This window comes from Haloferax gibbonsii ATCC 33959 (genome assembly GCF_000336775.1).
Classification (GTDB): Archaea; Halobacteriota; Halobacteria; order Halobacteriales; family Haloferacaceae; genus Haloferax; species Haloferax gibbonsii.
The window spans coordinates 55,670-109,580 of record NZ_AOLJ01000024.1; the positions used below are offsets into that span (position 1 = coordinate 55,670).

Annotated in this window: 62 protein-coding genes (2 of these 62 cut by a window edge); 33 read left to right on the forward strand and 29 right to left on the reverse strand. The window is 68.8% G+C overall.

Going from position 1 to position 53,911, the window contains the following annotated elements:
• The 6 genes from C454_RS15585 to C454_RS15605 form a co-directional block, all read left to right on the forward strand.
• A protein-coding gene (locus C454_RS15585) for a DUF6691 family protein (protein WP_004977162.1) crosses the window boundary here: on the forward strand, positions 1-209 show its final stretch. 256 nt of this gene lie to the left of the window's left edge; 209 of the gene's 465 nt are visible here — the last part of the coding sequence; its start codon lies beyond the left edge, outside the window; its stop codon occupies positions 207-209.
• A 491-nt stretch (positions 210-700) separates the two neighbouring features.
• A complete protein-coding gene (locus C454_RS20830; RefSeq protein WP_004043577.1) occupies positions 701-850 on the forward strand; it encodes a DUF7512 family protein in 150 nt (49 codons plus the stop codon).
• Positions 847-1,890 (forward strand): sulfite exporter TauE/SafE family protein, encoded by a 1,044-nt coding sequence (locus tag C454_RS15590; RefSeq protein WP_004977163.1) that lies wholly within the window; start codon positions 847-849, stop codon positions 1,888-1,890. Before C454_RS20830 ends, C454_RS15590 begins: the two co-directional genes overlap by 4 nt.
• 143 nt (positions 1,891-2,033) lie before the next feature.
• Positions 2,034-2,414: a helix-turn-helix domain-containing protein gene (locus tag C454_RS15595; RefSeq protein WP_004977164.1), complete on the forward strand. Its 381-nt coding sequence runs from the start codon at positions 2,034-2,036 to the stop codon at positions 2,412-2,414.
• Between the two features lie 109 nt (positions 2,415-2,523).
• Positions 2,524-2,730: a DUF7835 family putative zinc beta-ribbon protein gene (locus tag C454_RS15600; protein WP_004977165.1), complete on the forward strand. Its 207-nt coding sequence runs from the start codon at positions 2,524-2,526 to the stop codon at positions 2,728-2,730.
• 118 nt (positions 2,731-2,848) lie between these two features.
• Complete coding sequence (locus C454_RS15605; protein ID WP_004977166.1) at positions 2,849-3,241, forward strand: response regulator transcription factor; 393 nt, start codon at positions 2,849-2,851, stop codon at positions 3,239-3,241.
• Between the two features lie 30 nt (positions 3,242-3,271).
• On the opposite strand, the gene C454_RS15610 is transcribed toward C454_RS15605, so the two are convergent.
• Both C454_RS15610 and C454_RS15615 read right to left on the reverse strand, forming a co-directional pair.
• Positions 3,272-5,020 (reverse strand): bacterio-opsin activator domain-containing protein, encoded by a 1,749-nt coding sequence (locus C454_RS15610; protein ID WP_004977167.1) that lies wholly within the window; start codon positions 5,018-5,020, stop codon positions 3,272-3,274.
• Between the two features lie 156 nt (positions 5,021-5,176).
• Positions 5,177-7,192 carry a sensor histidine kinase gene (locus tag C454_RS15615; RefSeq protein WP_004977168.1) on the reverse strand — a complete coding sequence of 672 codons (2,016 nt, stop codon included), beginning with the start codon at positions 7,190-7,192 and terminating at the stop codon, positions 5,177-5,179.
• A 405-nt stretch (positions 7,193-7,597) separates the two neighbouring features.
• On the opposite strand from C454_RS15615, the gene C454_RS15620 reads away from it, so the two are divergent.
• Both C454_RS15620 and C454_RS15625 read left to right on the forward strand, forming a co-directional pair.
• Entirely contained in the window at positions 7,598-7,906 is a 309-nt protein-coding gene (locus C454_RS15620) for a UPF0058 family protein (protein ID WP_004977169.1), read from the forward strand.
• 84 nt (positions 7,907-7,990) lie between these two features.
• Entirely contained in the window at positions 7,991-9,733 is a 1,743-nt protein-coding gene (locus C454_RS15625; protein WP_004977170.1) for a DNA mismatch repair protein MutS, read from the forward strand.
• 75 nt (positions 9,734-9,808) lie between these two features.
• Here C454_RS15625 and C454_RS15630 read toward each other — a convergent pair whose 3' ends face one another.
• A complete protein-coding gene (locus C454_RS15630) occupies positions 9,809-10,030 on the reverse strand; it encodes a DUF7511 domain-containing protein (RefSeq protein ID WP_049905220.1) in 222 nt (73 codons plus the stop codon).
• 237 nt (positions 10,031-10,267) lie between these two features.
• Between C454_RS15630 and C454_RS15635 the strand changes: the two genes are divergently transcribed.
• On the forward strand, positions 10,268-10,456 hold the full coding sequence (locus tag C454_RS15635) for a DUF7576 family protein (RefSeq protein WP_049905241.1): 189 nt from the start codon (positions 10,268-10,270) through the stop codon (positions 10,454-10,456).
• 60 nt (positions 10,457-10,516) lie between these two features.
• On the opposite strand, the gene C454_RS15640 is transcribed toward C454_RS15635, so the two are convergent.
• The 3 genes from C454_RS15640 to C454_RS15650 form a co-directional block, all read right to left on the reverse strand.
• Positions 10,517-12,871 (reverse strand): ATP-dependent DNA helicase, encoded by a 2,355-nt coding sequence (locus C454_RS15640; RefSeq protein WP_004977172.1) that lies wholly within the window; start codon positions 12,869-12,871, stop codon positions 10,517-10,519.
• Positions 12,872-12,943: 72 nt separating this feature from the next.
• A complete protein-coding gene (locus tag C454_RS15645) occupies positions 12,944-13,330 on the reverse strand; it encodes an ArsR/SmtB family transcription factor (RefSeq protein ID WP_049905221.1) in 387 nt (128 codons plus the stop codon).
• 42 nt (positions 13,331-13,372) lie between these two features.
• A complete protein-coding gene (locus C454_RS15650) occupies positions 13,373-14,557 on the reverse strand; it encodes an MFS transporter (protein WP_004977174.1) in 1,185 nt (394 codons plus the stop codon).
• Between the two features lie 89 nt (positions 14,558-14,646).
• Here C454_RS15650 and C454_RS15655 point away from each other — a divergent pair, with 89 nt between their 5' ends.
• Positions 14,647-16,083 (forward strand): bifunctional ADP-dependent NAD(P)H-hydrate dehydratase/NAD(P)H-hydrate epimerase, encoded by a 1,437-nt coding sequence (locus C454_RS15655; RefSeq protein ID WP_004977175.1) that lies wholly within the window; start codon positions 14,647-14,649, stop codon positions 16,081-16,083.
• The gene (moaC, locus tag C454_RS15660) at positions 16,080-16,598 is read left to right on the forward strand and encodes a cyclic pyranopterin monophosphate synthase MoaC (protein WP_004977176.1); all 519 of its coding nucleotides are present in this window, start codon (positions 16,080-16,082) and stop codon (positions 16,596-16,598) included. The genes C454_RS15655 and moaC overlap by 4 nt, the downstream gene beginning before the upstream one ends.
• Before the next feature lie 61 nt (positions 16,599-16,659).
• Here moaC and hflX read toward each other — a convergent pair whose 3' ends face one another.
• On the reverse strand, positions 16,660-17,961 hold the full coding sequence (gene hflX / locus C454_RS15665) for a GTPase HflX (protein ID WP_004977177.1): 1,302 nt from the start codon (positions 17,959-17,961) through the stop codon (positions 16,660-16,662).
• A gap of 240 nt (positions 17,962-18,201) precedes the next feature.
• Between hflX and C454_RS15670 the strand changes: the two genes are divergently transcribed.
• Complete coding sequence (locus tag C454_RS15670) at positions 18,202-18,531, forward strand: FUN14 domain-containing protein (protein ID WP_004977178.1); 330 nt, start codon at positions 18,202-18,204, stop codon at positions 18,529-18,531.
• Between the two features lie 27 nt (positions 18,532-18,558).
• Here the strand turns inward: C454_RS15670 and C454_RS15675 are convergent, their stop codons facing one another.
• The gene (locus tag C454_RS15675; protein WP_004043594.1) at positions 18,559-19,275 is read right to left on the reverse strand and encodes a ribosome assembly factor SBDS; all 717 of its coding nucleotides are present in this window, start codon (positions 19,273-19,275) and stop codon (positions 18,559-18,561) included.
• Between the two features lie 125 nt (positions 19,276-19,400).
• Between C454_RS15675 and C454_RS15680 the strand changes: the two genes are divergently transcribed.
• Positions 19,401-19,715, forward strand: a complete 315-nt coding sequence (locus C454_RS15680) for a NifU family protein (protein ID WP_004977179.1) — start codon at positions 19,401-19,403, stop codon at positions 19,713-19,715.
• Positions 19,716-19,850: 135 nt separating this feature from the next.
• Here the strand turns inward: C454_RS15680 and trxA are convergent, their stop codons facing one another.
• Both trxA and C454_RS15690 read right to left on the reverse strand, forming a co-directional pair.
• On the reverse strand, positions 19,851-20,186 hold the full coding sequence (gene trxA / locus C454_RS15685; protein ID WP_004977180.1) for a thioredoxin: 336 nt from the start codon (positions 20,184-20,186) through the stop codon (positions 19,851-19,853).
• Positions 20,187-20,297: 111 nt separating this feature from the next.
• Positions 20,298-20,957: a 2,5-diamino-6-(ribosylamino)-4(3H)-pyrimidinone 5'-phosphate reductase gene (locus C454_RS15690; protein WP_004977183.1), complete on the reverse strand. Its 660-nt coding sequence runs from the start codon at positions 20,955-20,957 to the stop codon at positions 20,298-20,300.
• A 120-nt stretch (positions 20,958-21,077) separates the two neighbouring features.
• On the opposite strand from C454_RS15690, the gene C454_RS15695 reads away from it, so the two are divergent.
• Entirely contained in the window at positions 21,078-22,187 is a 1,110-nt protein-coding gene (locus C454_RS15695) for a glycosyltransferase family 4 protein (RefSeq protein WP_004977184.1), read from the forward strand.
• 15 nt (positions 22,188-22,202) lie between these two features.
• Here the strand turns inward: C454_RS15695 and C454_RS15700 are convergent, their stop codons facing one another.
• Positions 22,203-22,580 (reverse strand): DUF7510 family protein, encoded by a 378-nt coding sequence (locus tag C454_RS15700; RefSeq protein WP_004977185.1) that lies wholly within the window; start codon positions 22,578-22,580, stop codon positions 22,203-22,205.
• Between the two features lie 100 nt (positions 22,581-22,680).
• Between C454_RS15700 and C454_RS15705 the strand changes: the two genes are divergently transcribed.
• From C454_RS15705 to C454_RS15715, 3 genes are read left to right on the forward strand one after another with little or no spacing between them, the layout of a single operon-like run.
• Positions 22,681-23,964 (forward strand): Single-stranded DNA binding protein, encoded by a 1,284-nt coding sequence (locus C454_RS15705; protein WP_004977188.1) that lies wholly within the window; start codon positions 22,681-22,683, stop codon positions 23,962-23,964.
• Positions 23,961-25,877 (forward strand): hypothetical protein, encoded by a 1,917-nt coding sequence (locus C454_RS15710; protein WP_004977189.1) that lies wholly within the window; start codon positions 23,961-23,963, stop codon positions 25,875-25,877. The genes C454_RS15705 and C454_RS15710 overlap by 4 nt, the downstream gene beginning before the upstream one ends.
• 4 nt (positions 25,878-25,881) lie before the next feature.
• On the forward strand, positions 25,882-26,664 hold the full coding sequence (locus tag C454_RS15715; protein WP_004977190.1) for a metallophosphoesterase: 783 nt from the start codon (positions 25,882-25,884) through the stop codon (positions 26,662-26,664).
• A 52-nt stretch (positions 26,665-26,716) separates the two neighbouring features.
• Here the strand turns inward: C454_RS15715 and C454_RS15720 are convergent, their stop codons facing one another.
• Positions 26,717-26,995, reverse strand: coding sequence for a hypothetical protein (locus tag C454_RS15720; protein WP_004977194.1), 279 nt, complete (start codon positions 26,993-26,995; stop codon positions 26,717-26,719).
• The gene (locus C454_RS15725) at positions 26,992-27,270 is read right to left on the reverse strand and encodes a hypothetical protein (RefSeq protein WP_004977195.1); all 279 of its coding nucleotides are present in this window, start codon (positions 27,268-27,270) and stop codon (positions 26,992-26,994) included. The genes C454_RS15720 and C454_RS15725 overlap by 4 nt, the downstream gene beginning before the upstream one ends.
• A gap of 90 nt (positions 27,271-27,360) precedes the next feature.
• On the opposite strand from C454_RS15725, the gene C454_RS15730 reads away from it, so the two are divergent.
• Positions 27,361-30,201 (forward strand): DEAD/DEAH box helicase, encoded by a 2,841-nt coding sequence (locus C454_RS15730; protein WP_004977198.1) that lies wholly within the window; start codon positions 27,361-27,363, stop codon positions 30,199-30,201.
• Positions 30,202-30,225: 24 nt separating this feature from the next.
• On the opposite strand, the gene C454_RS15735 is transcribed toward C454_RS15730, so the two are convergent.
• Together C454_RS15735 and C454_RS15740 are read right to left on the reverse strand one after the other, a co-directional pair.
• On the reverse strand, positions 30,226-30,615 hold the full coding sequence (locus C454_RS15735; RefSeq protein ID WP_004977200.1) for a DUF7522 family protein: 390 nt from the start codon (positions 30,613-30,615) through the stop codon (positions 30,226-30,228).
• A gap of 92 nt (positions 30,616-30,707) precedes the next feature.
• Positions 30,708-31,109 (reverse strand): ArsR/SmtB family transcription factor, encoded by a 402-nt coding sequence (locus tag C454_RS15740; protein ID WP_004977202.1) that lies wholly within the window; start codon positions 31,107-31,109, stop codon positions 30,708-30,710.
• 98 nt (positions 31,110-31,207) lie between these two features.
• Between C454_RS15740 and C454_RS15745 the strand changes: the two genes are divergently transcribed.
• Together C454_RS15745 and C454_RS15750 are read left to right on the forward strand one after the other, a co-directional pair.
• Entirely contained in the window at positions 31,208-31,828 is a 621-nt protein-coding gene (locus C454_RS15745) for a DUF7509 family protein (protein WP_004977204.1), read from the forward strand.
• A gap of 78 nt (positions 31,829-31,906) precedes the next feature.
• Complete coding sequence (locus C454_RS15750; protein ID WP_004977206.1) at positions 31,907-32,647, forward strand: class I SAM-dependent methyltransferase; 741 nt, start codon at positions 31,907-31,909, stop codon at positions 32,645-32,647.
• A gap of 81 nt (positions 32,648-32,728) precedes the next feature.
• Here the strand turns inward: C454_RS15750 and C454_RS15755 are convergent, their stop codons facing one another.
• Positions 32,729-33,046 carry a hypothetical protein gene (locus tag C454_RS15755; protein ID WP_004977208.1) on the reverse strand — a complete coding sequence of 106 codons (318 nt, stop codon included), beginning with the start codon at positions 33,044-33,046 and terminating at the stop codon, positions 32,729-32,731.
• Positions 33,047-33,146: 100 nt separating this feature from the next.
• Positions 33,147-35,354: a CDC48 family AAA ATPase gene (locus C454_RS15760; RefSeq protein ID WP_004977211.1), complete on the reverse strand. Its 2,208-nt coding sequence runs from the start codon at positions 35,352-35,354 to the stop codon at positions 33,147-33,149.
• Positions 35,355-35,432: 78 nt separating this feature from the next.
• Between C454_RS15760 and C454_RS21135 the strand changes: the two genes are divergently transcribed.
• A complete protein-coding gene (locus tag C454_RS21135) occupies positions 35,433-35,567 on the forward strand; it encodes a DUF7128 family protein (RefSeq protein ID WP_004977212.1) in 135 nt (44 codons plus the stop codon).
• Between the two features lie 25 nt (positions 35,568-35,592).
• On the opposite strand, the gene C454_RS15770 is transcribed toward C454_RS21135, so the two are convergent.
• Together C454_RS15770 and C454_RS15775 are read right to left on the reverse strand one after the other, a co-directional pair.
• Positions 35,593-35,829 (reverse strand): DUF7508 domain-containing protein, encoded by a 237-nt coding sequence (locus tag C454_RS15770; RefSeq protein ID WP_004977213.1) that lies wholly within the window; start codon positions 35,827-35,829, stop codon positions 35,593-35,595.
• On the reverse strand, positions 35,829-36,257 hold the full coding sequence (locus C454_RS15775; RefSeq protein WP_004977214.1) for a DUF5796 family protein: 429 nt from the start codon (positions 36,255-36,257) through the stop codon (positions 35,829-35,831). The genes C454_RS15770 and C454_RS15775 overlap by 1 nt, the downstream gene beginning before the upstream one ends.
• A gap of 157 nt (positions 36,258-36,414) precedes the next feature.
• Between C454_RS15775 and C454_RS15780 the strand changes: the two genes are divergently transcribed.
• Together C454_RS15780 and C454_RS15785 are read left to right on the forward strand one after the other, a co-directional pair.
• Positions 36,415-37,362, forward strand: coding sequence for a shikimate kinase (locus tag C454_RS15780; RefSeq protein ID WP_004977215.1), 948 nt, complete (start codon positions 36,415-36,417; stop codon positions 37,360-37,362).
• Positions 37,359-37,667 (forward strand): chorismate mutase, encoded by a 309-nt coding sequence (locus C454_RS15785; protein WP_004977216.1) that lies wholly within the window; start codon positions 37,359-37,361, stop codon positions 37,665-37,667. The genes C454_RS15780 and C454_RS15785 overlap by 4 nt, the downstream gene beginning before the upstream one ends.
• Before the next feature lie 132 nt (positions 37,668-37,799).
• Here C454_RS15785 and C454_RS15790 read toward each other — a convergent pair whose 3' ends face one another.
• Together C454_RS15790 and C454_RS15795 are read right to left on the reverse strand one after the other, a co-directional pair.
• On the reverse strand, positions 37,800-38,801 hold the full coding sequence (locus tag C454_RS15790) for an arsenic resistance protein (protein ID WP_004977217.1): 1,002 nt from the start codon (positions 38,799-38,801) through the stop codon (positions 37,800-37,802).
• Positions 38,802-38,960: 159 nt separating this feature from the next.
• Positions 38,961-39,347, reverse strand: a complete 387-nt coding sequence (locus C454_RS15795) for a CopG family ribbon-helix-helix protein (protein WP_004977218.1) — start codon at positions 39,345-39,347, stop codon at positions 38,961-38,963.
• Positions 39,348-39,453: 106 nt separating this feature from the next.
• Here C454_RS15795 and C454_RS15800 point away from each other — a divergent pair, with 106 nt between their 5' ends.
• From C454_RS15800 to C454_RS15815, 4 genes are all read left to right on the forward strand, one after another.
• Positions 39,454-40,233 carry a hypothetical protein gene (locus tag C454_RS15800; protein WP_004977219.1) on the forward strand — a complete coding sequence of 260 codons (780 nt, stop codon included), beginning with the start codon at positions 39,454-39,456 and terminating at the stop codon, positions 40,231-40,233.
• 65 nt (positions 40,234-40,298) lie between these two features.
• Positions 40,299-40,766 (forward strand): GNAT family N-acetyltransferase, encoded by a 468-nt coding sequence (locus C454_RS15805; protein ID WP_004977221.1) that lies wholly within the window; start codon positions 40,299-40,301, stop codon positions 40,764-40,766.
• Between the two features lie 205 nt (positions 40,767-40,971).
• A complete protein-coding gene (locus C454_RS15810) occupies positions 40,972-41,538 on the forward strand; it encodes a LysE family translocator (protein ID WP_233510312.1) in 567 nt (188 codons plus the stop codon).
• A 112-nt stretch (positions 41,539-41,650) separates the two neighbouring features.
• Positions 41,651-42,076, forward strand: a complete 426-nt coding sequence (locus C454_RS15815) for an OsmC family protein (RefSeq protein WP_004977224.1) — start codon at positions 41,651-41,653, stop codon at positions 42,074-42,076.
• An 84-nt stretch (positions 42,077-42,160) separates the two neighbouring features.
• On the opposite strand, the gene C454_RS15820 is transcribed toward C454_RS15815, so the two are convergent.
• On the reverse strand, positions 42,161-42,967 hold the full coding sequence (locus C454_RS15820; protein WP_049905223.1) for an aminoglycoside N(3)-acetyltransferase: 807 nt from the start codon (positions 42,965-42,967) through the stop codon (positions 42,161-42,163).
• Between the two features lie 84 nt (positions 42,968-43,051).
• Here C454_RS15820 and C454_RS20930 point away from each other — a divergent pair, with 84 nt between their 5' ends.
• Positions 43,052-43,300 carry a hypothetical protein gene (locus C454_RS20930; protein WP_193363462.1) on the forward strand — a complete coding sequence of 83 codons (249 nt, stop codon included), beginning with the start codon at positions 43,052-43,054 and terminating at the stop codon, positions 43,298-43,300.
• A gap of 4 nt (positions 43,301-43,304) precedes the next feature.
• Here C454_RS20930 and C454_RS15830 read toward each other — a convergent pair whose 3' ends face one another.
• The 5 genes from C454_RS15830 to C454_RS15845 form a co-directional block, all read right to left on the reverse strand.
• Positions 43,305-43,529 (reverse strand): hypothetical protein, encoded by a 225-nt coding sequence (locus C454_RS15830; RefSeq protein WP_004977227.1) that lies wholly within the window; start codon positions 43,527-43,529, stop codon positions 43,305-43,307.
• Positions 43,530-43,669: 140 nt separating this feature from the next.
• Positions 43,670-43,798 (reverse strand): hypothetical protein, encoded by a 129-nt coding sequence (locus C454_RS21140; protein ID WP_275039253.1) that lies wholly within the window; start codon positions 43,796-43,798, stop codon positions 43,670-43,672.
• Between the two features lie 55 nt (positions 43,799-43,853).
• Complete coding sequence (gene surE, locus C454_RS15835; RefSeq protein ID WP_004977228.1) at positions 43,854-44,645, reverse strand: 5'/3'-nucleotidase SurE; 792 nt, start codon at positions 44,643-44,645, stop codon at positions 43,854-43,856.
• Positions 44,646-44,729: 84 nt separating this feature from the next.
• Positions 44,730-46,133 carry a small ribosomal subunit Rsm22 family protein gene (locus C454_RS15840; protein WP_004977229.1) on the reverse strand — a complete coding sequence of 468 codons (1,404 nt, stop codon included), beginning with the start codon at positions 46,131-46,133 and terminating at the stop codon, positions 44,730-44,732.
• Between the two features lie 88 nt (positions 46,134-46,221).
• The gene (locus C454_RS15845) at positions 46,222-47,034 is read right to left on the reverse strand and encodes a prephenate dehydrogenase/arogenate dehydrogenase family protein (protein WP_004977231.1); all 813 of its coding nucleotides are present in this window, start codon (positions 47,032-47,034) and stop codon (positions 46,222-46,224) included.
• 145 nt (positions 47,035-47,179) lie between these two features.
• Here C454_RS15845 and C454_RS15850 point away from each other — a divergent pair, with 145 nt between their 5' ends.
• Together C454_RS15850 and C454_RS15855 are read left to right on the forward strand one after the other, a co-directional pair.
• Complete coding sequence (locus C454_RS15850) at positions 47,180-48,025, forward strand: SDR family oxidoreductase (RefSeq protein WP_049905224.1); 846 nt, start codon at positions 47,180-47,182, stop codon at positions 48,023-48,025.
• A gap of 168 nt (positions 48,026-48,193) precedes the next feature.
• Complete coding sequence (locus C454_RS15855; RefSeq protein ID WP_004977233.1) at positions 48,194-48,715, forward strand: hypothetical protein; 522 nt, start codon at positions 48,194-48,196, stop codon at positions 48,713-48,715.
• A gap of 61 nt (positions 48,716-48,776) precedes the next feature.
• Here C454_RS15855 and C454_RS15860 read toward each other — a convergent pair whose 3' ends face one another.
• Positions 48,777-49,952 (reverse strand): M24 family metallopeptidase, encoded by a 1,176-nt coding sequence (locus C454_RS15860; RefSeq protein ID WP_004977234.1) that lies wholly within the window; start codon positions 49,950-49,952, stop codon positions 48,777-48,779.
• Between the two features lie 300 nt (positions 49,953-50,252).
• Here C454_RS15860 and aroA point away from each other — a divergent pair, with 300 nt between their 5' ends.
• A complete protein-coding gene (gene aroA / locus C454_RS15865) occupies positions 50,253-51,545 on the forward strand; it encodes a 3-phosphoshikimate 1-carboxyvinyltransferase (RefSeq protein WP_004977235.1) in 1,293 nt (430 codons plus the stop codon).
• Positions 51,546-51,608: 63 nt separating this feature from the next.
• Positions 51,609-52,850, forward strand: coding sequence for an alkaline phosphatase family protein (locus C454_RS15870; RefSeq protein ID WP_004977236.1), 1,242 nt, complete (start codon positions 51,609-51,611; stop codon positions 52,848-52,850).
• Here the strand turns inward: C454_RS15870 and C454_RS15875 are convergent.
• Entirely contained in the window at positions 52,839-53,357 is a 519-nt protein-coding gene (locus C454_RS15875) for a DUF6653 family protein (RefSeq protein ID WP_004977237.1), read from the reverse strand. The two genes, C454_RS15870 and C454_RS15875, sit on opposite strands and share 12 nt — an antisense overlap.
• 106 nt (positions 53,358-53,463) lie before the next feature.
• Between C454_RS15875 and aroC the strand changes: the two genes are divergently transcribed.
• On the forward strand, positions 53,464-53,911 hold the 5' end (the start) of the coding sequence (aroC, locus tag C454_RS15880; RefSeq protein ID WP_004977238.1) for a chorismate synthase. 710 nt of this gene lie beyond the right edge of the window; the window shows 448 of its 1,158 coding nt (coding positions 1-448); its start codon is at positions 53,464-53,466; the stop codon falls past the right edge of the window.

Below are 53,911 nucleotides of genomic sequence, written 5' to 3' on the forward strand. Positions count from 1 at the left end.
TCGACAAGAACGTCGTCGTCGGCGGGGTCGTCTTCGGAGCCGGCTGGGGTATCTCCGGCATCTGTCCCGGCGCCGCCTACGCCAGCCTCGGCGTCGGCAACTACCCCATCCTCATCGCCATCGGCGGGATGTTCGTCGGCGCGTACCTGCAGGGGCTCTGGCGGGCCCGCCGCGCCGAGAGCGCCGTAACCGGCACCTCCGCCGACTGAGCCGCCCACCGAATCAGATTTCGTTCTTTTTGCGCCCTCACCCGCAGAGCGACGGCGACGACGTTCTCGCCTCCCTGTCGGCGAACCGCCGCCGATGGGCCGCGGCTCGCGCGCGCTGTCGAGCAGTCGGTGGTCGTTTCCTCCGCGAGTCGACGTTCGACGCTCGCCGCCGATGTCCGAGAACGTCGTCGTGAGCGGCTCTCGACCGAGTCTATGCGATTGTAACCGGCCGGATACAGTATTGCACAAGAAGCAAACAACTATTTTGTCATAGATAGCGGACAAATATGTTCGTAACGTCTCGTGATACAAAATATAGCTCGATTTAGTGGTATTTCTATGTCCATTCTATAACTTACGAGTATGCAACAGCGATATGGTATTGTACAGTATTCCCAAAAGCGTTATATCCTCACTCCGGTTAGCCAGCGGTGTACAAGATAGTATGATGCGTGCAATACACTCCGGGCACCCCGAGGGGTGCTGGTAAGATGTTCGGAATCGAGACGTTGGGCGGGAACGCACAGGCCGCCGCGCTCGTCGGCGTCGTCCTCGTCGAGGCGATGGTGCTGTACGTCGGGTACGGCGCGCTGACCGCCGCACTCGGACCGACCGTTCGGAAGGCCATCGGTGGTGAGTGAGCGTGTTCGAACTACTCGGCATGTCTGCCGGGATGCTGGCCCTCTTCGTCGCGTTCGGGGTTCTCATCGGCGTCCTGTTCGGCTTCTTCGGCATGGGCGGGTCGTTCCTCGTGACGCCCGCGCTGCTCGTCATGGGCTACCCCTCGCGCGTGGCCGTCGGTTCCGGGCTCGCGTTCGTCTTCGGGACCTCCGTCATCGCGACGCTGAAGCACCGCGACCTCGGACAGGTCGACTACAAACTCGGCATCTCGATGATTATCGGGACCACGGTCGGCCTCGAAGTCGGGAAGGAAATCGTCCTCTACCTCGAAGAGCTCGGACTCGCCGGTAACATCATCAGCGTCACGTACGTGCTGCTTCTCGGCGGTATCGGGCTGTTCGTCACCTACGAGGCGCTGAAGGGCGGCAACGGCGGCGGCGTGAGCCACGACGTGGACGGCGACGCCGACATCGACGCCGACGACATCCCCGAACTGGCCAAGAAGATTCAGAGCTACTCGCTCCCGCCGATGATAACCCTCCGCGGCGGCGTCAAAGTCTCGCTGTGGATGATTCTCCTGGTCGCGTTCGCCACGGGGCTCCTCTCGGGCTTCCTCGGCGTCGGCGGCGGCTTCATCCGCATGCCCGCGCTGTTCTACCTCATCGGCGTTCCGGTGCCCATCGCGGTCGGCACCGACCTGTTCGAAATCATGTTCTCGGGCGGTATCGGCTCGTTCCTCTACGCGCAGTCCGGCGGCGTCGACCTCTCTATCGTCGCGCCGCTCCTCGCCGGGTCGGCGCTCGGCGCGCGCGTCGGCTCCGCCGCGACCTCCATCGTCGACGAGGACGAGATCAAGATTTACTTCGGCCTGATGCTGCTCCTCGGCGCGCTCGCCGTCGCCGTGCGGCAGGCCGGGAACTACCTCGGCATGGGCGTCCTCGACTACGTCAGCCTCGCGCTCATCCTCGGGTCGGCGCTCATGGTCTCCGGCGCGGTGCTCTACAGCGCCGTCAAGTCCATTCGCGCGCCTTCGGCCGCCGGAAGTTCGACCGCCGACTGAGGACGACGGCTCGCACGCGAACCGCACTCGCATCGAACCCGAATCCACGACACCGGGACGCCGTTTCTCCCCCGGTGTTGTGCAAACTATACAAACCCTTTTGAGGGCTGACCACGTAGCCCGAACCGACAATGGCTAGCTCGATGGTCGAATACCTGCAATCGGACATGGAGTGTGAGGGACTCCTCGAGTGTCTCCACGGACTGAAGCAACTCGACCGGCGGTGTTTCGAGGTGCTCGTCGAGACCGACGAACACCTGACCGTCGACGAGGTCGCCGAGGCGGTCGAGCGGGAACGTTCGACCGCGTACCGCTCCATCCAGCGCCTGCTGCAGGCGGGGCTCATCCAGAAGGAACAGGTGAACTACGAACACGGCGGCTACTACCACGTCTACCACCCGACCGACCCCAACGAGGTCGCAGACGACATGCAGCGCATGCTCAACGACTGGTACGCCCAGATGGGCACGCTCATCCAGGAGTTCCGCGACAAGTACGACGAGAAAATCGTCCCCGCGGAGTAGTTTTCTTCGACCGACGAGCGGCCGCCGCCTCTCGATTGGTCCACCTCCCAAATCGATTAGGTTCCGTATTCAACGCCTCTGAGTCCATAGCTACTGCCACGACCACTCTATGTCGAAGAGTAAAAGCAGTCCCCGAAACAACGAGTTCGTCGAAGAGTGCCAGTCGTGTGAGTCCCGGACGCCGCACGACGTCTCCATCGAAATCAAGACCGAGAGCCGGAAACGCGAGAACCGCGAGTTCTCCCGCGAGCCGTACCGTGTCACGCGCTGTACGCGCTGCGGGAACACGCGGTCCCAGCGAATGAACGACGCGTGAGCGATACCCCCGCCGACCGCCGGCCACCCTCGGCAGACCACTCCCGACCCCAACCCCGGCCCCGACCCCGACCCCGACCGACCGCCTCCGCGACACCGACGTAGCCACGGTCCGAGCCATGACACAGCAACCCACACCAGACGCGCCGACTGTCCTCCTCGTCGACGACGAGGCCGCCCTCGCCGATAGCCTCGCGCTGTGGCTCGAACGCCGCTACCGCGTCCGAGTCGCGTACTCCGGGCGCGAGGCCCTCCAGACGTTCGACGAGAGCGTCGACCTCGTCTTCCTCGACCACAACCTCCCCGGTCTCTCCGGCGAGTCCGTCCTCGAAGAACTCTCCCGACGGGTCGACCCGTCGTCGTTCGCGGTCGTCATGCTCAGCGCCGCGCCCGGCGACGAACTCGCCGACCTCCCCGTTGACGCCGTGCTCACGAAGCCGGTCACCAAACGCGACGTCTTCGACGCCGCCGACCGATTCGTCGGCGACGCGCCCGAAGCCAAACTCGACTAATCTCCTTCCAACGGTCCGCGGCCGCCCGCTTCAGTCGTCCGCCGACGCGGGATTCAGCTCGTCGAAATACGTCTCGATGAGCTTCCGCTCCGCCGTCCGGAGGTGTTCGTGGAGCGTCGGCGGCGAGATGCCGAGCGAGTCGGCGACCTCTTCTGCCGTGCTCCCGCGGGGCCACTCGAAGTAGCCGGAGACGAGCGACGTTTCGAGGACCGTCTTCTGCCGGTCTGTCAGTTTGGAGTCGAGCGTCCGCCGGAAGGAGTCGGCCGACTGGACGGACCGCTCCACCTCGCGCTTTGCGACGACCGAGACGCCGGCCGCGGCCGTCGTCACCGCCTCCACGAGCGCGCCGTGGTCGGCGTCGGCCGCGACGTGGAGCGCGAGGGTGCCGCTCCCCTCGGAGAGCGTCAACCGCTCCACGCTCGCGCCGTGGTCGATGGCGGTCGACAGCATCGCCTCGGCGTCGGTGCGGAGTTCGACGACGGACTCCTCGTCGCCGTCGGCGACGACGCGGGCCTGCGAGACGTCGGCGGCGTCGATAGCGGCCGCGACCGCGTCGCACCCCGACGCGCCGGCGACGCTGACGAAACAGGTGAGCTCGTCGCCGGCTCGGGTGACGCCGTCCAGCGAGAGTCGGCAGTCGAGCGTCGCCGAGAGCCCGGCGAGCACGCCGGCGCCGCCGTCGACCTGAAACTCCAGTTCGACGACGCTGTCGCCGTTGAGAAGCTGCTTGCTCTGCGTCGCGTTGATGCCGTTGCCGACGGTCGCGCCGAGGTCAGAAAACAGTCCTGCGGACTCCTCGTCGAAGCCGTCGGTCTCGTCGTAGACGACGAGCGCGCCGTACACCGTCTCGCGGTAGTCGATGGCGACACAGAGCGCCGACACCGCGTCGAGGTCGGCGGCGTCGTCGCCGAAGACCGCCGCGCGGTGCGCCTCGGAGACGTCCTCGAAGGCGAAGCCGTCTTCGACCGTTCCGTCGATATCGAACGCCTCGTCGACGAAGTCGAGGTCGACGCCCGAGGGGTCGAGTCCGTAGCCCGCCGCGGCGGTACACCGGAGCGTGCCGGCGGCGGTGCGTCTGAGAACAAACGCGGCCTCGTGGGCGCTCGCGACCGCGTCGCAGACGGTCCGTTCGATTTCGTCGCGGCTCCGCGCGTCGATTATCGCCCGGTCGATGTCGCGGAGGAGCTCGTTGGTCCGGTTCAGGCGGTCGAGCTGCGCCTCGCGGTTACGAATCGCCGCCTCGTGTTCGGCTCGGACCGCCTCCAGTCGACCGCGGAGGTCCGACAGCGCCTCGGGCTCGCGGAGCTCCTCCACGTCGCGGCTGTCGAGCGCCGCCTCCGTGGATTCGAGCGCGAAGTACTCGCGGACCTCCGACTCGAAGCCCGACCGCACGAGCAGCTCTTCGACCGTCTCTTTGACCTCCGACTCCGAGACGGGCTTGACGAGGTAGGCGTCGAACGGCATGTCGACGATGTCCGTGTCGGGCTCGACCGCGGTCATCATCGCCACGCGGCAGTCGAGGCCGCGCTCGCGAATCTCGTCGAGCACGTCGTCGCCCGTGACGTTCGGCATTCGGCGGTCGAGGAGGACGACGTCGACGGTGTCGTCGAGTCGGTGGAGGGCTTCTTCACCGCCGTAGGCGGTCTCGACGGCGAACCGCTCGCCGTCGAGCCAGTACCGGCAGGTGTCTGCGAGGTCCTCGTCGTCGTCGACCACGAGAACGACCTGCTCGGCGGCCCGCTGTTCGGGGCTCTCGCGCGCCGAGCGTTCGGTGACCATCGTATCGAACACACAGTAACGGCGAACAGTAATATATCTGCCCATCGCAGCAGGTGGAATTTAGGCGGTTCAGTGACCCGATTCGGTCGTCTCCGACGGACGGGGAACTCCCGCGACCGACTGCGAACCGACCCGCGAGACGGCCCCGGGCCGAACTCACGCTCGCGGGAGCGTGACGACGAACGTGGCTCCGCCGCGGTCGTTGTCCTCGATTGCGACCGTCCCGCCGTAGCTCTCAACGATTTCGCGGACCAGAAACAGCCCGAACCCGTTACCCGGATTCGACAGGTCCTCGATGCGCTGGTCGACGATGCGGTGTTTCTCCTCGTCCGAGACGCCCGGGCCGTTGTCGGAGACGCGGAGTTCGACCGCGTCGTCGCCGGCCCCAACCTCGACTTCGACCGCCGGGTTCGGCTTGTCGTTGTGCTGGACGGCGTTTTTCAGCAGGTGCTCGATGACCTCGTCCAGCAGGTCGTCGGCGACGACCGAGACGTCGGGGAGCCGTCCGACTTCGACGCTCGCGGCGTCGGTCTCGCTCCGCAGCGACTCCGCGCCGTGGTCGACCGCCTCGTCGATTCGACGCGGTCGGAACTCGTGGGACTCGCGCTCGACGATGACCTTCATGAACGTCCGCATCGTCCCGACGAGTTCGGTCATCTCGCGGACGCGCCCCTGTATCGTTTCGAGGTGGGTCAGCCCCGCGTCGTCCACGAAGTCCTCGACGATGTCCGCCCGCGCGCCGACCACGTTGAGCCCGTTGAGGAGGTTGTGGCGGATGATGCGGTTCACGAACTCCAGTCGCTCCTGTTCGCGCCGCAACTCCCGCTCTCGCTCCTTGCGAGCGGTGATGTCGTGGCCCTCGAGGACCAGAAGCGACACCTCGCCGTCGTCGTCGCGGACCGGGGTGACGGAGAAGTCGATGACGACCGGCCGGTCGGTGTTCTGTCGCTCGATTTCGACCTCGTAGCGGACGAACTCGCCGTCGGCCGCGCGGTCGAGCGCGGCCCGGAGGTCGGCGATTCGCTCGTCGTCGCCGCGCCACCACGGCGTCTCCCACGCCCGCCGTCCGACGATGTCGTCGCGGTCGCCGTCCACGAGGTCGAGCGCGGCGTCGTTCACCCGGAGGACCGTTCCGTCGGGCTCGACCAGCCCGATGTACTGGAACGTGCTGTTGAACACCGCGTCCAACTGTCGCTCGCGGCGCTTCCGGTCGGTCATGTCGCGGGTCACCTTGGCGAAGCCGATGACCTCACCGGTGTCGTCGGTCAGGGCGGTGATGGTGACAGACGCCCAAAAGCGAGTGCCGTCGGCACGGACGCGCCACCCCTCGTTTTCGGCTCGGCCCTCGGTCCGCGCTCGGTCGAGAAGGCGCTCTGGCAGGCCGTCTTCGGCGTCCTCGTCGGTGTAGAACGTCTCGATGTGTTCGCCGAGTATCTCCTCCGTATCGTAGCCCTTGATGGCCGCCGCGCCGCGGTTCCAGCTCTCGACGCGACCCGAGGCGTCGAGGCGGAACAGCGCGTACTCCTCGATGTCCTCGACGATGCGCGAAAACGCCTGCTCGCGGCGTTCGAGTTCGCGCTCGCGCTCCCGCCGGACGTGGGTGTCGATGCCGTGGGCGACGGCGTGGCCGAGATTCGAAATCGGCTCGGCGAGCTCCGCGGTGAACGCCCGCTCGTGTTCGGCGTACATCGTGAGAACGCCGTAGCGCGCGTCGTCGTAGACGAGCGGCACCGACGCCGCCGAGCGGTAGCCGCGTTCGAGCGCCGGTTCGCGGAACGGCCCGAACGCCGGTTCGTCGGCGATGCTGTGGGTCGCCTGCACCGCGTTCGACCGGACCGCGCGGCCGACCGGGCCGTTTCCCTCGGGGCGCTCCGCCGACACCGACACGTCTATCTCGTCGAGGTAGCCGTCCTCGACGCCGGCCCACTCGGTCGGCTCCACGTCGCCGGTCGCCTCGTCGACGACGCCGACCCACGCGAACCGGAGTTCGTCGGTCTGGACGAGTCGCTCGCAGACCTGCCGTTCGATGTCCGCGCGCCCGCCGGCGTCGACGATGGCCTCGTTCACGTCCGCGACGACCTCGTTGAACGTCGCGAGGATGTCGAGTCGCTGGCGCAGTTCGCGCTCCGTCGCAGACGGGTCGTCGACCGACTGCGGAGCCCCGTCGGTCATCCGTCTCGACCCCCCCTCGAACCGGCGTCCCGTCGTGCGTGCATACCCCGACTCTAACCCCCACTGACTTGTGCGTTTCTCGGTCGGCCCGAGCCGTCCCTAACCACGTAGGGCCGTGAATTAGTACCGACCGCGCCATTCGACTATATGGCCACAGTGACCTGCCCGGGTCACTCGTCGTGCCCGCACGACCCTACGGCGGAATCGACAACCTACCCCCTCTCTCCGCCCTGGGGACGTGTCCCTGCCCAAACCCCAACTCCCTTTCCGCGAAATCGCCCGACGAGCGACGGGTGTTTCGTTCGTGTCCCCGGCGCGTACATTCATTTCTAGCCGAGGCAGATACAAGACCAAAAGCACGCACCACCGCGCCATTTACGCCGGATGAGCACATACGTGCAACCCATGAAGAAAAACGAGCTCATTCACGTGCATTCGCTGCTCGTAGAAATCGCCACAGACTACCTCGACCGCGGGGTGCTCACGAGCGCCGACCTCGAACCGTACCACCGACTTGGAATCGGTCCGATGGCCCTCCGGGACTGCCGGGCCGACCACGAGCACGCCGTCCGGACGCTCACGACCGCGCTCGCGGTCGGTGCCGCCCGCGACCTCGACCGCGACGCGGAGTCGGTGCCCGGCCGACACCTGCTCCGTCCCGACGAGGCGACCGACACCGACCCCGACACCGACCAGCGCGTCACGTCACACTGATATTTTCTTCGCGGACTCCCCCTCGAACAGCGGCGGCACCGGCCGACGGATGGACCTAAGAGCGCCCGGCGAGACGCCTCCGGTATGCGACTCGAAGACTACTGGGGAGTCGGCCCGAAGACCTCGGACCGACTGGAATCGGCTCTCGGCAGGGAGGGGGCGGTCGCCGCTATCGAGTCGGCCGACGTGCGGGCGCTCGTCGACGCCGGCGTCACCCGCGGGCGGGCGGTTCGCATCCTCCGCCGCGCCGACGGACAGGCCGGCATCGACGCGCTGTCGACCCGCGACGCCCGCGACGTGTACGACGACCTCCTGTCGCTCGCGAGCGACCGCGCGCTGACCGAACACGCCGCCGACCGAATCCGCGTGCTGACGCCGCTCCCGACCGTCGGAGACCGGCGCGACCGCCTCGACCGCGTCCTCGCGGCTCGGGAGGCGTGGGCCGACCTCGACGACGACGCCCGCGACGCCGTCGAAGCGACGTTCCGCGAGTACGACGAGGCCGGCGAGACCGAGCGCGCCGCCGTTCGCGCCGCGCTCGAACTCCGGGAGGCCGGACTTCGCGGGGAGCCGTTCGACGCGCTGGAGGAGGCCGACCCGGATTCCCTCCGCGACGCCCTCGGCGCGCTGGGCTACGTCGACAAGGACGGCTCGGTCGCCGCGGGTGCCGACGACCGCCTCGACAGCCTGCGGAGCCGACTCGACACCGCGAACGAACTCCAATCCGGCTCGTTCGACGTGCTCGAAACCATCCAGTCGCGGGGCGTCCGCTCGCTCGACGACTTCCGCGCCGCGTTCGTCCAGTACGTCGCCCAGGAGACCGACCTCTCGCGCGGCGAGGTCGAGGCGGTCGCCGCCGAGGACGCCCGCGACGCGACCGACTTCGTGAGCGCGTCGCTCCGGGCGCTCGTCGAGGACCTCGAAGCCGACGTCACCGCGCGCGAGGAGACCGTCGCCGAGGAGCTACGCGACCGCATCTGGGCCGCCCGCGACGACGTGGACCTCGCGGTCGAGGCCGTCGACGAGGTCGCGCTGTCGCTGTCGCTCGCGCGGTTCGCCGACGAGTACGACCTGACGCGGCCGGACATCGCCGAGACGGGGCTGGCGGTCTGCGGGGCCCGAAACCTCTTCATCGACGACCCACAGCCCGTCTCCTACGCCGTCGGCGACCACGAACTCGCGTGCGCCGCCGGGCCGACGCCGCCGGTCGGCGACCGCGTGTCGGTCCTCACCGGGGCCAACAGCGGCGGGAAGACGACGCTCCTAGAGACGCTCTCGCAGGTCGCCATCCTCGCGTCGATGGGGCTTCCGGTCCCCGCCGAGTCGGCGGTCGTCGGCCGGTTCGACTCGGTCGTGTTCCACCGCCGGCACGCGAGCTTCAACGCGGGCGTGCTCGAATCGACGCTCAAGTCTATCGTGCCGCCGCTGTCGGGCGACGGGCGGACGCTGATGCTCGTCGACGAGTTCGAAGCCATCACCGAGCCGGGCCGCGCGGCCGACCTGCTCAACGGCCTCGTGAACCTCACCGTCGAGCGCGACGCGTTCGGCGTCTACGTCACGCACCTCGCGGACGAACTGAGCCCGCTCCCGCCCGAGGCGCGCATCGACGGCATCTTCGCCGAGGGCCTGACCGACGAGTTGGAACTGCGCGTGGACTACCAGCCGCGGTTCGGGACGGTCGGCAAGTCCACGCCGGAGTTCATCGTCTCGCGGCTGGTGGCGAACGCCCGCGACCGCGCCGAGCGCGCCGGCTTCGAGGCGCTGGCGGCGGCGGTGGGCGAAGAGGCGGTACAAAAGACGCTGTCCGACGCCGAGTTCGTCGGCTGAGCCGACGCGGCGGCGGGGAGAGCTATCGGCGGCGTGCGTTCTCGTCGGCTGCGCGGCGACCGCGGCGGCGACGACTCAGCACATCTCGTCGAGCGAGACGAACGCGTCGGCGTCGGCGGTCAACCACGCCTCCATTCGGTCGCAGCAGCTGTCGCGCCGGGGGTAAACGGTCACTTGGTCGGGGCTCCCTCGATAGGTGACGACGACGCTATGGAGGTAGCAATCCCCGGTGGTATCCGCGCCGGTGCGGTCAGCGGTCCCTGCAACCGAGTCCTGAGAGGCGGGCACTTCTGACATTCGCCGTCACCTATACACACGCGACGGTGATTACATAACCTTCACTAAGTGTGGTAGTGATTGACAATACCCGTTGGTTACAAAACGTTGCACCAAGTGGGAGTACGGAGTGATACATAGCTTCGGTTCCCCTCGCGCGGGTGTGGATTCCACAGTTCCGCGGGAGAATCCGCCCCGCCGGGCGACTTCTGCCGGCGGAGACGGGTTGAAGTGCCCGGGACCGCCATCTGGCTGTCGATGGTCGATCCCACGTCCGATTTGGAAGAGAACGTAGACCCCGAAGACGCCCCGACCTGCGCGACGTGCGGGGAGCCGGTTGCCAACAATCCGACGCACCGCGTCGTCACGTGGGTCGAAGACGACGCCGTGCAGGCGCGGCACTTCTGCGACGACGACTGCCGGGACGCGTGGGACGACGAACGCTGACGCTCTCCTGACGACACGTCTGGCCTTCGGCACGCCGGCCGCGGCGCGGCGCGCCCGCGACTACTCGACCGACGACCAGAACCGGTCGAGGCCGAAGCCGAGCATGTCGGGACTGACCGGCCTGAACTCCTCGCGCTCCTGTTCCGGCAGGTAGTCGCGGACGCCGTTCCACGAGTCGCGGGCGTACCGGGCGTCAACGAAGACGCGGACGCCGACCTCGTCGGTCCCGCGGATGACGCGCCCGATGGCCTGCCGCGCCTTTCTGACCGCGGGCACCGTGAGCGCCGTCTCGAAGCCGTTTCCGAACTCGCGGTCGTAGGCCGTCTTCACCGCGCGGGTCCGCGGCGACGACGTGTTGATGAGCGGGACGCCGCAGACGACGGCGGCCGAGAGCTTGTCGCCGCTGTAGTCGACGCCCTCGGTGAGCGTGCCGCGGAGGCTCGTCACGAGCACCTTCCCGTCGCCGCCGAAGAAGTCGCGCTTGAGCCGCTCCGTGGCCCCGTCGTCCGACGACTCGTCGAGGAGGACGGGCTTGTCGACGCGGGCTTCGAGCGCGCCCGCCATCCACTCGGCCTCGGCGTAGTTCGGCATCCCGACGAGGACGTTGCCCGGCGAGCGCTCGCACACCTCGACGGCGGCGTCGGTGTACGCGAGCCGCGTCTCGTTTTCCTCGCCGGGCGGCCCGCGGTTGCTGTGGGTGAACTTCGGCACGTCGACGGCGAAGCTCGCGCGGTTCGACTCGGGGAAGCCGAGGCCGAACGTCCGCTCGGCGACCGGGCGGCCGTCGTCGGCGAGGGCGTCGAGGCCGGTCACGCGGCGGAACACGTCGATGGGTTCGAGCGTCGCGCTCATCAGGACGCCGCCGCCGAAGTCGCCGAGGCGCTCGGCGATGGCCTCGCCGGGGACGCAGTTGTGGACCGACAGCCGGGCGTTGTACGCGCGACGCCACGACTCCGGCGGCTCCATCTCGTCCCACGTCCGCTCGAGCTCGATTTCGCGGAAGTGCTTTTCGTGGTCCGCGTAGGCCCACGTCGCCAGCGCCCGCCCCGCCGCCGGCGCGGCCCGGCGCTTGTCGTCTTCCTCCACCGAGTCGAGGATGCGGGCGACCGCCGAGCCGGTCGCCTCGGCGCGGACCCACGTCCCCTCGTCGTGGCCGCTCTCCTCGGCCCACTCGGTGAGTTCGTCGACGCCGGGTTCCTCGGGGTCGCGCAGGGGGAGTTCCTCGTCGTCGAGTTCGGTGAGGTCGGCGCGCCAGCCGACGTACTCGCGGTCGAGGTGCGCGGTCACGCGGCGGTCGAGTTCCTCCCGGAGGTCGCGGATGAAGTCCCGGGTCTCCTCCAGTTCGCGGAGCGTCACGTCGGCCTCTTGGAGCTCTCCGCGGACGAGTTCGGCGTCGACGGTGGACTTGCCGGCGTCGTCGAACTTCACGGGCTGGATGACGCGGGTGAACTCGCTTTCGGCGTCGCGGAGCGTCCGGTCGCCGACGCCGACCGAGACGAGGTCGCGGACGCGGGGTTCGAGCATGTGCGCCTCGTCGCAGATGACGAACGTCGAGTCGTCGACGAGCGCGCCGGTGAAGGTGCCGACGGTCGTCGGGTCGAACGCGTGGTAGTAGTTGCCGACGACGACCTCGACGTTGGGCAACAGCGCGCCCATCACCGAGTGGGGACACGACCCCGCGCCCGCGGCCAGCGAGACGAGGTCTTCGGTCGCGATGAGGCCCTTATCGTCGAACTCGAAGGGAACGGCCTCGATTGGGTCGCCGTCTTCGGGGAGGTCAGCGAGGAAGTTCGCGTAGAACGGGCAGTACTCCACGTCCTCGTAGTCCGGCATCGACTTGGGGTACGGCGTCGGGTCGCCGGCGGTTTCGAGGTAGTTCGGGCCCGCGGTGGTCGAACCGGTGTCGAGGAGGCCGGTCTGTTGCTCGCGGGCGTCTTTCGCGAGCGCCTCGGCGCTGGTCCGGCCGCCGTCGCCGACGAGCCCGCGGGTCCGGTCGCGGAGGCCCTCACAGCGGTCGTAGACGGTCGCGTCGTCGATGCCGCCGCAGCCCTCGCGGCTGTAGGGACACACGTCGGACTTGCCGACGAGCGTGAGTCCCGAGACGGGTTTCCAGTCGCTCGGGAGGTTCTCGTTGATGGTTCGGAGGTCGGCTTCGAACTGCCGGAGCTGTTGTTTGACGCTCGTGAGGACGAAGACGCGCTCGTAGTCGGAGTCCGGGTCGCGGACGAGGTCGATGCCGGCGGTGAGCGCGAGCATCGTCTTGCCGGTCCCGCACGCGCCCTCCACGACGGCGAACCCGTCGTCTCGGGCGGTCTGTATCGCGGTCTCGATTCCGTCGGCCTGCTCCGGGTACGCCTCCGGGTGGCCGAACACCTCCTGCCAGGTCACGCTCTGTGGTCCAGTTGCGACGGCCATAGGGGTGTCGGTGACTGGCCGCGGACTCGCACTTGAACGTTCGCGCGAGGGATGGCGGCCGGGCCGGCGACGCTATTCGAGGAAGGCGGCGATCGCCTCGGCGAACGCCTCGCGGTCCCCGCCGTCGCCGCCGACGCAGACGACGAACGGCGCGGCGGCGGCGTACACCTTCATCTCGCGCCCCTTCTCGGAGTAGCGGGTGCCGGCGACGCGGACGAGGTCGGCCTCGATGAGGTTCCCGAGGTGGTGGCGGGCGTTCTGGACGGAGGTCTCGACCCGCTTCGAGAGTTCGGTCGCCGTCGCCGGCGAGTCCTGCAGACACGACAGCAGGTCGCGGGCGGTGTCACAAGAGAGGCAGCCGAGGAGTTGCTCCGTCTCGTCGTCGTCGAGCCAGTGGACGCGCGGGGCGGTCTCGACGCTCGAATCGACGGTCCCGTCGGACGGGAGCAACCCTGACATACAATCGACATTTCGGTGGGGGAAGTAAACCGTTTCGGGAGGTCAGGCGCTCGACGGGTCGGTCCGGTCGACTCCCGGCAGTCGGTTCACCGCGTAGAGAACCGCGAGCGCGGCGACGAACACCGCGAGTCCTCCGGCGAGCGTTCTGAAGACCGCCTCGAAGGCGTAGTTTGCCTCGGTCAGGAAGCCGACCGCGCCGCTCCCGTTGGCCTCCAAGAGGAGCGCCGCGCCGCTGAACACGGCGTAGGCGCTCCCGCGGGCGTCGCTCGGCAGCGACGAGAGCATGAACGTGTCCAGCGCGGGAAACAGGCTGTGGATGACGTAGCCGAGCACCGCGACGACGACCGCGACGGCGACGAAGCCCTGCGCGTAGGTCAGGGCGACGAGTGCGCCGATGAAGGCGACGAGCAGGCCGAAGATGTAGGGGACGTGCGGGAGTTTGTCGGCGAGTCGGCCCGACAGCGAGAACGCGGGGACGCCGGCGGCGAAGACGATGGTGAGCATCGTGCTCGCCGTGGCGGCGTCGAACGCCTTCGCCTGCGTCATGTACGACACGAGGAAGTTGAACAGGCCCTGCCAGACGAACCCCGCGGGCGCGATGAGGAGGATGCCCGTGAGGATGAGCTTCCAGTGGCCGAGCGCGGCCGAGAAGTCGCGGTCAGCGCCCGTGCCGGCCCCCGCGCTCCCGTCGCGGGAGACGGCGTAGAGGAGGAGCGTCACGAGCGCGGCGGCGGCGGCCAGGACCCAGAACGTCTCGCGCCACGTGTACGACGCGAGGATGATGACGACGACGGGCGCGGCGACGACGGCGGCGACCTGGCTGGCCGCGCCGTGGATGCCGACCATGCGGCCGACGCGCTCGGGGAACAGTTCGCCGACGAGCGGGGTCGCGGAGACGAAGTACGCGCCCGAGGCGAGGCCGAGGCCGAACGCGCCGATTTGGAGGGTCAGCACCGACGTCGCGCTCGCGGTGAACGCCGCGGCGACGACGAGCAGCGTGCCCGACCCGAGGACGACCTTCGACCGCGAGACGCGCGTGAGCAGGTAGCCGACGGGGATTCGCGGGATGGCGGTCCCGAGCCAGACGAGGCTCGTCACGACGCCGATGGTCGCCGGGCCGACGGAGAACTGCGTCTGGAGCGTCTCGACGAGCGGCGGGAACGCGACGCGGCCGAAGTTGACGAGGAAGACGAGACCGCAGAGAGTTCCGAAGAGGCGGCGAGTCACTACCCCGGATTCAGTCGCCGCCGTGTCAAGCGTTGCGAATCCGACCCGCGACCACATGTGTTAACGCGGCCCCGGGCCAACGGGGGCGTATGATTACGAGTCGACGCATGGCCGCGGTCGACCTGAACGCCGAGGCGCTCGGCGTGCCGCGGAAACAGCTCATGGAGTCGAGCGGGAACGCCGTCGCGCGGGCCTGCCGCGACCTCGCGGACCCCGGCGCGTCGGTCGCAATCGTCGCCGGACGCGGCAACAACGGGGGCGACGCGCTCGTCGCCGCGCGGTTCCTGAAGGCGTACGACGTGACCGTTCACCTGCTCGGCCGCCCGGAGACGATTTCGACCGACATCGCCCGCGAGAACTGGGACGCCCTCGTCGCGGGCGAGGCCGACCGGCGGACCGTCGCCGACTCGGCCGCCTTCGACCTCGGCGACCCCGACCTCGTCGTGGACGCGATGCTCGGAACCGGCGTCGCCGGCGCGCTCCGCGAACCCGAGGCGACGGCCGCCCGCGCCATCAACGAATCGGCTGCGACCGTCCTCGCGGTCGACGTTCCCTCCGGCGTCGACGCCGACACGGGCGAGGCGGCGGGTCTCGCGGTCGACGCCGACCGCGTCGTCACCTTCCACGACGACAAGCCCGGTCTCGGAAACCTCGACTGCGAGGTCGTCGTCGCCGACATCGGCATTCCCGAGGCGGCCGAACTGTTCACCGGCCCCGGCGACCTCCTCGCGCTCGACCGCGACGCACAGAGCCACAAGGGCGACCACGGCGACGTGCTCGTCGTGGGCGGCGGCCCGTACACCGGCGCGCCCGCGCTCGCCGCGCAGTCGGCCCTCAGAGCCGGCGCGGACCTCGCCCGCGTCGCCTGTCCCGAAGCCGTCGCCCGCGAGGTGCAGGGCTACTCCGAGAACCTCATCGTCCGCGGCTTCTCGGGCGACCGACTCGCGCCCGAACACGTCCCCGACCTCCTCGATTTCGCCGCCGACCGCGACGTCGTCGTCTTCGGCCCCGGTCTCGGTGACGCCGACGAGTCGCTCGACGCGGTCCGCGAGTTCCTCGCCGCCTACGACGGGACCGCCGTCGTCGACGCCGACGCCCTGCAGGTCGTCCCCGAGGTGGAGACCGAGGCGACCCTGATTTGCACGCCCCATCAGGGCGAGTTGCGGAAGATGGGCGGCGAGACCGACGCCGACTGGGAGACGCGGCGCGACCTCGTCCGCGAGTTCGCCGCCGACCTCGGCCACGCGCTCCTCGTGAAAGGCGCGTACGACGTGGTCTCCGACGGCGACGGGGTCCGCGTCAACCGGACCGGGAACCCCGGCATGACCGTCGGCGGGACCGGCGACGTGCTCGCGGGCGCGACCGGCGCGCTCGCGGCCGTCTTGCCCCCGCTCGACGCGGCCGCCGTCGCGGCCTACGCGAACGGCCGCGCGGGCGACCTCGCCGCCGAGGAGTTCGGCGGCGGCCTCGTCGCGACCGACCTGCTCGAACGACTGCCTGCGGGCCTCCGAGGTGACGCGGAATGAGCGACGACCGCGCCGGTTCGGAGTCGAACGACTCGGACGACCGCGACCTGACCCACGTCGACGAGGAGGGCAACGTTCAGATGGTCGACGTGGGGGCGAAGCCGGACACCCGCCGCCGCGCGGTCGCACGCGGGACCATCCACCTCAGCGCCGACACCGTTCGGGCCATCCGCGACGACGAAATCGGGAAGGGCGACGTGTTGGCGACGGCCCGAATCGGCGCGATTCAGGCCGTCAAACACACGTGGGAGACGATTCCGATGTGCCACCAGATACCCATCACGAACGTCGACACCGAGTTCGAGGTGGCCGACGAGTCGGTCGCGCTCTCCGTGACGGTCGGCACGACCGGCAAGACGGGCTGTGAGATGGAGGCGTTAGAGGGCGTGACGACCGGCCTCAACGTCGTCTGGGACATGGTGAAAGCCGCGGAGAAAGACGACGACGGCCAGTATCCGGGGACGCGAATCTCGGACGTCGAAGTCGTCACGAAGGAAAAAGAGACGCTCGACTGAGTCGGGTCGGCGGTCCGACTTCCGCCGTCCGCGCCGAGGCGGGCGGCTCCGACGGTCCGACTCAGGCCGAGTCGGCCGGCGCGGAGAGGTCGGCGGCCTTCGCCCGCGCCTTCTCGACGATTGCGGGGCGCGCCTCGAACTCGACGTGGACCTGTTCGCCCTCGTACTCCTCGGCCTCGACGTGGGCGTGGTCGTAGAGCCACGAGACGAGGCTCATCGTGTCGTCGGCCATCGGCAACAGGAGGCGCTCGCGCTTCCACGCGGGCAGTTCGCCCTCGACGCGGTCGGCCAGTTCCTCGACGTTCTCGCCGGTCAGCCCCGAGACGGCGACGGGGTTGGGCGCGAGCGCCGACAGCGCCGCGCGCTTTTCTTCGAGTTCCTCGGCCTCGACCTTGTCCACCTTGTTGAACACGGTCACGATGGGAGCTTCGTTTCGCTCGTAGAGCGTGTCGTGGCTCGTCACCAGCTTCTCGCGCATCTCCTCGATGGGCTCGGAGGCGTCCACGACGAGCAACACGAGGTCGGCCCGGTAGACCGAATCGAGCGTGGACTTGAACGACTCGACGAGCCAGTGGGGGAGGTCCGAGACGAATCCGACGGTGTCGGTGAGAAGCACGTCTCGCTTGCCCGTCTCGGCGCGGCGCGTGGTCGTCCCGAGCGTCGTGAACAGCTTGTCTTGGGACTCCGCGGTCGGGTCGAGGTCCGGGTGGAGGTCGTCGTTCTGGCCGACTTCGAGGTCGGCGGCGAGCCGCTGCATCAGCGTCGACTTCCCGGCGTTCGTGTAGCCCGCGAGGGCCACGAGGTCGAAGCCGGACTCGCGGCGCTGTTCGCGTCGGGTCTCCTCTTTGTCCGCGATGGCGTCCAGTTCGTTCTTGATGCGCGAAATCTGGGCCTTGATGTCCTGCTCGCGGCTCTCGTCGTACTCGCCGAGCCCCATGAACCCGGGGCGCTCGTCGCGCTTCGCCAGCGACGCCTTCGCCTCGGCGCGGGGCAGTTCGTAGCGTAGCTCGGCGAGTTCGACCTGTAGCTGCGCCTTGCGAGTGTTCGCCCGCTGGCCGAAGATTTCGAGGATGAGCGTGAAGCGGTCGATGACCTCCACGTCGTCCGGGAGCTTCTGGGCGATGTTGTACGTCTGGTAGGGGCCCAGTCGGTTGTCGAAGACGACGGCGGCGGCGTCCTCGCGCACGACGAGCGACGCTAACTCGCCGACCTTCCCTTCGCCGAAGTGGAACGCGGCGTCCTCCTCGCGGGTCTGGGTGAGTTCGCCGACCACCTCGTAGCCCGCCGCGCGGGCGAGGTCGGAAATCTCCGTGAGGTCGGCGTCGCCGCGGTCGACGCGCTTCGCGACGACGACGCGACTCATCGCCGCACCTCGATTGTGGGGTACGTAGCCTGCACTGTGTCAGTCGGTACTAGCCGCCGGAGGCACTTAAGCCCCGCTCGGCCGGGGTCACGCGTCGAGATGGCGTCCCGTCACCTCCCGTTCCATGGCCGCGTTTGGACGCCGGGACTCTTGTAGGTTGCCCGGATGCGACCTGACAGTTCGGTGATGGCGACAGTCTCCCCACAAATCACTTATACCAACGGGCGGGATGTTCGCCGTATGGACCCCTTGCAACTGAGCATCGACCCGCAGCAGCTCGGCATCGAGTTCGGGAGCGGGGCCGTCATCGGCGGCATCATCGGCTTCGCGGCCAAGAAAATCGCGAAGCTCATCGCCGTCATCGTCGGCCTCGAACTCGCCGTGTTCAAGTTCCTCGAATCGCGGGGCATCATCACCGTCGACTGGGAGCGCCTCACCGGCGGCCTCGTGAGCGCCACGCAGGACGCCGCGAGCGGCGCGCCGCCGGACTGGATTTCGACGATTCTGTCGACGCTCTCTATCTCCGCCGGCTTCTCCGGCGGCTTCCTCGTCGGCTTCAAGAAGGGGTAGTTCGCGTTCGAGACTCGCCGACGCGCCTCAGAGTTCGTCTTCGTCCTTGACGATGCGCGTCTCGGCCGTGCCGCTCGTGATGTTGTTCACCTTGTCGTAGAAGTCGTTTTGCATCCCCGCGGGGAACGTGATGACGCCGACCCACGAGCCGTCGTTCTGCCACTCCTCGCGTTCGAGGTCGCCGTAGCTCCGAATCTGCGCCTGTCCGCTGCCGGCGTACTCGGCCGGGAGTTGGACGGCGACGGTGACTTCGGCGAACTTGATCGGCAACACGGGTCGGAGCGCGTCGAGCGCGTCGTCGACCTGCGACTCGACCGGCTCCATCGGGTCGATTTTGAACCCGGCCTCTTCGAGCGCGCGCTCGATTCGCTCCGGCGGGTGCGGCGAGTCGTTCATCTGCGGGTTGACCGCGTTGCGGGCGATGCGGTTGATGAGCGACTTGCGCTTCTGTTCTTGCATCTCGCGGCGCTGTTCGGCCGTGATCTGAATCTCCCCTTTCTTGACGACCTCGGGGATTATCTGGAGCGGGTCGGTCGTTCCGAACACCTTCTCGAGGTCGTTCTCGGCGGGGCGGTCGCCGCGGGAGGCGTCCTCGAACACGTCTTCGGCGGCGATGACCTCTTCGAGGTCGCCGTCGAACTCACCGCGCTTTATCGAGAGCGCCGCGTCGGGGTCGATGAGCACCTCGAACCGCGCGCCGTGAGATTCCAGGCGGGCCGTGACTGCCTCGTCGAGTGAAATCATAGGTTCCGATACTCTCTCCGTGGTAAAAAGCCCTCGCCGACCGACTCCCCCGACAGCGTCTCGCGAAATTCGCCGCGACCTCGTTCGGAGCAATCGTTATGCTCGCCCGCACCCCACGTCTCGGTATGAGTTCGCAGGCGTCGGAGAAGTCCCTCGAAGAACGGCTCGACCTGTTCATGCGGCGGAACTTCCCCCAAATCGAGATGCACGGCGGCGACGCGGGTATCGAAGCCATCGACGAGGAGACCGGAGAAGTGTGGATTTCCCTCACCGGCGCGTGTTCCGGCTGCGGCATCTCGCCGATGACGATTCAGGCGCTGAAGGCGCGCATGGTCGCCGAGTTCGAGGAGATAGACGCGGTCCACGCCTCGACCGGCGGCTTCTACGACGACGAACCGGGCGCGGGGTTCGAACCCGACGTGTCCGACGCGCCCTTCTGAGCCGTCTTCTGACATCGCTTTTCGACCGAACCGTCCCGACGAGCGACGCCGGCGACACTGCCCCGAGCGCGCGCCGCGCCGTCGCTCGCCGTGGGAGACAACTGGGGAACCGAGTCGAGTCGAGCGGACGCCGAGTTACGCGGCGGCTTCGATGATGTCGACGAGGTCCTCTTTGCTCTGGACGCCGATGACCTCTTTGACCTGCTCGCCGCCGGCGTAGAACTGCAGGGTCGGGACGCTGCGAATCCCCTGCTCGCGGGCCAGCTCTTGGAGTTCGTCGATATCGACCTTGGCGACGACGGCGTCGGTCTCCTCGGCGATTTCCTCCACGGTGGGTTCGAGCATCTTACACGGGCCGCACCACTCGGCGTGGTAGTCCACGAGGACGACCGCGTTGTCGGCGATGAGTTCGTCGAGGTGGTCCGAACTCTCGACGTGGACGGGTGCATCGGTTGTCTTCGGAGTGCTCATACCACCACGTATCGGCGCGACACTCTTACCCATTGCGCCTGTTTGCGTGACGGTGCACGACCCCGAAACTCCGTGTTCGCGGCGAAACCGGCCGGATTCGGGGAGCGAGGCTCAGCAGTCGTAGGTCAGGAGCACGCCGTCGTCGACGCGCTCCACGCCGCGGAGCGATAGCCTGGGGAAGTCGGCGACGAAGCCCTCGCCGTCGGCGAGGGTCGGCGCGTCTCGGCCGCCGATGACCATCGAACCGACGTAGAGGGTGAGTTCGTCGACGAGGCCGGCCTCGAACAGCGAGAAGATGAGCTCGCCGCCCCCCTCGACCATGAGCCGCTCGACGCCGCGCGATTCGAGCGCGTCGAAGGCGTCGGGGAGTGACACTCGCTCCGCGCCCGCGACGACGAGTTCGGCCCCGGCCGATTCGAGCGCCTCGCGGCGAGCGTCGGGCGCGGCCTCGGAGACGAGCACGTAGGCCGTCGCCGCGTCGTCCAGAATCCGGGCGTCGGTCGGAGTTCGGGCGCGCGAGTCGGCGACGACGCGCGCGGGGTGGGGCGGGTCGCCGCGGTCCTCGCGGGCGGCGACGAGGTCGGGGTCGTCGAGCGCGAGGTGCGGGTCGTCGGCGAGGACGGTCCCGACGCCGACGGCGACGGCGTCGGCCGCCGCGCGAATCTCGTCCACGCGGTCGAAGTCGTCGTCGCCGCTTATCTTCACCTGCTCGCGGCGGCGAGACGAGAGCTTGCCGTCGAGGCTGGCGGCGGCGTTGACGTGGACGTGCATACTCGCGGGTCGTCGCCGCGTCGAAAACGCCTTTCGGTGGGGTGCCGTCGCAGTATTGCCGGACAGGAATTAAATAGGCCTCTGTGGTACATTGTGTCATCTATGACTGCCAAGGTCCTGATGCTGGGGTGGGGGTTTCCGCCGAACGTCAGCGGCGGACTCGACACGCACGTCGGCGAGATGTTCGAGCGACTCGACGACCGCGAGGACGTGGACATCGAACTCGTGCTTCCCGCCGAGTACGCGCCGGACCGCGAGGGAATCGTCGGGGTCCCGACCGGCGAAGGAGACATCATCACCCGAATCGGACGGCTGGGGTCGACGTTCGCCGAGCGCGCCGCCGACGCCGACATCGTCCACACCCACGACTGGTTCGGCTACGGGCCGGGGTCGCGCGCGAAATCGAACAACGAGGACGTGGAGTGGGTGACCACGTTCCACTCGCTTTCGTCCGACCGCAACATCGACCCGCCGCAGCGGGAAGTCGAGACCGAGCGCCGAATCGCCGAGCGCTGTGACCACCTGCTCGCGGTGAGCGAACTCCTCGCCGACAAGGTCAAACGGGAGTACGGCGGCGACTGCCACGTCATCTACAACGGCTTTTCGGAGTGCGAGACGACGGGGCGCGACCTCAAGGAGGAACTCGGCATCGGCGGGAAGATGCTGTTTTTCGTCGGCCGGCACACCGACCAGAAGGGCATCTCGCACCTCGTCTACGCGATGGAGAAACTCGCCCGCGACGACGTGACGCTCGTCATGGGCGGGTCGGGTCACCTCACCGCCCAACTCAAGCGCTTCGCCGAACTGCTCGGCGTCGAAGACCGCATCAAGTGGGCCGGCTACGTCCCCGAGGAGGCCCTCGGCGACTACTACGCCTCGGCGGACCTGTTCGTCTCGCCGTCGCTGTCCGAGCCGTTCGGCATCACCATCGTCGAGGCGCTCTCGACCGGCACGCGCGTCGTCGCCACCGAGAGCGGCGCGGCGGAGGTCCTCCCCGAGGACTGCGTCATCGAGGTCGAACCCGACTCGCGCTCTATCGCCGACGGCATCGAGTACGGCCTCTCGCTGGAGGGGAAGCCGGAGTACGAACCGTACACGTGGGACCGGGTCGTCGACGAGACGGTGGAGTACTACCACAGCATCCTCGACGGGGACACCGACGTCTCGGCCGGGGCGGAAAACGAAGTCGAAGCCAGCGACGCGGACGCCGACGAGGCGGACGCGAACTGAGCGGGCGACCCCCGTTCAGCGGAGGAGTCGCACGTCGGTCACCGGCTCGGGGTGGCGAATCCGGTAGCCACCGCGGGTCGGCACCATCCCTTCTCGCGGCATCGTGCCGCGGGCGGACTGATACGGCGAGTCGTCGGTCTGGACCGACTGGTACGGCGAGTCGTACGCCGACTGGTAGGGGCTGTCCGACGACTGGTACGCGCTGTCGGTGGCCGCCTCGGCGTCGAATCCCTCCGGCGGGAGGTAGATTCGCTCGCCGGACGCCGAGCGGACGACGACCGCGGTGTCCTTGTCGCCCTCCATCACGATGGTCGTCCAGCCGTCCTCGATGGTCACGGAGAAGGAGACCTCCTCGTCGTCGGCGTCGGCGTCCGGGGTCTCGTCGTTCGACATACGACTCCAACTGACACGCGAGCACTTAGTGATTCGCCCGCCGGTCGCCGCCCGCACGCCCGGCAACACTTTTTATCCGACGGGGGCGAATCCCGACTCGATGGAACTCGACCAGCACGCCGAGGAGCTTGCCTCCGCCCTCGGTGTCGACAAAGAGGAGGTCAAATCCGACCTGCAGAACCTCCTGCAGTACAGCGTCCCGCTCGACGAGGCGAAACAGAGCGTCCGCCGCAAGCACGGCGGCGGAAGCTCCGGCGGCAGCGACGGCGCGCCCTCGACGAAGCGAATCGCCGACATCGACCCCGACGGCGGCAACGTCTCCGTGACGGTCCGCGTGCTCACCGTGGGCACCCGCTCTATCGTCTATCAGGGCGACGAACAGACCATCCGCGAGGGAGAACTCGCCGACGAGTCCGGCGTCATCTCCTACACCGCGTGGCAGGACTTCGGCTTCGAACCGGGCGACTCCGTCGTCATCGGTAACGCCGGCGTCCGCGAGTGGGACGGGAAGCCCGAACTGAACATCGGTGCGTCCTCGACGGTCGGCGTCGAGTCCGAGACGGTCGAGACGCCCTACGACGACCGCATCGGCGGCGAGGCCGACCTCATCGACCTGCAGGCCGGCGACCGCGGCCGAACCGTCGAGGTCCGCGTCCTCGAAGTCGACTCGCGCACCATCGACGGCCGCAACGGCGAGACGACAATCCTCTCGGGCGTCGTCGCCGACGAGACCGGCCGGCTCCCCTTCACCGACTGGGCACCGCGCCCCGACGTGAAAGAGGGCGCGAGCGTCCGTCTCTCGGACGTGTACGTCCGGGAGTTCCGCGGCGTGCCGCAGGTGAACCTCTCGGAGTTCACGACGCTCGAGGCCCTCGACGACCCCGTCGCCGTGACCGACTCCGCGCCCCGCCTGAAAATCGGCGAGGCCGTCGACGCCGGCGGGATGTTCGACGTGGAAGTGCTCGGCAACGTCCTCGAAGTGCGCGACGGCTCCGGACTCATCGAGCGCTGTCCCAAATGCAGTCGCGTCGTCCAGAACGGCCAGTGCCGACAGCACGGCGAGGTCGACGGCGAGGACGACATGCGCGTGAAGGCGATTCTCGACGACGGAACCGGCACGGTGACCGCCATCCTCGACCGCGACCTCACAGAGGAGATCTACGGCGGGACGATGGCCGACGCGATGGAGGCCGCCCGCGAGGCGATGGACAAGGAGGTCGTCGCCGACGACATCGCCGACACGCTCGTCGGCCGCGAGTACCGCGTCCGCGGGAACCTCTCGGTGGACGAGTACGGCGCGAACCTCGAAGCCGACGAGTTCGAGGAGACCGACGACGACCCGGCCGAACGCGCGGCCGCCCTCCTCACGGAGGTGCGCGCATGAGCGCCTCGCCGGTCGTCGGCACGCGGGAAATCGCCTACCGCGTCTTCGCCGCCGAGTTCGACGACGCCTCGCTTTCGTACTCCGAGAGCGACGAGGAGCGCGCGCCGAACTACGTGGTCACGCCCACCGGCGCGCGACTCAACCGGACGTTCGTCGCGGGCGTGCTCACCGAGGTCGAACACGTCAACGACGAGGTGCTCCGCGGGCGCATCGCGGACCCGACGGGCGCGTTCGTCACCTACGCCGGGCAGTACCAGCCGGAGCCGATGGCCTACCTCGACGCGGCGACGCCCCCGGCGTTCGTCTCGCTCGCGGGCAAGGCCCGGACGTACGAACCGGACGACGCCGACGTGGTTTACTCCTCGGTCCGCCCCGAGAGCGTCAACACCGTCGACGCCGACGTGCGCGATCGCTGGATCGTCTCGGCCGCCGAGGCGACGCTCCGCCGTATCGCGGTGTTCGACGAGGCGCTGTCGATGTCCCACCGCGGCGACGACCTGACTCGCGCGCTCGAAGCGCGCGGCGTGGACTCGACGCTCGCGGAGGGCGTCCCCCGCGCCATCGACCACTACGGGACGACCCGAACCTACCTCGAAGCCCTGCGCGAAGTCGCCGTGCAGGCGCTCGAACTCGTCGCGGGCGACCGCGACCAAGTCGACCCCCTCGACGTCGCCCCCGGTGACGGCGGGGACGCCGTCCTCGGCCCGCTCCCCGAACTCGACCTCGAACCGGCCGCGAGCGTCGATATCGAGGTCGGCGAGGCGGACGCGGACGACGGGGACGAACTCGACGACTCGGAGCCCGACGCGGGCGAGTTCGACGCCGACCCGGACGCCGAGCCGGTCGCTGACGCCGACGCGGAATCCGAGCTCGACGCCGGGGCCGACACCGACATCGAGTCCGAGCCCGTCGCAGAGCCAGAGACCGACTCCGTCGCGGACGCCGAACCCGAGTCGGAGCCCGCGCCCGACTCGGAACCCGTCGCCGCCGAGGCGACCACCGCGACCGAGAACCAGCCGGCGTCCGAGTCAGAACCGGAGACCGCGCCGTCGACGACAGCTGACGCAGAGCCGGAACCTGCCGCGGAACCCGAATCTGACGCAGAGCCGGAACCCGCGGCGGAACCCGACCTCGCGTCCGACTCGCTCGACGCCGACTCGGAGCCCGACTTCGACGCCGGCTCGGACGACGGCGCGCTCGGCGACTTCGAGGACGGCGCCACCGACGCGGAGACGGCCGACGCCGACACCTTCGGCGGCTCCGACGACGGCACGCTCGGCGACTTCGAGGACGGCTTCGACGACCCCGAACCCGAGACGGACGCGTCGGCCGCGGCGGCCGACGAGTCGTCAACCGACGCGGCGACCGACTCCGCGACCACCGACGCCGACGAGTCGGTCGACCCCGACGGGATGTACGAACTCGACGAGGACGAGCGGGCCGAAATCGAGTCCGAGTTCGGCACGGAGTTCACCTCCGGCGCGGACGTCGACCCCGCCGGCGAGGCGGACATCGACGTGCCCGACGCGGACGACCTCACCGAGCAACTCGAATCCGAACCCGTCGCCGACGAACCGGAGCCGGAACCCGCGGCCGACGCCGCCCCGGAACCCGAACCGGCGGTCGACGCCGAACCGGAATCCGAACCCGAGCCGACGCTCGACGTCGGGTCGGACGACGCCGAGAGCGAGGCCGACGCCGACGAAGCCGCCGAGGACATCGACCTCGAATCGGTCGTCGTGGACGCCATGGACGACCTCGACGACGGCGACGGCGCGTCCCACGACGAGGTCGTCGCGGCCGTCGTCGACGAGTACGGCGCGGACCCCGGCGCGGTCGAAGACGCCATCCAGGAGGCGCTCCTCGGCGGTCGGTGCTACGAGCCGCAGGACGGCGTGCTGAAGGCCATCTGAGGCCGTGCCCGGACCGCTCGTCAAACCGATTCCCGGCCACCCGGCCGCGGTGGCGCGGACGAGCAGACGCGGGTTCCCCGAGCGCTCGCTCGTCGTCGCCGACTACCACGCCGGCATCGAGGCCGGCCTGCGGTACGAACGCGGGGTGGAACTCCCGTCGAAGGCCGCGGTCCGCCGCGAGCGCCTGCTGTCGCTTCTCGACCGGACCGACGCCGACCGACTGGTCGTCCTCGGCGACCTCGGCCACCGCATCGGCGACCCGAAGGGAGACGAGGCCGAGGAACTGCGCGAGTTCGCGGACGCCGTGGCCGACCGCGCCGAACTGACGGTCGTCCCCGGCAACCACGACGGCGGCCTCGCGGCGTTTTTCGGCGACGACGTGGAGGTGACAGACCCCGCGGGCGTCCGCCTCGGCGACGTGGGATTCTGCCACGGCCACACGTGGCCCTCGCGGGAGGTGCTCGCCGCCGACGTGGTCTGTTCGGCTCACGAGCACCCGGCGGTCAGGCTGGAGGACGAGGTCGGCGGCGCGCGGAAAGAGCGCGTCTGGCTCCGCGGCACTCTCGCTCCCGAGGTGTTCGCGGAGCACTACGAGGTCGACCCCGCGGAGGTGGCGCGGGCCGACGCCGAACTCGTGGTGTTCCCGGCGTTCAACGACACCTCGGGCGGGACGTGGGTCAACGTCCCCGGTCAGGGATTTCTCTCGCCGTTCCTGCCCGACGGCCTCGCGGACGGGGAAGCCTACCTGCTCGACGGCACGCGGTTGGGCGACTACCGGAACGTCTGAGGGGCCGAAACCGTCGCGGTCGTCACACGCGACTTCCCGCTTTTTTCGACTCCTACGCGAAGGCGAACGTGAGAGTGCCGAGGACGAACACGGAGACGGCCGTCACGTTGGCGAGTCGTTGCCAGCCGGTCCACTCGCGGAAGAACTCCGGCACGCCCTCCTCTCGTTCTTGCACGGCGTAGCCGACGAACCAGACGGTCGTGAGCACCAGCACCGCCGCGAAGACCAGTTGCCACGCCGCGAGGTCGCCCCGCTGATTGCCGAGGACGATAAGGAGATTGCCGCCGGTGAAGCCGGCCTGCGACAGCCAGAACGACCGTTCGGGAGTCACATCACCACCGAGTACAGTTGGAGGGCGACGCCGAACGCGTAGAGCGCCGCGCCGACGATGACAAGGTAGACGAGCGGGCCCCAGTCCGACGGGACCCGAGCGCGGTCGGGGTCGCGGAGGGCGACGACCGACGCGTAGCCGACCACGACGACGCCCGCGGCCGCTGCGGCGGTGTTGATACCCACGTCTCCCGCGGAAACGTCGAGCGCAATATCGACGGCGGCACAGAGACCGAAGACGAGGAACGCGGACCAGTAGACTCGTTTCGGGGACACGCCCGAAATTGATTCACGGGCGACATGAATCTCCCGGTCGGGACCGCCCCGAGCGGTGCGCTTAATCGCTTCGAACCGTAACCTCGGGCGATGCCAGACGGCGAGGCCGCCGCCGGAATGGACGCCTTCGCGACGCTCTCGTCGCCCGTTCGAAACGCGCTCTCGGAGCGCGGATTCACGACGCCCACCGAGCCGCAGCGCCGGGCGATTCCCCCGCTGTCCGACGGGAAACACGGCCTCATCATCGCGCCCACGGGCACCGGCAAGACGGAGACGGCGATGCTGCCGGTGTTTTCGGCCATCGCCGACGCCGAGGACCGATTCGGTATCTCGGCGCTCTACATCACCCCGCTTCGGGCGCTGAACCGCGACATGCGCCAGCGGCTCGACTGGTGGGGCGAACAGCTCGACGTCGACATCGACGTTCGCCACGGCGACACCACGCAGTACCAGCGACAGAAGCAGGCCAACGACCCGCCGGACGTGCTGGTGACGACGCCCGAGACGCTGCAGGCGATGCTCACTGGGAAGAAGTTGCGGACGGCGCTGTCGGACGTGCACCACGTCGTCGTCGACGAGGTCCACGAACTCGCGTCGGCCAAGCGCGGCGCGCAGTTGACAATCGGGTTAGAGCGCCTCCGCGAGTTGGCCGGGCCGTTCCAGCGAATCGGGCTCTCGGCGACGGTCGGGTCGCCCGAGGAGGTCGGGAAGTTCCTGACCGGCGACCGACCGTTCGAGGTCATCGAGGTCGACGTGGACAACCGCGTCGAGTTCGAAGTCGTCCGCCCCGAGGTGACGAACGAGGACGAGGCGCTGGCGGGCAAACTCGCCACCGACCCCGAGATAGCGAGCCACGTCCGGACGATTCGAGACGTCGTCCGCGACCACGAGTCCGTGCTCGTCTTCGTCAACACCAGACAGACCGCGGAGGCGCTCGGCTCGCGGTTCAAGGCGCTCGGCGACCCAATCGAGGTCCACCACGGCTCGCTGTCGAAGGACGTTCGAATCGACGTGGAAGACCGCTTCAAGGCCGGCGAGTTGGACGCGCTCATCTGCACGTCGTCGATGGAACTCGGAATCGACGTGGGTCGGGTGGACCACGTCGTCCAGTACAACAGCCCGCGCGAGGTGTCGCGGCTCCTCCAGCGCGTCGGCCGCGCGGGGCACCGCCTGGGCGTCGTCTCCCGCGGGACCGTCGTCACCGACCACCCCGACGACACGCTCGAAGCGCTCGCCATCGCCCGGCGGGCCGTCTCCGGCGAGGTCGAACCCGCCCGCGTCCACCACGGGAGCCTCGACACCGTCGCTAACCAAATCGTCGGCGTCGTCATGGACTACGGCGACGTGTCGGCCCGTCGCGCCTACGAGATTATCACGCGGGCGTACCCCTTCCGCGACCTCGCCGAGGACGACTTCCGCGCCGTCGTCCGCGAACTCTCGGGGAACCGCCTCCTCTGGCTCGACGAGGACAAAGACCTCCTCGAGAAGTCCGGCGGCACGTGGCAGTACTTCTACGCCAACCTCTCGATGATTCCCGACGAGGAGACCTACGACGTTCACGACATCTCCTCGCGCCGGCAGATAGGGACGCTCGACGAGAAGTTCGTCCTCAACTTCGCCTCGCCGGGCGCGACGTTCATCCAGCGCGGCGAGATGTGGCGCGTCAACGACGTGGACGAGGAGGAGGCGCGAGTGAACGTCTCGCCCATCGAGGACCCCGGCGGCGAGGTGCCGTCGTGGGTCGGCTCGGAGATTCCGGTGCCCGCGCCGGTCGCCGGCGAGGTGGGCGAACTCCGCGACGTGGCCGCGCCGCAGTTCGAGTCCGGGGCCGACCGCGAGGCCGTCGCCCGCGACATCGCCATGCGCTATCCGACCGACGAGGCCACGGTCCGCTCGGCGCTCGGCCCCATCGAGAAACAGGTCGAAGCCGACGCACCGATTCCGACGGCGAACAGGCTCGTCCTCGAAGGCTCGCCCCGGAAGGTGACGCTGAACTCGCCGTACGGCCACCGGGTGAACGAGACGCTCGGTCGGCTCCTGTCGGCGCTCATCGGCCAGCGGACCGGCTCCTCGGTCGGCATGGAGGTCGACCCCTACCGCGTCGAGTTCGACGTGCCCGGGAAGGTCCGCCCGACGACGTTCGCCGAGGTGCTCCGCGAGACCGACCCCGACCACGTCGAGGCGCTGCTCGAACTCGCGCTCAAGCGGTCGGACTCGCTGAAGTTCACGCTCGCGCAGGTGGCCGCGAAGTTCGGCGCGCTCAAGCGCTATCAGGGCAAGGGCCGCTTCGGCGGTGACCGACTCCTCGCCGCGCTGGAGGACACGCCCGTCTACGACGAGGCCGTCCGCGAGGTGTTCCACACCGACCTCGCCGTCGAGGAGACGGTCGAACTGCTCCGGCGCGTCCGCGAGGGCGACGTGGAACTCGCCGTCGCCCGCGAACCCACCGCCATCGGCACCGGCGGCCGCGGGTCGGGAACCGACCTGCTCGTCCCCGAGAACGCCGACGCGAGCGTCATCGAGACGGTTCGGGACCGGATTCAGAACGACCGCGTGCTGTTGGCGTGTCTCCACTGCAAGGACTGGACTCGAAAGACGAAGGTAAAGCGCGTCCGCGCCCCCGTGGAGTGCCCCGAGTGCGGCGCGACCCGCGTCGCCGCGCTCAATCCGTGGGACGACGAGGCGGTGAAAGCGGTCCGCGCGCCGGAGAAAGACGACGAACAGGAGCGACTGACGAAGCGGGCGTACCGCTCGGCGAGTCTGGTGCAGGCCCACGGCAAGCGGGCGGTCGTCGCGCTCGCGGCCCGCGGGGTCGGCCCGCACAACGCCGCGCGCATCATCAACAAGCTCCGCGAGGACGAAGACGACTTCTACCGCGACATCCTCGAACGGGAGCGCGAGTACGCCCGAACCCAGTCGTTCTGGGACTGACGGGACGGATTCCGGTTCGGCCGCTTACTCCTCGATGGCCCACTCGTCGAGAATCTCGGTCGTCGCGGCCGCCAGCGCCTCGAAGTCCTGCATCGAGATGCCGTCGGTCGTGACGAAGACGCCGAAGTCCTCGACGGTGATGCGGACGAGGTAGCCGTTTTCGAACACGCGAATCGTGTACTCGTAGTCGCCGAGTTCGGAGCCGCGGTAGGCGTCCTGGGTCATCTTGAAGTCGTGCCACTCGTTGCCGATAAAGGAGTTCAGGTCGGCCTCCTGTTCGAGGTCCTCGCGGAGGTACACCTGCACGTAGTCGAAGCGGCTGAAGTACGTGAGCGACCGGAGGCTGTCGCCGACGGCCGTGCGGCAGACGGTGACGAGCTTTTCTTTTGCTTCCTCGGGGAGGAGATTGGACATCGCTTCAGCCTGCGCGAGCGAGCGCCAAATAGGCGGCGGCTTCGGCAGCGGGCGGGTGGGAGCTGAGACGCGCCGGTCGGTCCGTGACGCCGCTATTCCGACGCGTAGGCGTCCCGGTAGTCGCGCTCGCGCCGGATGAGCTCCTCGACGCCGTGTTCGAGGATGTCGGAGCCGAGCGACGTGGCGCGGTAGTACGAAAACAGCCCCTCGTCGTCGGCCTGCGACCGTTTTCGCTTCTCGACCAACCCGGCGTCGACGAGTTTGTTGAGGTGGTAGTGGAGCGTGTTCGCCTGCACGTCGAGCGCCTCGGCCAGCGCTTTCGGGCTTCGCTCGCCGAAGTGGACCAGTCGGTACAGCAGGGTGAAGCGCGTCCGGTCGCCGAGTGCGGCCTGCATGTCGAGGTACTCGTCCAGCGTGAGGACGCTCGTCGGCGGCAGCAACTCGGCGGGGTCCTCGGGCAGCCCGTCCGAATCGACCGGGTCGTTCGTCGCCATCTCGGTTCGCTAGACGGAGCGTATCGATTTAACGGTTCTTGAGTCGAACTTCGCTGAAAAATCCGAATTTTATATACTACCGTGCGGTACGTGTGTCCATGACGGACGCCATCTCGCGCGACGAGATACGGGCGGCGCTCGGGCGGACGACCTACGACCGGTTTCTCGTCTACGTGATGGGTCCGTACAAGTCGTTCAACCTCAACTACGTCCTCTCAGAGGAGGAACTCGCCGCCATCGACATCGAGGACCTCCCCGGACCGATTCGAAAGCTGTTCGCCGCGCGAGACGAGGTCGACGACGCGCTCGCGCTCCTCCGACGGGTGCAAGGGAGCCTCCGCGCGGACCCGGGCGTCAACGCCTTTCTCGCCGTCGACGCGGACCTCAGCACCGACGAGGTGGACGCCGCCACGCAGTCGCTCGCGTTCGCCGAGGCGAGCAACGCCACCGTGTTCGTGCTGCCGTTTCTCGGCCACAACTTCGGCGTCGGCGAGGAGGCGGGGTCGATACTCGAACGGCTCTCCGAGACGCACGGCGACAGAATCGTCTTCGTCCACGAAGCGACGGTCACGAGCGAGATGATTCGCGCGGCGCGCGCCCGCTGGGACCTCCGCGTCGAGACCTACGACACCGAAGCGGAACTCCACAAGCGCATCCGACTGTTCGTCGCGGACGTGATGAACCGCGAGCTACACGGCGACTTGGACCGGCTGGACTGACGCTCTCGCCGGTTCATGGTGAGTGCTATCTAGCAGCACATTAACTATAGTTTACACGAGGGCGACGAACGACTCGTCATGCCCGACGACGCCCTCGGACTGGCGATGTTGGACCGGGTTCGCGGCTGTCTGCGCGCCCCGTGCGTCTACCGCGCCGGCGACGACGCCCGCGGTACTGTCGGCGACGCGCACATCTACGAGAACTATCTCGTCCCGTCGGAGCGGTGGCCCGCCGCGAAGCGCGAGTTCGTCGACTCGCTTCGGACGCCCGTCCTCGACGTGGGGTGCGGGGCGGGCCAGCACGCCCTCGCCGTACAGGAGCGCGGCGACGTCGTCGCCTTCGACGTGAGCCCGAACGCGGTTCGCGCGGCCCGCGAGCGCGGCGTCGAGGCGGCGGTCGTCGGCGACATGTTCGACCCGCCGGTCGAGGCGAGTCGGGCGGGGTTGCCGGCAGGAGGCTTCGAGACGGTCCTCGCCAACGGGACGCAGGTCGGACTCGCGGGCTCGCTGGACCGACTCGCCGACCTCCTCGCGTCGTTTGCCGACCTCGTTTCGTCCGCCGGCGAGGTCGTCGTCGACTCGTACGACCCGACGCGCATCGACCCCGAGCGCTTTTTCGGCTACCGGTCGGACCCGCGGGAAGGCGTCGCCCGACGGTCGTTCCGCGTCGAGTACGGCGACCTCCGCGGGCCGACGCTCGACTTCGTTCTCGTCTCGCCGGCCCGACTCCGGGCGGTCGCTACCGAGGCGGGCCTCGACGTGCGCGAGGTGACCGTCCCGAACGCAGAATCGAGTTACTACCGAGCGCGACTGGCGTGAGCCGGCGCGGTCGCTGCGGCACTTCGCGGTGGCACTTCGGGGCGAGGCCGTCGCCGGCCGTCCCTTCCCACGCGCTACGGCCTACTCCCAGCGGTTGGTCGCCTCGTTGCGCCGCGGGAGGAACGGAAGCAAGAGTGCGACGGCGAAGACGATGCCCGCGATGGCGAGGTACTCGGGCGACCCGAGGACGACCGCGACGAGCGAGAACACCGACGCCTCGCCGTCGGCGACGGCCGAGACCGCGTTCGGGTCGTTGTTCAATAACACGAGAAACATGAATATCGCCTCGGCGAACGCGACTCGAAGGCCGGCTTTCGTGACCCACCACGTCGCGGAGAGCGGGCCGCCGGTGAGCGCGTCCCACTCCCGACGGACCTTCCGCCGCCACGCCGCGTTCACGACACACCTCTGTTGCGAGTGAACATGAGACACAGTACGCGGCGAAACGAGATAATCTCGCAGGTGGAGTGACGCGGGCGTCCCCCGCGGTCGCCGCCCGTCAGACCCGCGTCGGCGAGACCGATTCCAGCGCCGCGTCGAAGTGCGCGCGGGTGATGCGCACCTCGTCGGCGTGGTCGTTCGCCTCGGTGCCCTCGTAGGCGTCGGCCACGTCCTGAATCGCTCGGAGCGCGGCCTCGCGGCAGACCGCGGCCACGTCGGCCCCGGTGTAGCCGTCCATGTGGGCGGCCACGTCCCCGAGGTCCACGTCGGTGCCGAGCGGCTTGTCGCGGACGTGCACGTCGAGGATGGCGCGGCGGGCCTCGATATCGGGGGCGGGAACCTCGACGTGGGTCTCCAGCCGACCGGGTCGGAGGAGCGCGGGGTCGAGCGCGTCCCGGCGGTTCGTCGCCGCGAGGACGACGAGGTTCGGGTTGTCGGCGGCGTTGTCCATCTCCGTCAGGAGCTGGGAGACGACGCGCTCGGTGACGCCCGAGTCCGACCCGGCGCTGTCGCGGTCGGTTGCGATGGCGTCTATCTCGTCGAAGAAGACGATGCTCGGGGCGGCCTGTCGGGCGCGGTCGAACACCTCGCGGACGGACTTCTCGGACTCGCCGACGTAGCGGTCCAGCAGTTCGGGGCCGGCGACGTGGATGAAGTTGACGCCGCTTTCGGCCGCGATGGCGCGGGCGAGCATCGTCTTGCCCGTCCCCGGTGGACCGTGCAGGAGTATGCCGGTCGGCGGGTCGGTCGAGGCCGCCTCGAACAGCGGCGCGTAGGTCAGCGGCCACGTCACCGCCCGTTCGAGCGTCCGCTTCACGTCGTCGAGGCCGCCGACGCCCTCGAAGCCCTCGGTCGGCTGTTCGGCGACGTACTCGCGCATCGCCGAGGGTTCGACCGTCGCCATCGCCGACTCGAAGTCGGCGCGCGTGACGGTCATGTCCGCGACGGCGACCTTCCCGCCACCGTCCCCGCCTCCGCCCCCGCCCTCGCGGCGGACGCGCCGGAGCGCGGTCATCGCGGCCTCCTTGGCCAGCGATTCGAGGTCGGCACCGACGAAGCCGTGGGTTCGGGAGGCCAGTCGGTCGATGTCCACGCCCTCGGCGAGGGGCATCCGCCGGGTGTGCACGTCGAGAATCTCGCGGCGGCCCGCCTCGTTCGGGACGCCGATTTCGATTTCGCGGTCGAAGCGCCCGCCGCGGCGGAGCGCCGGGTCGAGGCTGTCGACGCGGTTGGTCGCGCCGATGACGACCACGTCGCCGCGGGCGTCGAGTCCGTCCATGAGCGACAGCAGTTGGCCGACGACGCGGTTCTCGAGGTCGCCGCCGTCGTCGCGCTTCGACGCGATGGAGTCGATTTCGTCGAAGAAGATGATGGCCGGCGCGTTCTCGCGGGCCGACTGGAACACCTCGCGGAGCTTCTCTTCGGACTCGCCTTTGTACTTCGAGAGCACCTCCGGGCCCGAAATCGTGGTGAAACTCGCGTCGACCTCGTTGGCGACGGCCTTCGCGATGAGGGTCTTCCCGGTGCCCGGCGGGCCGTGTAAGAGGACGCCCTTCGGCGGCTCGATGCCGAGATGGGCGAACACCTCGGGTTCGGACAGCGGGAGCTCTATCATCTCGCGGACGAGGTCGAGCTCGTCGTCGAGGCCGCCGATGTCCTCGTAGGTGACGCCCGTCGCCCGGCCGCGGCTCCCGGCGTCGCCGCCGTCGCCGCCGGTCACGCTCTTGACGGCGTCGCGGACGGTCTCGCTCGCGCCCTTCGAACTCGTCGCCGTCACGGAGACCGCCGTCGCGTCGGTGACGCGGACCACGCCCTCAGGCTTCGTCTCGCTGACGACGAGGGCGGCCCCGCCGAGTCGCTCGACGCGGACGCGGTCGCCCTCGCGGAGCGGCCGGTTCCGAAGCTCCGCCTTCACGACCTCCTCGATGGTCTCGCGGTCCACGCTGGTCCGCTCGAAGGCGCTGGGTCCGGCGAGCGTCACCGAGCGCGCGTCCTCGACGGCTATCTTCCTGACGCGGACGCTGTCGCCGATTTTCACGCCGGCGTTGGCCCGCGTGTCGGCGTCGACGAGCATCTCGCCCGCCGCCGCGCCGGGGCGGGCGGGCCACATCTTCGCGACCGTCTCTCGGGACCCCTCGATGACGACCGTCTCGCCGCTGAGCACGCCGAGTTCACGGCGGGCGGCCTCGGGGAGGCGGGCGATGCCGCGGCCCGCGTCGCGTTTCTCCGCGGCGCGGACGACGAGCGTCACCCCATCTTCTGACATACCCCCCGGTTCGGCCGCTCGACCCTTGAGGGTTCGCCCGGAGTAACCGTTTTCCGGGACGGCGCGGTAACAATACGCATGGTTGCCACGACGGAGAAAGACGGTGCGACGTGGTACCGATGCGAAGAGTGCGGGATGCTGTTCGACGTGGAGCCCGACGCCGAGGCCCACGAGGAGAACTGCGACACGGACAGCCCGTCGTACTTGCAGTAGCGGCGCGCGGCGGGTGCGAGGGCGGCTACGCCGGGTCGTGTTCGTCCGCGAGTCGCTCGGCGTGGTCCAGCGAGGTCGCACGCTCCCAGCGGACGCGCTCGGCGTCGCCGTAGGCGAGCGCCTCCTTCAGTTCGTCGCGGAGGACGCCCACGCCGCGGCCGACGAGGTCGCCGTCCGCGTCGCCGAGTTCGTAGTAGCCGTAGGCTTCCGGAGCCTTTCCGATTGTCCGCTTTTCCAGCGGCTCCCAGCGCTTCCGGAGCATCACTCGGCGACGAACTCGTAGGAGTGCTCGGCCCAGTCGTCCTCGACGAAGACGAACACGCGGCCGCGGGCGACCTCGGGGTCGGCCTCGATTTCGAATCGGTGGCCGGGGACACGCCGGACGAGGACGCCGGGGAACAGCTCTTCTTCTTCGCCCTCGCCGAGGATGACGCGGCCGACGCCGCTCGATTCGAGCACGTCGTCGTGGCTCTTGAGGTCGTTGACGTACATCATGACGCCCTCGGTCTCGGTGGGGTCGGTGACGAGGACGTGGACCTCCTTGCCGGGGGCGGTGGCGAGCGTGCCCGTGACCGCTTCGGGGACGCCCCGGTAGACCGTGGTTCGGTTGTCGATGTACTCCACTTCGACGCCGTAGTCGTGGAGTTCGACGCCGAGTGTGCTCGGGGCGATGTCGCTGCGGGCGCTCATGGCTCACCGTTGCCGCGGGGACGGCAAAAACGTCGCGTCTCGGGTCGACCCGCTGGCGTCGGAATCGAACGCGTCGCCGCCGCGTCGGTCCCCGAACCTACGGGCGAAAACGGCACGGACCGCCACACATAACACGATGTGCCGACCTCCGGCAAGTATGCACGGCCGAGCCACCGCCCTCGGGGCGGGCACCGTCTTGAACGCCCTCGCGACGGCGACCGGCTCCGCGTTCGCCATCGACGCGGAGACCACCGCGTCGGTCGAACTGGACGACTCCGGCGCGGTCCGCGGCAGCATCGCGGAGGCCCCCGACGCCGACACGCGGCTCATCGAGCGCTGCGTCGAGCTTGTGGTCGAGGCGTTCGGCGACGGCGAGGGCGGCACCGTCGAGACCGAAAGCGACCTGCCGATGGCCGCCGGCCTCAAGAGTTCCAGCGCCGCGGCCAACGCGACGGTGCTGGCGACGCTCTCCGCCCTCGGTCGCTCGGTCGGTCCCGGCCCGGACGCCGACATCTCCCGGCTCGACGCCTGCCGCATGGGCNCGCTCTCCGCCCTCGGTCGCTCGGTCGGTCCCGGCCCGGACGCCGACATCTCCCGGCTCGACGCCTGCCGCATGGGCGTCCGCGCCGCCCGCGAGGTCGGCGTCACGGCGACCGGCGCGTTCGACGACGCCTCGGCCTCCATGGTCGGCGGCGTCGTCGTCACCGACAACACCGACGACGAACTCATCGCCCGCGACGAGGTCGACTGGGACGTGCTCGTGTGGACGCCCCCCGAGCGCGCCTACAGCGCCGACGCGGACGTGAGCCGCTGCGAGAACGTCGCCCCGATGGCCGACCTCGTTTCCGACCTCGCACTCGAAGGGCGCTACGCCGAGGCGATGACCGTCAACGGCCTCGCCTTCTCGGCCGCCCTCGACTTCCCGACCGACCCCGCCGTCGAGGCGATGCCCATCGCCGACGGCGTCTCGCTGTCCGGGACCGGCCCGAGCGTCGTCGCCGTCGGCGACCGCGCCGACCTCGAACGCGTCAAGGAACTGTGGGACGCCCGCGACGGAGAGACCCGACTGACGACCACCCGAACCGACGGAGCACGAATCCAATGACAGACGACACCGACACCGCAGCCGAACCGTTCCAGGACATGTCGCTCGACGAACTCCGCGAGGAGATAGAGGATATCGACCGCGGCATCGTCGAACTCATCGCCCGCCGGACCTACGTCGCCGACACCGTCGCGCAGGTCAAAGCCGAGAAGGACCTGCCGACGACCGACGAGTCCCAAGAAGAGCGCGTGATGGAGCGCGCCGGGCAGAACGCGGCCCACTTCGAGGTCGACTCGAACCTCGTGAAGGCGATTTTCCGGCTGCTCATCGAGATGAACAAGGCCGAACAGCGGCAGAATCGGTAGCCGATTTCGGGGTTCCAAGACCGCACATCGGAGTTCTGTTAGTCGACTCTTCTTTGGGCCGTTGTTCTGTTGTTCCTCGGTCTTCGCGAGGACACGGTTCCCATAGTCACGAGGATGCGGTTTCCATAGACCTCACTCGCGAGTCACCAGTTCGGGAAGTGAGAGTCGCTTCGGCGAGTCCGGGACGAGCCACGCCGGGACGACTCGCGTGAGCGTGACCATCCCGACCAGTTCGACGAGCGTCTGGGTCACGACGACCGCAGGTGCCAGTCGGTAACCCGCCGGAAGCGCAAGTGCAAGCGGCAGGACGACCAGCGAGTTACGGGTGACCGACGTGAACACGAGCGCCCTGCCCTCCCCGGCATCCATCTGCAAGACTCCCGCCGCGAGTCGTCCGAGTATCGGCATGACGACGAGGAAGGCGACGTACACCGGAATGACGACTGCAATCTCCTCGATCGAACCCTGCACCCGGGGGAGCTGCGACGCGATGACGACGAACAACGTCGCGCCCATCATCGGAACCGGTACCCACCCCATCGCCTCCTGCCACGCGTCGCCCCTCGACGACCGTTCCGCCCACGCTTCGGTAAGCCACGCGAGCGTCAACGGGAGCGCGATGAGTACCAGGAACGCCTCGACGAACGGCCCCGGTTCGATGACCGCTGCGACCGTCGAACCCATGAACAGCCACAGGTACAGCGGGAGCAACAACAGTTGGACGAGCATCAGGGCCGGGGTCGTCGCTGTGATCTGCTCGGCGTCGCCGTCTGCGAGTTCGGTGAAGGTAATCACGTAGTCGATACACGGCGTCAGAAGCACCATGAACGCACCCACGAGGATGACCGGTCGCTGGGGGAGGAACCGAGTGAGTCCCCAGACGACGACGGGGACGACCAAGAAGTTCATACCCAGTGCCGCCGCGACAAACCGCCCGTTCCGAAACGCGCGACGGAGCCGAACGAACGGAATTTCGAGGAACGTGACGTAGAGCAGGGCGGCCAGCACCGGGTCGATGAGCGACTCGGAGAGCGGGGCCGAGTTCGGAAGATAGACGCCGACTCCGACGGCCGAGAGAACGAAGGCTGCATAGACGGCAACTTGATGCCGTTGGAGCCACCGCTTCGAGTTCATCTACCGGCTGCTTCGTTAGTCGCCGGTAAACCACCGTCGCTCCCCCGTGTCAGACAGGATGCGGCGAAGTAGACGGAATCTGTCACGCCAAGTGAGGGCTTGACGGGCCGAACAGCGGCAGCATCGGTAGCTCGGCGCGACGCGGCCGTTGACGCCGCGTCACTCGCGGATGACCATCACCTTCACCCGCCGGACCGCGTCGAAGTCCCGGAGTCGGTACGTTAGCTCTCGGACGCGCTCCGCGGGGCCGCGGCAGAACAGCGATTCGAGACACCACTCGCCTTGGTGGGTGTGGCTCGTGTTGAGGATGACGTCCTGAAACTCGTGTTGCGCCCCGTGCAGCTCGCGAATCACGTCGTGGTGGCGGTAGTCGAAGCCGACGAGCGCGACGACCTCGCCGGACACGTCTTCGAGTCGGGCGTGGGACTCGATGAACTCCTGCATGGCCTCTCGAACCGCTCGCGACCGGTTTTCGATGCCCTCGTCGCGCCACGCCCGGTCGAACTCCTCGACCAGTTCGTCGGGGATGTTGAAACTCGTCCGCATCGGCTCGAACTGACGTGCGCAGCTACAAGAGTTCCCGTTATGACGACACCCCCGATTCGGTATTAAAAACCCCTATACCCCTCGTTTTCCACGAATACGGTAGTACATGGCCTCGAACGAACTGCTCGGGCTCGTCGTCGGCGCGGTGGCTCTCGGAGCCATCCACGGCGTCGAACCGGGTCACGGCTGGCCCGTCGCGGCCTCGTACGCGCTCGACCAAGCGAACAAGTGGGTGTACGGGTTCGCGGCGAGTTTCATCCTCGGAGTCGGCCACCTCGTCAGCAGTATCGCGATGGTGGGCGTGTTCTTCTACGCGAAGGAGTACTTCGACCTCACGCAGGTCAACGAGCCGATCACGATACTCGGCGGCGTCCAAATCGGCGGACAGGTCAGCCTCGTGGCCGGCGTCTTACTCATCGCGCTCGGCATCCGCGAGTACACTCACGGACACGCTCACGGGACTCACGGGCACGACGACGGAGAGGGGCACACTCACGACCACGACCACTCACACGAGAGCAGTCACTCGCACGAGGAGGGCCATTCGCACGACCGCGGGCACTCCCACTCTCACTCACACGGCGACCTCGACGAAGCCGCGGACCGCGGCCTCCTCGGCATCGCGTGGTTCGCGTTCGTCCTCGGGTTCGCCCACGAGGAGGAGTTCGAGATTATCGCGCTCTGCGCCGGGTCGAACTACTGCCTCGAACTGATGAGCGCCTACGCCGTCACCGTCATCGTCGGCATCGTCGGGCTGACGATGCTGCTGATCGCCGGCTACCAGCAGTACGAAGACGAGGTGGAGAAGTACACGCCGTATCTCCCGGCGTTCTCCGCGGCCGTGTTGGTCCTGATGGGTCTCGGCTTCATCACAGGGGTGTTCTAATCGGCCTCCGTCGGCCGGCACCAACGTTGATTGCGTCGGCGGGCATCCCCACGGACGACAGACCGATGCGACTGAGAGAAGCGACGGCGGACGACGTTCCCCGACTCGTCGAGCTGTGGTACGACCTCGCGACGGAGATGGAGCGGTACGCCGACCTCAACGGGCTCGTCTACGAATCCTCGACCGACGTGCCGGAAGACCCGTTCCGGGCGCACCTCGACAGCGACGGCGTGACCGAGTACCTCGTCGAGGTCGACGGCGAGGTCGTCGGGTTCGCGACGACGCGGCTCGGCGAGCACCCCTCGCGGGAGTACTCGAAATACACGCGGCTGGTGAACCTGTACGTCGAAGACGGCCACCGGGGGCGAGGGTACGGTTCGGCGGTCGTCGACGAGGTGAGACGGCGGGCCCGCGAGTCGGGCTGTGACCACCTCAAGGTCTCCTGCGAGTGGGACAACCGCGGCGCGCGGTCGTTCTACGAGGACGCCGGCTTCGAGGAAAAGCAGGTGGAGTTCGCGCAGAAACTCGATTGATTGGCAGGTCTCGGCCGGTGGGCCGGCATCCGATTCGCCCCGGACCGGTCCGCGTTCGACCCCCGGCGATAGAGCTATCACCCGGCGACGCATCGAAGCGGCCACGAGGTGATGTCTATTAACGACCACAATCGGAATCTTCGTCCGCGGACTCGTTCTCGGCGTCTCGATAGCCGCACCGGTCGGTCCAATCGGCGTCCTGTGCATCCAGCGAACGCTTTCTAAGGGCCGTCTCTCGGGCTTCGTCAGCGGACTCGGAGCGGCGTCCGCGGACGCGGTCTACGGGGCCATCGCGGGGTTCGGCCTCGCCGCGCTCTCGTCGGTCCTGCTCGGACACCGTAACGGAATCGCCCTCGCTGGCGGGGTAATCCTCCTGTACATCGGCTTGCAGTCGATTCGAGGCGACCCGGCGTCCGTCGAGTCGGCACCGACGACCGAGCAGTCGGCCGTCGCACCGCCCGACTCGAACCCCCGGACGCTCGTCGCCGACTTCGGGTCGACGTTCCTCCTGACGCTGACGAACCCGGTGACGATACTCGCCTTCGTGGGTATCTTCGCCGGCTTGGGCGTCGGCGTCTCGGGCGACTACCTGGCGGCGGCGGTCCTCGTCGCGGGCGTCTTCGCCGGGTCGGCGCTCTGGTGGCTCGTCCTGAGCGCCGCCGTCGACCGCGTCCGGGAGCGAGTCACCCCGGCGGTCCTCCGGCGGGTGAACCAACTCGCGGGCGTCGTCATCGTCGGGTTCGGGGTCGCCGCGCTCTGGAGCGGCCTGTAGCGCCCCGCCCCGACTCCCGGCTCCGGCCGAGCCCCGCCGAGTCCCGCCGACCTTCTTCGAACCGCTCCTCGTCGTCACCTCCATATCGCTGGCGACCGTAGGCGTGCGTGAGATGCCCACGCACAAAGCGGAGACGACCTGGACCGGTGGCAAAGACGGCAGCGGCGAGTTCTCGACGGAGAGCGGGACCGTCGAGGGAACGTTCACGTTCCCGACGCGGTTCGAGGACGAACTCGGGTCGAACCCCGAGGAACTCATCGGCGCGGCCCACTCCGGCTGTTTCTCGATGCAGTTGACCGCGTTCCTCGAAGGCGAGGGCTACGCGCCGACGAGCCTCCACACATCGGCCGACGTGCACCTCGACCCGGCCGACGGCGGCGGCTTCGAAATCTCTCGAATCGACCTGACGCTCGACGCCGACGTGCCCGACATCGACGAGGAGACGTTCGCCGAACTCGCCCAGCGCGCGAAGGAGAGCTGTCCGGTGTCGAAGGCGCTCGCCGGACCGGAAATCACGCTGACCGCGACGCTCGCCTGAGCGGGCGAGCGGGCGAGCGGGCGCGTCGAATCCAGCATCGCGTCCGTCGTCGCGAGCCGACCGAGTCGGCCGCAGCACTCCACTTCAGCGGTTCGACTCGAACCAGTCTTCGGCGAAGTCGACCAGCGCGGGCTGGTCGAGGAGCGTCGCCGTCGCGGCCGCGACCGAGCCCTCGGTCGCGCCGACGGCCGTCTCGAACGCCTCGCCGACTTCCTCGAAGTCGTCGGTCTCGACCTCGATGTCCTCGTACTCGACGACGACGCGCTCGCCGTCTCGGAGCAGCGGCGCGCGCTCCGTCGTCCGCGTCTTCTCGAAGTCCGCGCGGTGTTCGGCGAGGTGGAGCGAGGTGTCGTTCCCGTGGCCGACGCCGAGCAGGAGCACGTCGCCGCCGCGGTCGTACACCCGCGCCAGCGGCGACCCGTCGCCGAGGCCGTCGTCGAGTTCGTGGCCGCCGGCGATTTCCTCGGCGGCCGCGCCCCACGCCGCGAAGGAGACCGTCGGGTGCTCGCTGCGGACGACGCCGGGGTAGTTGCGGAAGCACTCGGGCACCGCGCCCATCCCGCGGGTGGGCGTCACGTCGGGGCGGAACGGCGGCATCGACTCGCCGATGACGTCGACCCAGCCGTCGGGGACCGGGGGGTTCTCCCACGCCGACGGGTCGGTGTACTGGCCCGTGTGGGTCGGCATGACCAGCGTCCCGTCGTCGGTCAGCACCGTCTGGAGTGCGTCCACGACCGCCTGCGGGCCGCCGGCGACCCAGCCGAGCGAACTGAGCGACGAGTGCACGAGGAGGGTGTCGCCGGCCGCGACGCCGAGCGCGCGGAGGTCCGCGGCGAGCGACTCGACGGTTCCCGGCTCGTCCACGCGCTCGACCGCATCTGCTTCGGACATACGCGTCCGTCGGCCGGCCCGGGATTCAATCTTTGGTGTCGGTCGACCGAAAGGTCCAACTCCGACCTCGGCGACGCGTTCGGTATGTCACGCGTCTCCGCCCGCGACGCTCTCCGCTACGCGACCGAAGACGACGCCATCGCGCTCTTTGCCGTCATCCTCGGCGGCTGGGTGTTTTTGACCGTCGGGAGCGTCGCCCTCGCGGGCTACGGGTTCGGACTGATGTTCGCTCTCGGAATCCTCGCCTCGCTCGCCGGGGCGCTCGCGGTGTTCGCCGGCGTCGTCGGCCTCGCGTACAAACTGCTGGTGGACAGTCGCCGGGCGGCGGAGTGAGAAATCAGTTCACCGCCCGAGAGAAGCCGACGAAGGCCACGTAACAGAGTCCGCCCATCACGAGAAAGACGAACTGGTAGCCGGTGTTCGAAACGATGTCGACGACCGACTGCGCCGGTCGGAGCAGTTTCAGCCACAGCAGCGTACCCACACCGAGCACCGCGACGACCCAGAGACCTCCCAAGAGCGGCCGCTGTTTCAGATACTCGTTGAGTTCGTTGCGGCTCATGTTAACTACCCCACACTAATGGGTTGAAAAGGCGACGGTGGAAAGTCGAGTCGCGTGGGAGGTGCAGTGACGTGAATCGTCTCGTGAACCGCCACATGAACCGTCCCGTCCGGTCGGCAGGTGTTCCGCAGTCGCGGACCTCAGAAGAACTGCTCGAACAGTCGCCCGAGGAGGAGGATGACGAGCGGGATGCTAAACAGCACCGCGATAGTGGCGAGAAAGCCGGTGACGCTCCCCGACTCGGCGGCGGCTTGGAGAAACAGGGCCATCGGTCTCGTCGGGGTTTCAGACCCCGCCGATATACGTTTTGTTGCCCTCAGGCGCTCACTCCAGATACGTCTCGGCGAGCGCGTCCAGCGCCTCGTGGCGGTGGGTCGTGTGCGGCGCGGTCAGCGGCGAGACCGACACGTGGCCCTCGACGACGGCCCGGCGGTCGGTGCCGTCGGGGTCCGGGATGTCGCCGGTTCGCATCCGCTCCCAGACGCGGTCGTGGAGCTTCACGGTCCCGTTTTCGAACTCCGCGGTCATGTCGTACAGCTCCGAGGGGACGGTCACCTGCATGTCCGCCGGGTCGCCGCTGGGGTCGCGCATGGGCGCGTTGACGTTGAGGTAGTCGCACTGCTCGAAGACGCCGGCCGGCTCGGCGTGTTTGACGAGGTACGACGCGGCGTGGGTCGCCTCGCGGAAGTCCCGCGGGTCGGTCGCCTTCTCGTGCCACGGCAGGTCGCCGCCGGCGGGGACGTACAGCGAGAGGGCGATGGCGGGCACGTCGAAGAACGCGGCCTCGACGGCGGCGCTGACGGTCCCCGACCGACCGAGGACGTACGCGCCGATGTTGGCTCCCTTGTTGATGCCGGAGACGACCATGTCCACGTCGGGACACAGCGCCTCTAAGCCGGCGACCGTGCAGTCGGCGGGCGTCCCCTCCAGCGCGTAGCCGAGTTCGTGCTCGGTGACGACCGCGTCGGTGGACATCTTCCGGCCGACCGCGCTCTGGTCCGTCGCGGGCGCGACCGCCGTCACGTCGGCGAACTCCGAGAGGGCGTCGTAGAGCGCGCGGAAGCCGACGCTCTCGATGCCGTCGTCGTTGGTGAGGAGGATGCTGGGTTCGCTCATGGTCCGACTGGGGACGGAGCGCGCAAAAAGCCACCCGTCGGACGCAACGTGTCCCGAGGAACGGCGGCGGCCGACGCGCCCCGCTCAGGCGACGCGGTCGACGAGCGTCTCGTCGTCGACGACGAGGTTGTACGCCTCTTCGTCGTCGTTCCAGAGCGCGAGGACGTTCTCGAAGACGAGCACGTCGCCGTAGTCGGCGTCGGCCACGTCGGCGTTCAGCACGGTCTCGCGCGTGCGGACGGCGTAGTGGTCGACCGCCTCGCTGCCGTCGCCGATTTTGAACACCTGGTTGTTGCCCTCCGAGAGGTCGTGGCTCAGTTTGACCGCCAGCAGGTCGATGCGGTTCGTGACGTGGCGCTCCATCTCGGCCATCTTGGCGAACCGCGCGGGGTTCCCGCGAACGTCGAGGCGGCGCTCGCCGTCGGTCCGGAGGACGCTGTAGGAGTACTGCACGTCCACGTTGACGAAGGTTCCCTCGTCCTCGTCGCCGTCGCGACCCTCGTCGAGGCGGCGCTGGAACCCCGGCACGTCGAGGTCCGGCTTCACGTCGAACGACCAGCCCCGGTCCGAGGGCGCGTAGCCGTCCCAGAGGCGGAGCGTCGGCGAGTACACGGTCACGTCGCCGTCGGCGGGCGCGACCTCGCGTTCGACCTCGCGGAGGCCGATACTCGTGTTTCTGTCCGCCGGCGCGATGGCGACGATTGCGCCGTCGTCGGCGAGGGCGTCGAGGTACTTCTCGACGACCGCGACCGGGTCGTCGAGCTCGCTCAGGACGCTGGCGAAGAGGACGATATCGTACTCGCCGTCGGGGTCGAACGCCTCGGCGGTCTCGCGGTGGACGGTCGTCCGGAAATTCCGGCGCGTCTCGCCGAGCATCCGGTCGAGCACGTCGGCGGAGGCGCTCGGTTCGACCGCGTGGTAGTCGACGACGGCGTCGTCGGGGAGGTAGTCGTGCAGACCGAGCGCGGGGCCGCCGGTTCCGGCACCCACGTCGAGCACGCGGGGATTACGGGGGAGCAGGCTCCGTTCGGCGAGGTCCGAGAGGACGTAGCCGACGGCGGCGTAGTAGTCCGGAAGGTGGTATATCCCGTAGCCGAGCGCGGCGTCCTCGTCGTACTCGACGGGGTTGCCCCGGTAGTAGTCCTCCTTGAGTTGGCGGACGCGCTCCCGGAGGCGGTCGCCGGAGTCGTCGACGTGCCAGTTCGCGCCGTAGCGCCCGATGAGCAGGTCTTCGAGGGCGAAGGAGTAGTCGTCGGGGAAGGCCGCGGGCGACCAGTTCTGAAACGGCGCGGGGTCGTCGTTCGCGGGGACGAACGTGCCGTCGTCGCGCTCGAAGAGGCCGAGGTCGTGGGCCTCCTCGCGGAGCGTCTGTTTCACCACGGCGGGGTGCGGCGCGCCCTCGATGTAGTCGGCTATCTCGTCGGGGTCGATGGGGCGGACGTTTCTGAGGTACTTCGCGTTGTCGCGGACGGCGTCTCTGTCTATCATCGGTGGGCTGTGGAGCGAGTCGCCGTCGCCCGCGCGGCGGGAATCGGGCCCGCGACGGGGCGTCGGCGTCGGTGTCTCCCTTCACTCGTCACTCGATAGGGTCGTGCTTGTCGGTCTGGTCGCGGGTGCGGTCGTCGGCGACGCGGTCGGCACCCGCGCCGACTCCGGTGTCGCCGCGGGAGACGCGCCGGTAGAGGTCGGCGAACGCCTCGTCGTCGGCCGCTGCGAGCGCGCGGGCCGCGTCGGCGACGCGGTCGGCCCCGCCGCCGAACGAAGATTGGATGTCCGCGTACACGCGCGGGGTGCCGCCGGACACCGAGGCGACGAGTTCGTCGAGCGCGGCCGAAATCGGCGTAGCGAACTCCTCGCGCACGTCGTCGGCGGCGAGGCCGAACGCGAGAACGGCGGCGTGGGCGGCCGCCTGCACCGTCTCCATCGCCGCGTCGTGTTCCTCGGGCGTCGTCTCGAAGACGCGGTTGCCGGCCGCGTCGATGTCGGCGAGCAGGGCGTCCGTCTTCGGCCCCGATTCGTCGGCGACGGCGGCGACGTTGCCGGGGGCGTTGTGCGGCGCGAAAAGCGGGTGGAGGCTGAGTCGCTCGCGGTCGGGGAGGTGGTCGCGCATCGCCGCCACCGGCGGTTTCATCGCGCCGGTCACGTCGCACATCGCGGCGTCCGCGCGGTGGGCGTTGTCGGCGACGGCGTCGGCCGCGAGTCGCATCGGAACCGCGAGACAGACCACGTCGAACCGCTCGTCGCCGTCCAGCGGGACCGCCCGGCCGCCCAGCGCGTCCGCTGCGGCGACCGCGCTCTCGGGGTCCGCGTCGGCGAACGCGAGGTCGGCGTCGACGGTGCGGCCGAACCAGCGTCCCATTGCGCCCGCGCCGACGATGAGCACGTCCATCGGTACGGGTGTGGAGGTGCAGCGGCCAAAAGGGAATCGGTGGCGGCGGGTGTGGCGAGACGCCCACCTGCACCCGGCCCGCAAACCACGTTCAACCGACGCCCGGTGTACGAACCATCAAGTGGTCGATGACCGATAGGAAACTATGGCATTCGATGATGTGGATTTCGAGGGTCGGACGGCCTTCATCACGGGAACCAGTCGCGGCATCGGGAAGGCCATCGCGCTCGACCTGGCCGACCGGGGCGCGAACGTCGTCTCGACGGGCAAGACCGTCGACGGGCGCGAGAACCTCCCCGGGACCATCGTCGAGACGACGGAGGAGATACGCGAGCGCGGCGGCGACTCCATCTGGTGTCAACTCGACGTGCGCGACGACGCCTCCGTGCAGACCGCGATCGACGAGACGGTCGACGCCTTCGGCGGCATCGACTTCGTCGTCAACAACGCGGGCGCTATTCACATCGCGGGCTTCGAGGACACGCCGCCGAAGCGGTTCGACCTCCTCATGGACGTGAACGCCCGCGGGGCGTACGCGACGACGCACGCCGCGCTCCCGCATCTCCGCGAGAGCGACCACGCCCACGTCGTCACTTTCTCGCCGCCGATGCCCGCCCGCCCCGCCCCGGGCAAGGTCGCCTACGCGCTCTCGAAGTACGGCATGACGTTCATCGCGCAGTCGCTCGCGGGCGAACTCGACGCCGACGACATCGGCGTGAACGCGCTGTGGCCGGTCGCCGCCATCGAGTCCGAGGCGACCCGGCACTTCGGGATGGGAACGCCCGAGGACTGGCGCACCCCGCAGATAATGTGCGACGCCGTCGCCGAGCTGTTCTCGCGCGACCCGACCGACTGCACCGGCAACGCGTTCTACGACGAGGAACTGCTGTCCGAGGCGGGCGTCGACGACCTCTCTTCGTACGCCGTCGTCGAGGGAAGCGAGCCGGGACCGATGTCGGCCCAACTGTTCGACCCCGAATACGAACGCTGACCCCGGTTATCGGCGCTGAGACTCGGGAGCGGGCGTTTATATCGAATGAACTCGAAACCACTCGCAATGGGTTCAGACGTCGTCGCAGCTAGAGAGACAGTCCTCTCGACGCGACGGTTTGTCGAATCGGCAATTAGACTTATTTACTGGTGGAGAATCGCCTAGCCCATGGAGTTCCCTCGCCTCCCGACACGAGACACGAGCGGCCAGAAAGTCGTCCTGCCGGACGACTTAGAGGGTGAACAGACGCTCGTGCTCATCAGTTTCGACCGCCGCCAGCAGTCGCTGGTCGGGTCGTGGCGCGGGTTCGCAACGGAGTTGTGCGAGACGTACGGACACTTCGAGTACTACGAACTGCTCGTCCTCGGTGGACGGAGCGGGATGATGCCACCGATGTCCGGCGGCGGAATGTCGCCGGGTGCCGCTCGGAGCCGCACCCACGACAACGCGCTCATCGCGCGGGTGGACAAGACCGCGCTCCAGCGCCGTCTCGGGCTGCTCGGCGAGGGCAACATCTACGCGCTCCTCATCGAGGACGGGACCGTCGTCCGGCAGGCAGCGGGCGTGCTCACGCCCGAGACGGGCGATGCGCTGGAAGACCTGCTAAAACAGTGGCGCGAGGCCAACTCCGGCTGGACCGACGCGCCCGCCGCTTGCGGCTCGACCGGCGACAACGCCCTCGACAGCTGATTTTCTCCGCCGACGCCGATTCGGATTCGGCGCTCGTTTCGATTCCGCGCTCTCGCGCCGGCTACTCGACGACGAGTTCGACCGGGTACTCCGTCAGGTTCTCGTAGCCGTCTTCGGTGACGACGACGAGGTCTTCGATTCTGACGCCGCCGATTTCGGGGTCGTACAGCCCCGGCTCGATGGTGATGACGTGACCGGGGTGAAGCTCCTCGCCGCTCGGGCTCAGCGACGGGAGTTCGTGCACGTCGAGGCCGACGCCGTGGCCCGTGCTGTGGATGAAGCCGGTTTCGGCCGAGGGGTCGGCGCGGAGCGTGTTCTCGCCGGCCGCCTCGTACACGTCGCAGACGGCGTCGTGGACGTCGGCTCCGGTCGCCCCCGGCTCGACGGCGTCGAGGGCGGCCTCGAACGCCTCCTCGGTGAGGTCGAACCACTCGCGTATCTCGGGCGACGGCTCGCCTTTCACGAACGTCCGGGTCATGTCGCCGTTGTACTTCGTCTCCTTGTCGCGCGGGAAGATGTCGATGATGACGGCCTCGTCGGCGCGCAGCGGGCCGCTCCCGCGGTCGTGCGGGTCGGCGGCGTCGGCCCCGCAGGCGACGATGGTCTCGTCGAGGGCGCAGCCGTGTCGCAGGAGCGTGACCTCGATTTCCTCCCTGACGCGCTCGCTCGTCAGCGGGTCGCCCTCGTAGGTGAGCGTACCGTCGGTGGCCACGTCGGCGGCGCGGATGAGGTCCTCGGCGGCGCGCATCGCGGCCTCGTTGGCGTCCTGTGCGGCGTGGACGTGCTCGACTTCCTCGTCGGTCTTCACCGCGCGGATGTTCGTGAGCACGTCGTCGGTCTCGGCCTCGACTGTGACGCCCTCCTCGCGCAAGGCGTCGGCGGTGCCGAGCGGGAAGTCCGCGGGGACCGCGAGCGACCCGACCCCGTAGTCGGCGAGGAACGCCGCGACGGTCTTCGCCTTCCCGACGACTGCCCCGTGTTCGGCGTGCTTGTCGCGGTAGTCGTAGTCGGAGAGCCGCGAGACGGTGTCGGCGCGGCTCTCTTTCTTCGCGCGGCCGAACTCCAGCGTCGAGACGAGGAGGTGGATGCCCTCGGGCGTGTAGAGCGTCACGTACGGGTCCGGCGCGTCGAACCCAGAGAGGTACAGCTGGTTGGAGTCGCTCCCGTCGGCCGAGATGAGATAGCCGTCGAACTCGTCGCCGAGGAACTCGGCCAGCGGTGAGAAATCGGGTTCCATACTCCGGGGTTCGCCCGGCCGGTAGTAAAGCTCTCGCGTCGCGGTCGGCGGGTTCCGGTATCGACTCCGCGACACGCCTCTTCGGGCAGGAGACGCGCCGCGAATCGGCCGCCGGAACTCGTCGCGCGCGCGGTGCGGCGGAGCGCCGCGGCCCGCGGCGCTCATCCCGAACACAGTACGCTCGCCCGCGATATATGTTTGTTGGCAAACAAGAAACCGAGCGACCGCGGCCCCGTCGGCGTCCGGGAGAACGTCGCCGCGTCCGGTACCCTGATACCGGACCCTGCCGACCCCTCGCGTATGGACGCGCACGTCTCCCCGTCTCGGGTCGCCGGACGCACCCGAGCGCCGCCGTCGAAGAGTTACACCCACAGAGCCGTCCTCGCCGCGGGCTACAGCGACGAGGCGGTCGTCCGCGACGCGCTCGTCAGCGCCGACACCAAGGCGACCATGCGCGCGGTCGAGGCCTTCGGCGGGTCGGTCGACCGCGACGGACAGACGGTCGAGGTCGCCGGCTTCGGCGGCCGCCCGGGCACGCCCGACGACGTGGTCAACTGTGAGAACTCGGGGACGACGATGCGACTCGTCACCGGTTGTGCGGCCCTCGGCGAGGGGCTGACGGTCCTCACGGGCGACGCTTCGCTCCGCTCGCGGCCCCACGGCCCGCTCCTCGACGCCGTCTTCGACCTCGACGGCCGCGCCGAGAGCACGCGCCGGAACGGGCAGGCCCCGCTCGTCGTCGGCGACGGCATGACCGGCGGCACCGTCGAGATTCCCGGCGACGTGTCCTCGCAGTTCATCACCGCGCTCCTCATGGCCGGCGCGGTCACGGAGGAGGGCATCGACGTCGAACTCACGACCGAGCTCAAGTCCTCGCCGTACGTCGATATCACGCTCGAACTCCTCGCCGACTTCGGCGTGGAAGCGACCCGGACCGACGACGGCTTTTCGGTCCCCGGCGGCCAGTCGTACGCCCCCGAGGGCGGCGCGTACAGCGTCCCCGGCGACTTCTCGTCTATCTCCTACCTGCTCGCGGCCGGCGCGGTCGCGGGCGCTGCGGGCGAAGACGTGGTCATCGAGGGCGCGCGCCCGTCCGCACAGGGCGACAGCGCCATCGTCGACATCGTCCGCGACATGGGCGCGACGGTCGACTGGGACGAGGACGCGGGCGAACTGACCGTCTCCGCGGCCGACCTGACCGGCACGACCGTGGACGTGGGCGACACGCCGGACCTGCTCCCGACCATCGCGGTCCTCGGGGCTATCGCCGACGGCGACACGGTCATCGAGAACTGCGAGCACGTCCGGTTCAAGGAGACCGACCGCGTGAGCGCGATGGCCGAGGAACTCGCGAAGATGGGCGCGAACGTCACCGAACAACAGGACCGACTCACGATTCACGGCGGCGAGACCGACCTCGTCGGCGCGGCGGTCGACGGTCGCGGCGACCACCGCATCGTCATGTCGCTCGCGGTCGCCGGCCTCGTCGCGGACGGCGAGACGACGATTGCGGGCAGCGAGCACGTCGACGTGTCGTTCCCGAACTTCTTCGAGGCGATGTCCGACCTCGGCGCCGACGTGACCGAGAACTGAGCGGACGCATTCGGTTCAACTTCCGGACGGTACCTTTTTCGCCCGCCCGGACGCCGACCGTGTATGTTCGACGCCGACGCGCAGGCGCTCCGCGAGCGACAGTCGGACGGCGACTATCTCCTGCCGGCCTACGACGACTGGTGTTTCTCGCGGATTCCGGGGACCGTCGCCGACCTGCTCGGCGCGGACGCCGGGCCGCGGCTCCCCGCCGAAGCGACCGCGGACTACGACGACGTGTCGCGGGTGGTCGTCTTCCTCGTCGACGGCTTCGGCCTCGCCCAGTGGGACGGCGAGCGCGACCGGATTCCCTTCCTCCGAGAGTTCGAGCGCGCGGGCCGCGTCACCCCGCTCACCACGGTCTTCCCTTCCGAGACGGCCGCCGCGATGAACACGTTCCACTCGGGGGCGTTGCCGTCGGAACACGGCGTCGTCGGCTGGAACGTCTACGACCCCGACGCCGACGAGATGTTCGAGGCGCTGCCCTTCCTCCGGAAGGACGGCACCCAGCCGGAGCGAATCGACCGCGCCGACGTGGCCGACTGCGAGAGCGTCTATCCCGACCTCGCCGCCGCGGGCGTCGAGACGCACCACGTCACGCCGTTCCCGTCCGAGGAGACGGTCGCGCACACCTACGACCCGGAGGACCTCTCGACGTTCTCGGACGCCTTCGCGGAGGCGGCCGAGTCGGCCGCGGACCCGTCGTACGTCTTCGCGTACCTCCCGCAGACCGACGCGGTGGCGCACGCCGAGGGCGTCGACTCCGAGGCGTACCGCGAGACGGCCGCAGAGACCTTCGCCCGCGTGGAGAACGCGATAGCGACGCTCGCGGAAGCGACCGACGAAGACGACGCGGGCGAGACGCTCGTCTGTCTCACCGCCGACCACGGCCTCGTCGACACCGACCCCGAGCGCAACCCCGACCTCTCGGAGACGCCGTTCGACCTCGTCTCCGACCTGCGGACGCTCACGGACGGGACGCCGATTCGGTTCTCGGGGAGTCCGCGAAACGTCCACCTCCACCTGCGAGACGACCGAATCGAACCGGTCTCCGACCTGCTCACGACCGAGTTGGACGCGCGGGTGTTCCGGAAGCGCGAGGTGCTGGAGCGGGAACTGTTCGGCCCCGCTCCCTCGCCGACGTTCGAGCGACGACTCGGCGACCTCGTGGTCGTCCACCGCGACCTCGGCGTCTGGTACGGCGACGAGGAGCCGGGGAACCTCGGCTTCGTCGGCATGCACGGCGGACTCCACCCCGACGAGATGCTGATTCCGTTCGCCACGGCGACGCTGGACTCACTCCGGTGAGTCGGGGTCGGGTCCGCGGCCCGTCACGCCCGTCTCTCTCACGACGGCGTCGACCCACCAGAGCTTGAGAACCATCACGCCGAGCGTACCGAGGAGCGTGCCGACCGGTCTGCGCCGAATCGCCGAGACGAAGGCGTAGAGCGTGACCGGGACGTTGAGGACGTTGAGCACGTTCGGGTAGTCGAGGCCCATCGTCCCGCGCTCGGCGTCGAGCCACTCGCGCTCGGCGAGGACGATTCGGCTGAGGTAGTTGTCCGTGCGCGCGGGCCGCGGGAACAACACCGGGTTAATCGCGGTGAAGGCGACGGCGGCGAGAAAGAGCCGGCGGTCCCGTCGGTAGACGGCGTACATCAACACCGGATAGACGAGGATTCGCGTGCCGGCGCTCCACGGGTTGGCGTGGCGCTCCCAGAACGTCGCTTCGAAGCGGCCGCGGAGTCCGGACGGGGCGTCGGAGTCGGGGTCGGAGTCGGAGGCGGCGGGGCCGGTGGGGGGCGTCGGTTCCATACGGCGGATTCGTCGTCGTCGACCATGAACGTGGGGTCGCCGAACCACCGCCCACGATTGCGCCTTTCTACAAACACTAAATGGGCGGCCACCCGAGGGTCGGGTAATGAACGGCAACGAATTCGGTCGTCTCTTTCGGATGACCACCTACGGCGAGAGCCACGGCGACGCGATGGGCGTCACCGTGTCCGGCTGTCCCGCCGGCGTGGAGCTCTCGGTCGAAGACGTGCAGCACGAACTGGACCGACGGAAGCCGGGCCAGTCGATGATTACGACGAGCCGCGGCGAACCGGACGCCGTCGTCGTCAACTCCGGCGTGCAGGACGGCTACACGACGGGCACGCCCATCGGGATGGTCGTCCAGAACAAGGACGCCCGCTCGGGCAAGTACGAGCCCTACGTGACCGCGCCGCGGCCCTCCCACGGCGACTTCACGTACTCGGCGAAGTTCGGCACGCGCAACTGGGGCGGCGGCGGGCGCTCGTCCGCGCGCGAGACGGTGAACTGGGTCGCCGCCGGCGCGGTGGCCAAGCAGGTCATCGAGCAGAGCGACT

Coding starts and splice junctions, on each gene's coding strand:
- C454_RS20830 (WP_004043577.1), top strand. CDS start 701: ATGTTCGGAATCGAGACGTTGGGCGGGAACGCACAGGCCGCCGCGCTC.
- C454_RS15595 (WP_004977164.1), top strand. CDS start 2,034: ATGGTCGAATACCTGCAATCGGACATGGAGTGTGAGGGACTCCTCGAG.
- C454_RS15830 (WP_004977227.1), bottom strand. CDS start 43,529: ATGAGCCGCAACGAACTCAACGAGTATCTGAAACAGCGGCCGCTCTTG.
- C454_RS15625 (WP_004977170.1), top strand. CDS start 7,991: ATGCGACTCGAAGACTACTGGGGAGTCGGCCCGAAGACCTCGGACCGA.
- moaC (WP_004977176.1), top strand. CDS start 16,080: ATGAGCGACGACCGCGCCGGTTCGGAGTCGAACGACTCGGACGACCGC.
- C454_RS15845 (WP_004977231.1), bottom strand. CDS start 47,034: ATGGACGTGCTCATCGTCGGCGCGGGCGCAATGGGACGCTGGTTCGGC.
- C454_RS15675 (WP_004043594.1), bottom strand. CDS start 19,275: ATGATTTCACTCGACGAGGCAGTCACGGCCCGCCTGGAATCTCACGGC.
- C454_RS15735 (WP_004977200.1), bottom strand. CDS start 30,615: ATGTCCAATCTCCTCCCCGAGGAAGCAAAAGAAAAGCTCGTCACCGTC.
- C454_RS15670 (WP_004977178.1), top strand. CDS start 18,202: ATGGACCCCTTGCAACTGAGCATCGACCCGCAGCAGCTCGGCATCGAG.
- C454_RS21140 (WP_275039253.1), bottom strand. CDS start 43,798: ATGGCCCTGTTTCTCCAAGCCGCCGCCGAGTCGGGGAGCGTCACCGGC.
- C454_RS15760 (WP_004977211.1), bottom strand. CDS start 35,354: ATGTCAGAAGATGGGGTGACGCTCGTCGTCCGCGCCGCGGAGAAACGC.
- C454_RS15805 (WP_004977221.1), top strand. CDS start 40,299: ATGCGACTGAGAGAAGCGACGGCGGACGACGTTCCCCGACTCGTCGAG.
- C454_RS15630 (WP_049905220.1), bottom strand. CDS start 10,030: ATGTCAGAAGTGCCCGCCTCTCAGGACTCGGTTGCAGGGACCGCTGAC.
- C454_RS15640 (WP_004977172.1), bottom strand. CDS start 12,871: ATGGCCGTCGCAACTGGACCACAGAGCGTGACCTGGCAGGAGGTGTTC.
- hflX (WP_004977177.1), bottom strand. CDS start 17,961: ATGAGTCGCGTCGTCGTCGCGAAGCGCGTCGACCGCGGCGACGCCGAC.
- C454_RS15600 (WP_004977165.1), top strand. CDS start 2,524: ATGTCGAAGAGTAAAAGCAGTCCCCGAAACAACGAGTTCGTCGAAGAG.
- C454_RS15695 (WP_004977184.1), top strand. CDS start 21,078: ATGCTGGGGTGGGGGTTTCCGCCGAACGTCAGCGGCGGACTCGACACG.
- surE (WP_004977228.1), bottom strand. CDS start 44,645: ATGAGCGAACCCAGCATCCTCCTCACCAACGACGACGGCATCGAGAGC.
- C454_RS15820 (WP_049905223.1), bottom strand. CDS start 42,967: ATGTCCGAAGCAGATGCGGTCGAGCGCGTGGACGAGCCGGGAACCGTC.
- C454_RS15620 (WP_004977169.1), top strand. CDS start 7,598: ATGAAGAAAAACGAGCTCATTCACGTGCATTCGCTGCTCGTAGAAATC.
- C454_RS15850 (WP_049905224.1), top strand. CDS start 47,180: ATGGCATTCGATGATGTGGATTTCGAGGGTCGGACGGCCTTCATCACG.
- C454_RS15785 (WP_004977216.1), top strand. CDS start 37,359: ATGACAGACGACACCGACACCGCAGCCGAACCGTTCCAGGACATGTCG.
- C454_RS15710 (WP_004977189.1), top strand. CDS start 23,961: ATGAGCGCCTCGCCGGTCGTCGGCACGCGGGAAATCGCCTACCGCGTC.
- C454_RS15795 (WP_004977218.1), bottom strand. CDS start 39,347: ATGCGGACGAGTTTCAACATCCCCGACGAACTGGTCGAGGAGTTCGAC.
- C454_RS15700 (WP_004977185.1), bottom strand. CDS start 22,580: ATGTCGAACGACGAGACCCCGGACGCCGACGCCGACGACGAGGAGGTC.
- C454_RS15690 (WP_004977183.1), bottom strand. CDS start 20,957: ATGCACGTCCACGTCAACGCCGCCGCCAGCCTCGACGGCAAGCTCTCG.
- C454_RS15605 (WP_004977166.1), top strand. CDS start 2,849: ATGACACAGCAACCCACACCAGACGCGCCGACTGTCCTCCTCGTCGAC.
- C454_RS15790 (WP_004977217.1), bottom strand. CDS start 38,801: ATGAACTCGAAGCGGTGGCTCCAACGGCATCAAGTTGCCGTCTATGCA.
- C454_RS15855 (WP_004977233.1), top strand. CDS start 48,194: ATGGAGTTCCCTCGCCTCCCGACACGAGACACGAGCGGCCAGAAAGTC.
- C454_RS15775 (WP_004977214.1), bottom strand. CDS start 36,257: ATGAGCGCCCGCAGCGACATCGCCCCGAGCACACTCGGCGTCGAACTC.
- C454_RS15635 (WP_049905241.1), top strand. CDS start 10,268: ATGGTCGATCCCACGTCCGATTTGGAAGAGAACGTAGACCCCGAAGAC.
- C454_RS15655 (WP_004977175.1), top strand. CDS start 14,647: ATGATTACGAGTCGACGCATGGCCGCGGTCGACCTGAACGCCGAGGCG.
- C454_RS15680 (WP_004977179.1), top strand. CDS start 19,401: ATGAGTTCGCAGGCGTCGGAGAAGTCCCTCGAAGAACGGCTCGACCTG.
- C454_RS15645 (WP_049905221.1), bottom strand. CDS start 13,330: ATGTCAGGGTTGCTCCCGTCCGACGGGACCGTCGATTCGAGCGTCGAG.
- C454_RS15860 (WP_004977234.1), bottom strand. CDS start 49,952: ATGGAACCCGATTTCTCACCGCTGGCCGAGTTCCTCGGCGACGAGTTC.
- C454_RS15770 (WP_004977213.1), bottom strand. CDS start 35,829: ATGCTCCGGAAGCGCTGGGAGCCGCTGGAAAAGCGGACAATCGGAAAG.
- C454_RS15750 (WP_004977206.1), top strand. CDS start 31,907: ATGCCCGACGACGCCCTCGGACTGGCGATGTTGGACCGGGTTCGCGGC.
- C454_RS15740 (WP_004977202.1), bottom strand. CDS start 31,109: ATGGCGACGAACGACCCGGTCGATTCGGACGGGCTGCCCGAGGACCCC.
- C454_RS15800 (WP_004977219.1), top strand. CDS start 39,454: ATGGCCTCGAACGAACTGCTCGGGCTCGTCGTCGGCGCGGTGGCTCTC.
- aroA (WP_004977235.1), top strand. CDS start 50,253: ATGGACGCGCACGTCTCCCCGTCTCGGGTCGCCGGACGCACCCGAGCG.
- C454_RS15840 (WP_004977229.1), bottom strand. CDS start 46,133: ATGATAGACAGAGACGCCGTCCGCGACAACGCGAAGTACCTCAGAAAC.
- C454_RS15815 (WP_004977224.1), top strand. CDS start 41,651: ATGCCCACGCACAAAGCGGAGACGACCTGGACCGGTGGCAAAGACGGC.
- C454_RS15745 (WP_004977204.1), top strand. CDS start 31,208: ATGACGGACGCCATCTCGCGCGACGAGATACGGGCGGCGCTCGGGCGG.
- C454_RS15730 (WP_004977198.1), top strand. CDS start 27,361: ATGCCAGACGGCGAGGCCGCCGCCGGAATGGACGCCTTCGCGACGCTC.
- trxA (WP_004977180.1), bottom strand. CDS start 20,186: ATGAGCACTCCGAAGACAACCGATGCACCCGTCCACGTCGAGAGTTCG.
- C454_RS15870 (WP_004977236.1), top strand. CDS start 51,609: ATGTTCGACGCCGACGCGCAGGCGCTCCGCGAGCGACAGTCGGACGGC.
- C454_RS20930 (WP_193363462.1), top strand. CDS start 43,052: ATGTCACGCGTCTCCGCCCGCGACGCTCTCCGCTACGCGACCGAAGAC.
- C454_RS15875 (WP_004977237.1), bottom strand. CDS start 53,357: ATGGAACCGACGCCCCCCACCGGCCCCGCCGCCTCCGACTCCGACCCC.
- C454_RS15705 (WP_004977188.1), top strand. CDS start 22,681: ATGGAACTCGACCAGCACGCCGAGGAGCTTGCCTCCGCCCTCGGTGTC.
- C454_RS15615 (WP_004977168.1), bottom strand. CDS start 7,192: ATGACCGACGGGGCTCCGCAGTCGGTCGACGACCCGTCTGCGACGGAG.
- C454_RS21135 (WP_004977212.1), top strand. CDS start 35,433: ATGGTTGCCACGACGGAGAAAGACGGTGCGACGTGGTACCGATGCGAA.
- C454_RS15610 (WP_004977167.1), bottom strand. CDS start 5,020: ATGGTCACCGAACGCTCGGCGCGCGAGAGCCCCGAACAGCGGGCCGCC.